Origin of the sequence: Marinobacter lipolyticus, from assembly GCF_018424605.1 — a bacterium.
Classification (GTDB): Bacteria; Pseudomonadota; Gammaproteobacteria; order Pseudomonadales; family Oleiphilaceae; genus Marinobacter; species Marinobacter lipolyticus_B.
In genome coordinates this window covers 115,344-173,014 of the sequence record NZ_QTKT01000001.1, presented here as the reverse complement: position 1 = coordinate 173,014, position 57,671 = coordinate 115,344, and the positions used below count along the sequence as shown (strand labels likewise).

The 57,671-nt window shown below is 59.1% G+C and carries 48 protein-coding genes and 1 other RNA gene (2 of these 49 cut by a window edge); 13 read left to right on the top strand and 36 right to left on the bottom strand.

Annotated elements, in window-relative coordinates; translation table 11 throughout:
• Together DYI22_RS00745 and DYI22_RS00740 are read right to left on the bottom strand one after the other, a co-directional pair.
• Positions 1-1,234 carry the 5' portion of a transglutaminase TgpA family protein gene (locus tag DYI22_RS00745; RefSeq protein ID WP_228300753.1) on the bottom strand. Its footprint begins 872 nt before the window's first position, so 1,234 of the gene's 2,106 nt are visible here — the first part of the coding sequence; the start codon lies at positions 1,232-1,234; its stop codon lies beyond the left edge, outside the window.
• Positions 1,234-2,262 carry a DUF58 domain-containing protein gene (locus DYI22_RS00740; RefSeq protein ID WP_213476120.1) on the bottom strand — a complete coding sequence of 343 codons (1,029 nt, stop codon included), beginning with the start codon at positions 2,260-2,262 and terminating at the stop codon, positions 1,234-1,236. The genes DYI22_RS00745 and DYI22_RS00740 overlap by 1 nt, the downstream gene beginning before the upstream one ends.
• Positions 2,263-2,462: 200 nt before the next feature.
• On the opposite strand from DYI22_RS00740, the gene DYI22_RS00735 reads away from it, so the two are divergent.
• Positions 2,463-3,092: a hypothetical protein gene (locus DYI22_RS00735; protein WP_213476119.1), complete on the top strand. Its 630-nt coding sequence runs from the start codon at positions 2,463-2,465 to the stop codon at positions 3,090-3,092.
• Between the two features lie 136 nt (positions 3,093-3,228).
• On the opposite strand, the gene DYI22_RS00730 is transcribed toward DYI22_RS00735, so the two are convergent.
• Positions 3,229-4,173 (bottom strand): DUF6160 family protein, encoded by a 945-nt coding sequence (locus tag DYI22_RS00730; RefSeq protein WP_213476118.1) that lies wholly within the window; start codon positions 4,171-4,173, stop codon positions 3,229-3,231.
• Between the two features lie 190 nt (positions 4,174-4,363).
• Positions 4,364-4,957 (bottom strand): hypothetical protein, encoded by a 594-nt coding sequence (locus tag DYI22_RS00725; protein WP_213476117.1) that lies wholly within the window; start codon positions 4,955-4,957, stop codon positions 4,364-4,366.
• Between DYI22_RS00725 and pabB the strand changes: the two genes are divergently transcribed.
• Positions 4,956-6,452: an aminodeoxychorismate synthase component I gene (pabB, locus tag DYI22_RS00720; RefSeq protein ID WP_213476116.1), complete on the top strand. Its 1,497-nt coding sequence runs from the start codon at positions 4,956-4,958 to the stop codon at positions 6,450-6,452. The genes DYI22_RS00725 and pabB overlap by 2 nt on opposite strands.
• Here the strand turns inward: pabB and thrH are convergent.
• Positions 6,440-7,054: a bifunctional phosphoserine phosphatase/homoserine phosphotransferase ThrH gene (thrH, locus tag DYI22_RS00715; protein ID WP_213476115.1), complete on the bottom strand. Its 615-nt coding sequence runs from the start codon at positions 7,052-7,054 to the stop codon at positions 6,440-6,442. The two genes, pabB and thrH, sit on opposite strands and share 13 nt — an antisense overlap.
• Positions 7,055-7,252: 198 nt before the next feature.
• Here thrH and DYI22_RS00710 point away from each other — a divergent pair, with 198 nt between their 5' ends.
• Positions 7,253-7,981, top strand: a complete 729-nt coding sequence (locus tag DYI22_RS00710; RefSeq protein WP_213476114.1) for a phosphoadenylyl-sulfate reductase — start codon at positions 7,253-7,255, stop codon at positions 7,979-7,981.
• Here DYI22_RS00710 and cysB read toward each other — a convergent pair.
• A complete protein-coding gene (gene cysB, locus DYI22_RS00705) occupies positions 7,975-8,952 on the bottom strand; it encodes an HTH-type transcriptional regulator CysB (protein WP_213476113.1) in 978 nt (325 codons plus the stop codon). The genes DYI22_RS00710 and cysB overlap by 7 nt on opposite strands.
• Before the next feature lie 261 nt (positions 8,953-9,213).
• Between cysB and DYI22_RS00700 the strand changes: the two genes are divergently transcribed.
• Positions 9,214-11,946, top strand: coding sequence for a LuxR C-terminal-related transcriptional regulator (locus DYI22_RS00700; RefSeq protein ID WP_213476112.1), 2,733 nt, complete (start codon positions 9,214-9,216; stop codon positions 11,944-11,946).
• A 267-nt stretch (positions 11,947-12,213) separates the two neighbouring features.
• Here the strand turns inward: DYI22_RS00700 and dinG are convergent, their stop codons facing one another.
• From dinG to DYI22_RS00675, 5 genes are all read right to left on the bottom strand, one after another.
• Positions 12,214-14,406 carry an ATP-dependent DNA helicase DinG gene (gene dinG / locus DYI22_RS00695; RefSeq protein ID WP_213476111.1) on the bottom strand — a complete coding sequence of 731 codons (2,193 nt, stop codon included), beginning with the start codon at positions 14,404-14,406 and terminating at the stop codon, positions 12,214-12,216.
• Positions 14,406-15,140 (bottom strand): general secretion pathway protein GspB, encoded by a 735-nt coding sequence (locus tag DYI22_RS00690; protein WP_213476110.1) that lies wholly within the window; start codon positions 15,138-15,140, stop codon positions 14,406-14,408. Before DYI22_RS00690 ends, dinG begins: the two co-directional genes overlap by 1 nt.
• Positions 15,140-16,864, bottom strand: a complete 1,725-nt coding sequence (locus tag DYI22_RS00685; RefSeq protein WP_213476109.1) for an ExeA family protein — start codon at positions 16,862-16,864, stop codon at positions 15,140-15,142. Before DYI22_RS00685 ends, DYI22_RS00690 begins: the two co-directional genes overlap by 1 nt.
• Before the next feature lie 115 nt (positions 16,865-16,979).
• A complete protein-coding gene (locus tag DYI22_RS00680; protein ID WP_213476108.1) occupies positions 16,980-18,464 on the bottom strand; it encodes a DUF3336 domain-containing protein in 1,485 nt (494 codons plus the stop codon).
• A 5-nt stretch (positions 18,465-18,469) separates the two neighbouring features.
• The gene (locus DYI22_RS00675; RefSeq protein ID WP_213476107.1) at positions 18,470-19,255 is read right to left on the bottom strand and encodes a VacJ family lipoprotein; all 786 of its coding nucleotides are present in this window, start codon (positions 19,253-19,255) and stop codon (positions 18,470-18,472) included.
• A 92-nt stretch (positions 19,256-19,347) separates the two neighbouring features.
• Between DYI22_RS00675 and DYI22_RS00670 the strand changes: the two genes are divergently transcribed.
• Positions 19,348-19,755, top strand: a complete 408-nt coding sequence (locus tag DYI22_RS00670) for an acyl-CoA thioesterase (protein WP_213476106.1) — start codon at positions 19,348-19,350, stop codon at positions 19,753-19,755.
• Between the two features lie 9 nt (positions 19,756-19,764).
• Here the strand turns inward: DYI22_RS00670 and DYI22_RS00665 are convergent, their stop codons facing one another.
• From DYI22_RS00665 to DYI22_RS00655, 3 genes are all read right to left on the bottom strand, one after another.
• The gene (locus DYI22_RS00665) at positions 19,765-20,886 is read right to left on the bottom strand and encodes a beta-ketoacyl-ACP synthase III (RefSeq protein ID WP_213476105.1); all 1,122 of its coding nucleotides are present in this window, start codon (positions 20,884-20,886) and stop codon (positions 19,765-19,767) included.
• Positions 20,887-20,987: 101 nt separating this feature from the next.
• Positions 20,988-24,914, bottom strand: a complete 3,927-nt coding sequence (gene hrpA / locus DYI22_RS00660; protein WP_213476104.1) for an ATP-dependent RNA helicase HrpA — start codon at positions 24,912-24,914, stop codon at positions 20,988-20,990.
• Positions 24,915-25,057: 143 nt separating this feature from the next.
• Entirely contained in the window at positions 25,058-26,734 is a 1,677-nt protein-coding gene (locus DYI22_RS00655) for a long-chain fatty acid--CoA ligase (protein ID WP_213476103.1), read from the bottom strand.
• A gap of 189 nt (positions 26,735-26,923) precedes the next feature.
• On the opposite strand from DYI22_RS00655, the gene DYI22_RS00650 reads away from it, so the two are divergent.
• Positions 26,924-27,409, top strand: a complete 486-nt coding sequence (locus tag DYI22_RS00650) for a MaoC/PaaZ C-terminal domain-containing protein (protein ID WP_213476102.1) — start codon at positions 26,924-26,926, stop codon at positions 27,407-27,409.
• Here DYI22_RS00650 and DYI22_RS00645 read toward each other — a convergent pair whose 3' ends face one another.
• The 21 genes from DYI22_RS00645 to DYI22_RS00545 form a co-directional block, all read right to left on the bottom strand.
• Positions 27,410-28,369: an AgmX/PglI C-terminal domain-containing protein gene (locus DYI22_RS00645; RefSeq protein ID WP_213476101.1), complete on the bottom strand. Its 960-nt coding sequence runs from the start codon at positions 28,367-28,369 to the stop codon at positions 27,410-27,412.
• Positions 28,362-28,856, bottom strand: coding sequence for an ExbD/TolR family protein (locus tag DYI22_RS00640; RefSeq protein ID WP_213476100.1), 495 nt, complete (start codon positions 28,854-28,856; stop codon positions 28,362-28,364). Before DYI22_RS00640 ends, DYI22_RS00645 begins: the two co-directional genes overlap by 8 nt.
• Entirely contained in the window at positions 28,853-29,392 is a 540-nt protein-coding gene (locus DYI22_RS00635) for an ExbD/TolR family protein (protein ID WP_213476099.1), read from the bottom strand. Before DYI22_RS00635 ends, DYI22_RS00640 begins: the two co-directional genes overlap by 4 nt.
• 14 nt (positions 29,393-29,406) lie before the next feature.
• Positions 29,407-30,054, bottom strand: coding sequence for a MotA/TolQ/ExbB proton channel family protein (locus DYI22_RS00630; RefSeq protein ID WP_213476098.1), 648 nt, complete (start codon positions 30,052-30,054; stop codon positions 29,407-29,409).
• Positions 30,055-30,070: 16 nt separating this feature from the next.
• A complete protein-coding gene (locus tag DYI22_RS00625; protein WP_213476097.1) occupies positions 30,071-30,394 on the bottom strand; it encodes a hypothetical protein in 324 nt (107 codons plus the stop codon).
• Positions 30,395-30,432: 38 nt separating this feature from the next.
• Positions 30,433-30,813, bottom strand: a complete 381-nt coding sequence (locus DYI22_RS00620) for a hypothetical protein (RefSeq protein ID WP_213476096.1) — start codon at positions 30,811-30,813, stop codon at positions 30,433-30,435.
• Complete coding sequence (locus DYI22_RS00615) at positions 30,800-33,595, bottom strand: tetratricopeptide repeat protein (RefSeq protein ID WP_228300719.1); 2,796 nt, start codon at positions 33,593-33,595, stop codon at positions 30,800-30,802. The genes DYI22_RS00620 and DYI22_RS00615 overlap by 14 nt, the downstream gene beginning before the upstream one ends.
• Entirely contained in the window at positions 33,592-35,256 is a 1,665-nt protein-coding gene (locus tag DYI22_RS00610; protein ID WP_213476095.1) for a hypothetical protein, read from the bottom strand. Before DYI22_RS00610 ends, DYI22_RS00615 begins: the two co-directional genes overlap by 4 nt.
• Positions 35,257-35,262: 6 nt before the next feature.
• A complete protein-coding gene (locus tag DYI22_RS00605; protein WP_323132841.1) occupies positions 35,263-35,760 on the bottom strand; it encodes an AraC family transcriptional regulator in 498 nt (165 codons plus the stop codon).
• Between the two features lie 370 nt (positions 35,761-36,130).
• Positions 36,131-37,309: a vWA domain-containing protein gene (locus DYI22_RS00600; protein WP_213476093.1), complete on the bottom strand. Its 1,179-nt coding sequence runs from the start codon at positions 37,307-37,309 to the stop codon at positions 36,131-36,133.
• Positions 37,310-37,331: 22 nt separating this feature from the next.
• Positions 37,332-38,174 (bottom strand): AAA family ATPase, encoded by an 843-nt coding sequence (locus DYI22_RS00595; RefSeq protein WP_213476092.1) that lies wholly within the window; start codon positions 38,172-38,174, stop codon positions 37,332-37,334.
• Positions 38,175-38,252: 78 nt separating this feature from the next.
• Positions 38,253-40,190, bottom strand: a complete 1,938-nt coding sequence (locus tag DYI22_RS00590; protein ID WP_213476091.1) for a VWA domain-containing protein — start codon at positions 40,188-40,190, stop codon at positions 38,253-38,255.
• A gap of 32 nt (positions 40,191-40,222) precedes the next feature.
• Positions 40,223-40,567: a hypothetical protein gene (locus tag DYI22_RS00585; RefSeq protein ID WP_213476090.1), complete on the bottom strand. Its 345-nt coding sequence runs from the start codon at positions 40,565-40,567 to the stop codon at positions 40,223-40,225.
• Positions 40,567-41,013, bottom strand: a complete 447-nt coding sequence (locus DYI22_RS00580; protein ID WP_213476089.1) for a YcgN family cysteine cluster protein — start codon at positions 41,011-41,013, stop codon at positions 40,567-40,569. The genes DYI22_RS00585 and DYI22_RS00580 overlap by 1 nt, the downstream gene beginning before the upstream one ends.
• Positions 41,010-41,303 carry a YcgL domain-containing protein gene (locus tag DYI22_RS00575; RefSeq protein ID WP_213476088.1) on the bottom strand — a complete coding sequence of 98 codons (294 nt, stop codon included), beginning with the start codon at positions 41,301-41,303 and terminating at the stop codon, positions 41,010-41,012. Before DYI22_RS00575 ends, DYI22_RS00580 begins: the two co-directional genes overlap by 4 nt.
• Positions 41,300-42,448, bottom strand: coding sequence for a ribonuclease D (locus DYI22_RS00570; protein WP_213476087.1), 1,149 nt, complete (start codon positions 42,446-42,448; stop codon positions 41,300-41,302). Before DYI22_RS00570 ends, DYI22_RS00575 begins: the two co-directional genes overlap by 4 nt.
• A gap of 20 nt (positions 42,449-42,468) precedes the next feature.
• Complete coding sequence (gene recR, locus DYI22_RS00565) at positions 42,469-43,071, bottom strand: recombination mediator RecR (RefSeq protein WP_213476086.1); 603 nt, start codon at positions 43,069-43,071, stop codon at positions 42,469-42,471.
• A 47-nt stretch (positions 43,072-43,118) separates the two neighbouring features.
• Positions 43,119-43,442 carry a YbaB/EbfC family nucleoid-associated protein gene (locus DYI22_RS00560; RefSeq protein WP_213476085.1) on the bottom strand — a complete coding sequence of 108 codons (324 nt, stop codon included), beginning with the start codon at positions 43,440-43,442 and terminating at the stop codon, positions 43,119-43,121.
• 13 nt (positions 43,443-43,455) lie between these two features.
• The gene (dnaX, locus tag DYI22_RS00555) at positions 43,456-45,312 is read right to left on the bottom strand and encodes a DNA polymerase III subunit gamma/tau (RefSeq protein WP_213476084.1); all 1,857 of its coding nucleotides are present in this window, start codon (positions 45,310-45,312) and stop codon (positions 43,456-43,458) included.
• Positions 45,313-45,453: 141 nt separating this feature from the next.
• Positions 45,454-45,550, bottom strand: an RNA gene (gene ffs, locus DYI22_RS00550) — signal recognition particle sRNA small type.
• Positions 45,551-45,630: 80 nt separating this feature from the next.
• Complete coding sequence (locus DYI22_RS00545; RefSeq protein WP_213476083.1) at positions 45,631-46,386, bottom strand: 2OG-Fe(II) oxygenase; 756 nt, start codon at positions 46,384-46,386, stop codon at positions 45,631-45,633.
• 143 nt (positions 46,387-46,529) lie between these two features.
• On the opposite strand from DYI22_RS00545, the gene DYI22_RS00540 reads away from it, so the two are divergent.
• From DYI22_RS00540 to xrtA, 7 genes are all read left to right on the top strand, one after another.
• Positions 46,530-47,423 carry a D-hexose-6-phosphate mutarotase gene (locus DYI22_RS00540; RefSeq protein ID WP_323132840.1) on the top strand — a complete coding sequence of 298 codons (894 nt, stop codon included), beginning with the start codon at positions 46,530-46,532 and terminating at the stop codon, positions 47,421-47,423.
• A 17-nt stretch (positions 47,424-47,440) separates the two neighbouring features.
• A complete protein-coding gene (locus DYI22_RS00535) occupies positions 47,441-48,256 on the top strand; it encodes a lysophospholipid acyltransferase family protein (protein ID WP_213476081.1) in 816 nt (271 codons plus the stop codon).
• Positions 48,256-49,203 carry an SDR family oxidoreductase gene (locus tag DYI22_RS00530; protein WP_213476080.1) on the top strand — a complete coding sequence of 316 codons (948 nt, stop codon included), beginning with the start codon at positions 48,256-48,258 and terminating at the stop codon, positions 49,201-49,203. The genes DYI22_RS00535 and DYI22_RS00530 overlap by 1 nt, the downstream gene beginning before the upstream one ends.
• Before the next feature lie 65 nt (positions 49,204-49,268).
• Positions 49,269-51,404: an XrtA/PEP-CTERM system histidine kinase PrsK gene (gene prsK / locus DYI22_RS00525; protein ID WP_213476079.1), complete on the top strand. Its 2,136-nt coding sequence runs from the start codon at positions 49,269-49,271 to the stop codon at positions 51,402-51,404.
• A gap of 128 nt (positions 51,405-51,532) precedes the next feature.
• Positions 51,533-52,906 (top strand): PEP-CTERM-box response regulator transcription factor, encoded by a 1,374-nt coding sequence (gene prsR / locus DYI22_RS00520; protein ID WP_213476078.1) that lies wholly within the window; start codon positions 51,533-51,535, stop codon positions 52,904-52,906.
• A gap of 55 nt (positions 52,907-52,961) precedes the next feature.
• Complete coding sequence (locus tag DYI22_RS00515) at positions 52,962-55,661, top strand: tetratricopeptide repeat protein (protein ID WP_213476077.1); 2,700 nt, start codon at positions 52,962-52,964, stop codon at positions 55,659-55,661.
• Positions 55,662-55,671: 10 nt separating this feature from the next.
• Entirely contained in the window at positions 55,672-57,183 is a 1,512-nt protein-coding gene (xrtA, locus tag DYI22_RS00510; RefSeq protein ID WP_213476076.1) for an exosortase A, read from the top strand.
• Here the strand turns inward: xrtA and DYI22_RS00505 are convergent.
• On the bottom strand, positions 57,180-57,671 hold the 3' portion of the coding sequence (locus DYI22_RS00505) for a formyl transferase (RefSeq protein WP_213476075.1). It continues 417 nt past the right edge of the window; the window shows 492 of its 909 coding nt (coding positions 418-909); the start codon falls outside the window, past its right edge — the gene reads right to left on this strand; the stop codon is at positions 57,180-57,182. The two genes, xrtA and DYI22_RS00505, sit on opposite strands and share 4 nt — an antisense overlap.

The following is a 57,671-nucleotide window of genomic DNA, read 5'->3' as shown; positions in this document are numbered from 1 at the left end:
CCGGCATCGCCGGTGGCCGCAACGTGTAAAAGTACGCCTGCTCACGGAAACGGCTCAGCAGCGCATCCACCACCGCGCCATCGCTTGTCGCCGTCTCGGCCAGACGTTTTGCCAGGGCGCGGGCCCGCGGATTGCCCTCTGCCGGTAACTGTAGATATCGCCTGACGTTGTCGGGAACCCGAGGGCTATCCGTTGCGGGCTCTTCCGGCGTCAGTGCCATCCGGTAACGCACACTCGTGTCCGCGGGTCGCCGGAAACGGAACAGCGAGTCCTCCGAGCGCAGAACGTTATCAGAAACCGCCCGGGACCCCTCCAGTGCGAAAGCCCAGATCTGATCCGTTGGTTCAAGCAGCACATCGTAATCACCGGGTTCCAGATTACCCGCACCTCCATCGACAGCCACCCGGCCCGGCCGGCCAAGGGGCTCTTTCTCGCCCTGCCGCCAGGTCTCGCCATCCAGGTAGTCGAGAATCAGGCCGCGCCAATAGCGATCCCGATAGGCAGGCAATTCGCCGCCAAAAGTGGCACGGAAGGCCCGCTCACTGCTCTGGGCCAGGTTGGAAATATCCCCCGGTCGCATGGTGTCGCTGATCCCGGTCCGGGCCTGGCCCGACACCATGGGCACACTCCACAGTGGCGCCATGCGTGGAAAGAATACGAACAACAGAATCACAATGGGCAAGGTTTTAAGCAGCATCTTCCCGAGCCTTCGCCAGCCCGAGGCCATAGTTCGCGGCAGTTCCGGCGCATTCAACGCCTGCAGCCCGACCAGCAGCAGACCAACCGCTACCAGATTAATCACCGCCCAGTAGATTTCCTGATGAAACAGAAAGTTGACGGTCGCCAGGTACACCAGAATGAAGAACAGGACATAAAAGTCCCGCTCCGTCCGGGTTTCCAGCCATTTCAACCCTACCGCCAGCACAAAAAACGAGGCGGCGGTATCGACGGTGAAGCGCCCCTGCACCGTTGCCACGTATATGGCAATCACCACCAGCATGATTCCGGTCTTCTGCCATTTTCCAGGCAAACGTACGCGGCCGTTCTGCGCCAGGTACCGCCATGCCGCCAGCACTATGCAGGCGGCAATCAACCAGAGGGGCAAGCGATCCCACTGGGGCGTCAGCAACAAGCCAAAACTGCCCACCAGCCACACCAGAGCCCGGGTGGGTAACGCGGTTACATCCGCCGGCGGCATGGCCACACTACGAGTGGCTATTGATTTCGAACGCATCATCCCTGCTCCCCGCTTGCCGTAGTGGTATCGCCGGCGCTGGCACGGGTTCCGAAGGGCACGCTGGCCTCTTCTCTGGGCTTTTCCTTGCCAAAGACCGCCAGACTTCTGAGGCAGCGGGTCAGATGCGCCGGGCCGCTGTCCGGTTCGATCACCTGGCCCGGCAGATTCAGGCCAAACGGTGTTCCGGAGCGGCCGCGCTCAAGCACCTGAGCGGTGAGGTAACTGATACGCAGTTCGGTATCCACGCCCGGAAACGCGTGATAGTCCAGCCACTGGGGACTGCCCTGCTCTCCCTCCCAGTCGGCGGTTACCATCTGCCCTGTGCGGGCATAGCGCTTCCACAGCACACGCTGGCTCAGATCTCCCTCGCGCCATGGCCTTATATCCGCGTGGTCGTTGCCATCCACCGAACGGGCGCTGGCCTGATCGTCGCCATCAGTGACCGTGCTCACAGCCTCCGGAGCCGCCACCGGGCGTGGGTAGACAATGCCACAGGATAACGGGCGCACCCAGGACCACGCCTTGAGCAAACCGAACGGGAAGCGGGTTTCAACGCGGATACGGTCGGGTCGGAAGTAACCCCGCTGGACACTTGTCAGGGCAATACTGAGATCCGCTGTCTGGCGAGCCGGAACATGCTGCTGCTCAAGGGTCTGGTCACCCGACCGAAGTGCAATGGCGACGGCATCGTATTTGCCGGACATTGCCCGAAAACGAAATGGGACCGGTTCCCCGGCAAACGCCTCACCAGTCTGGATCAGCGTCAGCTCCAACCCGGACAGGTTGCGATGGGTCTGGTGCATGGCCGCCACCATAATGGCGCCCAACAGGAAGGTCAGCAGGTAAATAAGGCTGTTCTGGTAATTGATGCCAGTGATCAGCATGACCAGCAACAACACCCCGAACACCACACCGGAGCCGGTCGGTAAGATGAAAATGTTGCGCTGGCTGAACACCTGCTTGTCGGTGCGTGGGAGCCGCCGGTTTACCCACCTGCGCCACCGCGCGCGAACTACCTGAAACATGCCGTTCCTTTATTCTGGGGAGCTGCTTTCTGATCGCTGTTATAACAATACTGACAATACACTGGAAATGATCACAATCCCGCCACAAAGGCCTTGAATTTGTGTCGGGCAATCCGAATACTGATTAATAGGGAGCATACTGACCGAAGTACCTTCAGAAGCGCCTCATTTTTGTGGATCCCAAGCCAAGAGGCTACACCATGACACGCCGAACGTCCCTCTCAATTGCCATTGCCACCGCAACAGGTGTCGCCTTGCTCAGCAGTTCAGCGCTTGCGGGTGTGGAGACCATGACCTCCGAGGAGATGGTCGATACCTACGTCCGGGATTCGGCCGTTATCGTAGTGCCGAAGGATCAGCAGAAAAGCGAAGCAGACCGCAAGCGTATCATCCGGTCACTGACTATCTCCCCCGGTGAGCCGGAGTTGAGCGAAGCCGAGGAAGAAGCCTACCGGGAGGCGCTCCAGCGCTATCAGGATGAAGGCAAAGTAGACGCGCTGGAAAGCGCTGAAGAGGAGTTCCTGCGGCGAGCGTTACTGCTGCCACAGGAGGAACTGGCAAGGGCTCAGCCCCCGGCGGATTTCACCCCGCAGATCCAGCCCATCATTTTTGGCCAGCAGGCTCAGATACCGGATCAGCCTTTCAACCAGACGTTCCTTAACGACCAGCTCGGTGTCGGGTTTGATGGACAGAACCTGAACTTTTCGATTGGCAACCCGCCCGGCATTGACCGGATTGAGGTTCCTTACGCCATTAACGAAGGGCCGATCAATTTGACCCCGCGCCCTGGTGGGGGGTTTGATCTTTCGATTAAGGTGCCGGATCAATAAGCGGCATCCGAACAAAGAAAAAACGGCGCTTTCAAAGCGCCGTTTTTTTATGCCCGGGTACAACATCCGGAAACAAAAACGCCCCGCCGAAGCGGGGCGCACTGATTTGACCATCGTTCGCTAGGAACGTCAGTTATCAGTCTGCCTTGCCGTAAACAGCCAGGCGGGTGTTGCTTACGTGCAGATTGTCGATACCGATAGTACCGATGCTTTCGCCACCGATGATGGTCTGAGCAACGTTGATATCCATCAGCACGTCGTCAACGTCGATGCGCAGAACGCCGGTGGCTGTAGAGTTGGAGCCGAAGCCGTCACCCTTGTATACGTCCATACCGATAATGGCAAAGCCTGCCTGTGCCAACCCAACTTTACGCTGCTCTTCAGCAGTCAGAGCCGTCGGATCTTCACCGAAGATGGCTGCCAGACCGGCCGCGCCTAGAGTTTCACCACCGTCTTCAGAGCCAGTGATGCTCATGCCACGGATACCGACACCGAGAAACTCAACATCAAAGTTCATTTCTTCAACAGTGAAGGCGGCGTCCAGGTTCAAAGTACCAGTACCAACCTGACCCTCTACATCGTCAGTGTCAACACGGATATCAAGGGCACCCAACAGACCCCAGGCGTCCATGTTAGAAACCAGGACGGTGTTCTGGTCAGCGTTGCCTTCGAGCTCCATGGAGTCAGCAGTGAAACCCCAATCGATTGGCAACGGGTTGCCGCTTCCGTCTTCCTGCATTGAGCCGACGTGAATAACCGCATCACCATCGTCAGCAATATCAATATCGATCTTCAGCTCATCCAGCAGACTGCCAGCGCCGGTTGCAGCTGCGTAGTCAGCCGCTGATTGGGAGCTGCTCACGCCCGCACCACCGAGTTCGATCCCCTTAACGGCGAAGGTACCTTGGTCGGTGTAGGTGAACTGACCAATAGAAACCTGAGTTTCCAGTTCGATGGTCACACCAGCCTGGCCGGTGACGTTACCCATGGCGCTTTCGTCCATAGCCTGCAGCTCGGCGTGAGCGGCAAACGGAGCAGCAGCAACTGCTGTGACAAGAGCAAGTTTCTTCAGGCCTTTCATATTGTTCTCCTTGATTTAACTTATTGTTGTATCCAATGGAACAGTTTCTATTCCTTGTGAGCGTCTACCCACAATTCCATTTAAGATTGTTTTACAGTCCGGTTCCGTGAAGACCCTCACAAATAATAACAAAACGTATCACTTCGTTAATTAAAAAATTATTTTCTTTAATATTCAGTTATTTACGCAATCAGGAATGACCCTTTTTTTCGTCGTAAAAAATCTGGAACGGTTTCTCCTGAGACATTGCGTCACCGAACTCCGGCTCACCGGCGGACAGAGTAACGGGAATAAGCTTTAACCCTGATACACCCAGCCTGTGCTCATGCTCAATTGCCATGATGCGGATCTGCTCACCGTCTTTTTCAATTTGACCAGGATACGCTATCAACGCAGCATGAATTTCGTTCCGACGCGCGATGGATTTCAACCCAGCGCGGTACATGATGACTTTTATGTTACCGGGCGCTTCTTCACCAGACTCACCCAGTTTCATTGCCTTGATTTCGCCGTTGCGCATCATCATCCACGCCATCGGCGGGAAAACTCCAGATGCTGCCATTTCATCGCCGACTGCCTCGACCGATCTCTCCGTCATTTTTTTTAGATCTTTTTGAGCAACTGCAACCACTGCTGCCAACTCCTGCTCCGAAAGCTTCCCGTCGGAAAGCACATGATCTTGGTAATCCCCGGCGTCCTGGGCATAAACGGTAAAAGAAAAAACCATCGCTGACGACAGAATCATTGTTCGCGTGGCATATCGAATTCGGGATCTTAATTTCATGGGGTTACTACCTCAGGAACTATTGCTAGTATGGTTCCGCCCTGAACTGGCGGTCCTGGTGGAAGGCTACCGCGAACCTGCACTTTATTTTGTTAAGTGTGTAACATCGTGCAAAGATTGCTGCACACTTCCGCTACCGGTAAATCAATTCGTGTCAAAAGCATTCATTAGTCAACACTATCTAACTCCCGAACAAGTGAATTCCCTGCTTACCAATATCAGTTCACTGGAGGGTTTTGTGGAATGCCGAGATTCGGTAAATGCCCGGAGGATAATTTCTGCACTCCCTGCCTACACTTGGCGCCTGCCTCCTGAACGGGAAAGCTTCGACCAGACCATCGCCGAGATCGAGCGCCAATGGAAACGATTCACCGGCACTCACGGGTCGAAAGCGGGTGGCATTTTCGGCTCAATTTTCTATGAGGCCGGCGATCATACGGTCGCCGGCTTGTCGGATTTCCACACTCACACAGGACCTGCTACCCCGTCCTTTGTTGGATACGCTGGCCTCTATCTATGGCAGTTAACGATTCCTGACGCACCGTCAACCGACCTTTGTGGTGACGCTTCACTGGATTTTCATCCGAACTTTGATTACTCGCTCTACGAACAGATACTCGCCCTGACGGAAAGTCCATCTACTGAGCTTGCGCCTTTCGCCATAGCCAACACCTTTTGCCTCGAAACCCCAGAAGATCACTACCTTGCAGGGGTTCGGAGGGTGCTGGATTACATCCACGCCGGGGATTGCTATCAGGTCAATCTCTCCAACAAATACTCTGGCAGATTCCGGGGCGAGCCCTATCTCGCGTTCCGTGAGCTGGTTTCGGCAGTACCGGTTCCCTATGCGGCTTACTTGAATATCGGTGATGCGCAGGTTCTAAGTATTTCACCAGAACTGTTCCTGAGCATTCAGGATCGAAAGGTGATGACCAAGCCGATTAAGGGTACACGCCCCAGAGACCATACCGGCCAAGAAGCAGACCATCATCTCGCCAAAGAGCTAGCGTCAGCCTCCAAAGATCGGGCAGAAAATCTCATGATTGTGGATTTGCTTCGAAATGATCTTTCCCGTTTTTGCGAGCCTTTTTCGGTAAAAGTCACCCGTTTGTTTAACGTTGAAAGCTATCAGAATGTGCATCAATTGGTGAGTACGGTAGAGGGGATTCTGAAGAAAGAACTTTCGCCTCTTCGCGCCATGTTGGCAGCCTTCCCCGGTGGCTCCATCACCGGTGCACCCAAGCGGAGGGCAATGGAAATTATCCGGGAATTGGAGCCCCATAGCCGAGGGCCTTACTGTGGAACCATTTTCCGCTGGAATTTCCAGAACAATCTTGAAAGCAACATCGCTATCAGAACATTGATGACCCGGTCAGACGGTTCCATCCATTGCTGGGCAGGTTGCGGCATCGTGGCGGACTCCGACCCCCAAGAAGAATACCAGGAGTCGGTCACCAAAGTTCGTAAATTGATGGACGTTCTTCAGGCTATGTGAACCGCGCTCGCCTTCAAAAACTCCTGCTTGAGCTCCTCGAAGGTATGAACCGCCGGAAACTGCGGGAACTCGTCAATCACGTTTTGCGGCGCGTGGAACAGGATGCCCGCCTCGGCCTGGCCCAGCATGGTGGTGTCGTTGTAGGAATCACCCGCCGCAATCACCCGGTAGTTGAGTAGCTGGAACGCTCGGACGGACTGGCGCTTGGGGTCTCGCTGACGCAACAGGTAATTGGTGATCTGCCCGTTGTCAGCCACTTCCAGCTTATGGCAAAGCAGCGCCGGATAGCCCAGCTTTTTCATCAGCGGCATGGCGAACTCGTAGAAAGTGTCCGACAGGATCACCACCTGGAAGCGCTCCCGCAGCCAGTTCAGAAACTCCGCGGCCCCGGGCAGCGGGTCCAGCTCGCCGATCACTTCCTGGATCTGTGGCAGACCGTAACCATGTTCGTCCAGCAGACGCAGACGCTGTTTCATCAGTACGTCGTAGTCGGGAATGTCGCGGGTGGTTGCCCTCAGCTCTTCAATACCGGTTTTTTCCGCAAATGCGATCCAGATTTCCGGGATCAGTACTCCTTCGAGGTCAAGGCACGCGAGTTCCACAGTGTTCTCCTGATAAAAACGTCAGTATTTCCGGCGCCCAATGAGCGGCGCGGCTGGTAATGGGCCCGTATGATAAGAAAATCCGCCGCCGAATGCATCGTGCATCTTGCCCGCTATAAGGTTATACAACCAGATTCCTTCAGGCCGGGCGATGTTAATGGTAGATTTATCACACATTTATGACGGACACCCCTTTTCATGACTGACATTGCTTCGTTACAGCAGGAACTGGACGGCCAGAGCCCGCGGGCCATCCTGAAAGCGGCCCTGGCGAAATTCGATAACATTGCGATCTCGTTCAGTGGCGCCGAGGATGTCGCGCTGATCGAAATGGCCCACAAACTCACGGACAACCTGCAGGTATTCACGCTGGATACCGGTCGCCTGCATCCGGAAACCTATGAGTTTGTAGAGAAGGTCCGCCAGCATTACGGCATCCACATTGAGGTGCTGTTTCCTGACGCTGACGAAGTGCAGGACATGGTCAACCGCAAGGGGTTGTTCAGTTTCTATCAGGACGGGCACGGCGAGTGCTGCGGCATTCGCAAGGTCAACCCGTTGCGCCGTAAGCTGGCGACCGTGGATGCGTGGATCACCGGGCAGCGCAAGGATCAGAGCCCCGGCACCCGCAATGACGTACCGGTGGTCCAGGTTGACACCGCCTTTTCTACCGAAGGGAAGGAATTGATTAAATTCAATCCGCTGGCGAACTGGACCTCGAAGGAAGTGTGGGACTACATCCGCATGACCGAAGCGCCTTACAACAAGCTTCACGAAAAAGGCTTTGTCAGTATTGGCTGCCAGCCCTGCACGCGCCCGATCCTGCCGGGGCAGCATGAGCGGGAAGGTCGCTGGTGGTGGGAAGAGGCCACACAGAAAGAGTGCGGCCTGCACGCCGGCAATCTGATTGCCAGCGACGATCAGTAGGTCGGCAGCTCGACGTTCTTGAACAACGCCTCGATTTCCGAACGGCTGCCCTGATGAGCGACGGCCTCGTCCACATTTTCCCGGGTGAGATGAGGCGCGAAGCGCTGGATGAAGTCGTACATGTAGCCCCGCAGGAAGGTGCCTTTGCGGAACCCGATGCGGGTGACACTGGGCCGGAACAGTTTGCGGGCATCCAGCGCCACCAGATCGGTATCCACCTTTTCGTCAAACGCCATGCTTGCGATGATGCCGACACCCAGCCCGAGCCGCACGTAGGTCTTGATGACATCCGCATCGGCCGCGGTAAACACCACTTTCGGGGTCAGCCCCTGTGACTGGAATGCCTCATCGAGCTTCGAGCGGCCAGTGAAGCCGAACACGTAAGTGACCAGTGGGTATTTCGCCAACTCCGGCAGCGTCAGCTCTGACAGCGCCGCAAGCGGGTGATTTTTCGGAACAATCACACTGCGGTTCCAGCGGTAACACGGCATCATGATCAGGTCGTTGAACAGCTCCATGGCTTCGGTGGCAATCGCGAAATCCACGGCGCCGTTGGCGGCCATTTCCGAGATCTGCATGGGGGTGCCCTGGTGCATGTGCAGGGACACATCGGGGTAGGCCTCAATGAAACCGCTGATCACCGGCGGCAAGGCGTACCGCGCCTGGGTGTGCGTGGTGGCGATAGACAGGTCGCCTTTGCGCTGATTGCTGAACTCCTGGGCGATTTTCTTGATGCCTTCCACACGGCGAAGAATCTCTCCCGCCTCGCGGATAATGATCTCACCGCCCGGCGTGATGCGGGTCAGGTGTTTGCCGCTGCGGGCGAACACCTCAAGACCCAACTCGTCCTCCAGCAAGCGAATCTGCTTGGATATGCCCGGCTGTGAAGTGAAAAGGCTTTGTGCGGTTGCCGATACGTTGAGATCGTGGTGCGCCACTTCCCAGATATAGCGCAACTGTTGTAATTTCATCGACCCTGTCGCTCCCCTGGACTCCCGGAAAATTCGGGCTGCGTCCTGTTCCTGCGTTCAGCCCCGCTGTAGAGAAACAGAATACGCATAACATTTTTGTTTTTCATTCTTTTTGAGTATACAAAACCCGTCCCAGTCAGTTTAGACCAAAAATCGAATAACACCGCATCGCTAATGACGTTTTTGCAGCCCTCGCCCTTGACTTCAGTGTGACAAAGCACACAATCCGGTATCGATACCTTTCACGCATTCAGGGACACGATGCTGCTGACGACCAAATTCCTCAGACCCACCTCCGATCCCCGCACTGTGCGGCGGGAACGGCTGTATCGTCTGTTGCAGCCGGGCGCTCCCAAACGCCTGAATCTGGTGGTCGCGCCTGCAGGTTTCGGGAAAACCACGCTGGTCAGTCAGTGGTGTGCACAACTCGGCTCGTCCTCCGCCTGGCTATCCCTCGATGAGCACGATAACGAACCCAGGCGTTTTTGGCAGTACGTCGCGGGCGCTCTGGAACACAGTGGGCTGGCCGGGATGGACCTGTGCCGCCAGCAGCTCAGCCACTGCTCGCTGCAGGAGCTTGAGGGCCCGATCACCGGGGTGATCAATGCGCTGGCTGCGGACGGCGCCAACTGGGCGCTGGTGCTGGATGATTTCCATTTTATTCAGAGTGCCGACATCCAGCGCCAACTGGCGTACTTTGTGGATTATCTGCCGCCGGGTGTCACGCTCACCGTCGCCTCCCGGACGGAGCCACCGTTACCGCTGGCCCGCTGGCGCGTCCGCCGCTGGGTTGAAGACATCCACCCCACCCTGCTGGCGTTCACCGAAGACGAATGCCGCCGCTTTTTCCGGGAAACCATGACCCTCGAGGTCTCCGAGCACGATATCCGTCGTATTCTGCAAAAAACCGAGGGCTGGGTTGCCGCTATGCAGTTATCGGCGCTGGCCGGTGCAAAAAGCGAAGATCAGCAGGCTACAGCGCCGACCATTACGATTGACGTGGATGAACGGCGGATCAATGAATACGTGCTCACTGAGGTGCTTGAGCAGCAGCCGGAAGCAACCCGCGATTTCCTGCTCGCCACCGCCTGCTGCCCTCGGCTGTGCGCCTCCCTTTGCGACAGCGTACGGGGTGCCTCGGACAGCCAGAGCATGCTGGAGCAACTGCTCCGGCAAAACCTGTTCTTGATTCCCCTGGACACCAGAAACCACTGGTTTCGCTACCATGACCTGTTTCGCGATGCCCTGTTGCAGCGCGCCTGGTCGCGGAACCCGGAAGCGGCCAGGGTGCATTGGCAGCGAACCGTTGAATGGCTTCTGACCCACGACCACGTGCAGGAAGGCATCGCCCAGATCGTTCGCCAACAGGATTGGGGGTGGCTGGCACGGGTACTGGCCGAACACGGTAACAACCTGATCCACGGCGGCTACCATCTACCGGTACTGCAATGGCTGGATGCCCTCCCGGCAGCAACCGTGGAGGACAGCCCGCAACTGCAGATGCTGCGAATCTGGTCACTGTTCTTCGCCAACCGGGTGGATGTGCTGGAGCCCCTGTTAACGGATCTGGAAGATATACTCGACCGCCGCGTGGCGGACTCCCATCCGGACGCCGAGGGGGCACTGGGCCTGCAGAGCGAGATTTCCCTGATCCGCTCCTATCTGGCGCGCACCAGAAGCGACGAGAAAAGCGCATCCGACCTGACCCGTCAGGTTCTGCGGGATATTGACCACACCCGTATTCCGCTAAAGTCAGTGACCTACTACGGCGTGGGCCTGGATTACTACGGCAAGGGTGACCTGCCTTCCGCCGAAGAAGCCCTACGCTCCGCCGTCCGTTACGGCGAACTGGAACGCAAACCCACCACGGTTCTGTCCAGTGGCGGGCTTCTGGCCTGGATTCAATACAATCGCGGCGACATCGACGAAGCCCTGGAAACCTGCACGTCGGTCCGTCACTGGGTGGATCAGCACTACGCCGATCCGTCACAGCCGCGGCTTATTTCCTGCTGGCAGAACAGCGCGTTGACCGAAATTTACCGGGAGCGCAACGAGCCGGAACTGGCGGCGTCCCATCTGGCTCCGTTGCTGGATCACGTCACCAAGGGCACAGAGCCGGGGCAGCACGTAATCATCCAGTATGTCAGAGGTCACCTGGCGTTTACCGAAGGTCGTTACCAGGAAGCCATCACGGCGCTGGAAGACGCCGTTTCTGTGGCTCGCCGCCGGCGCGAACACATTGTATTCGAACCACCGGCATGCTCGGCGCTGCTGGCACGGTGCTACCTTGCTTCCGGGCATCTGGAAGAAGCCGAGCGCTGGGTACAATCGGTCAGCGGGGAATCGTTCTCCAACCCCCTTAACCGCGAGCAGAATCAGATCAGTAAGGCACGTGTATTGGTGGCCTCACAGCGTCCCGCTGACGCCATTGCCCTGTTGGCCCCGATGCGCCTGAGCGCCGAGAAAGACCAGCATTTCCGCCATCTGGTGGAAATACTCACGGTGTATGCCGAAGCACTGTACGCCGAAAACAAGCCGGCTGACGCCGCCGTATTACTGGCTCAGGCCGTACAGAAAGGTGCAGAAGCCGGTTTCATGCGCCTGTTCGCCGAGGAAAGCATGACCATCCGGCAGCACCTGATGGCCTTGCCAGCCCTCCAGTCGCCGTCAAGCTGGAACAGCACCTTGCTGGCCATGCTGCGTAATGTGGAGGTGCAGCAAGCGCAGCCCGAAGTTGCAGCAGCGGAGGCGACGGAACAGCATGAATCCGCCGACGCCCAAGGCAATGACGCGCTGGCTGAACCTCTGAGCCAGCGCGAGCAGGAAGTCCTTGCGTTGATTAATGAGGGCCTGGCCAACAAGGAGATTGCCAGCCAGATGGCGGTGGCGCCGGCCACAGTAAAGGCTCATATTCGCAACCTTTATGGCAAGCTGGGTGCGAGTCGGCGTACCGAAGCACTCGCACGGGCGCGGGAGCTGGGACTACTGCATTAGCAGGCATTCCGGGCACCCCTGTTTGTGACGCAGATCACGTTTCTGGCGAACTAATACGCCCCACTACGCCCTTTGGACGATCCGGATAAGCCCCCGCCTCTTCTATGATGGTTTCCAAGGTGAGGCGAGCCCTCACCAGGAATTCTGAAACTTCAGGCCTTCAGACTTCTTGTTCCGCGTTGTTTCGACGCCCGGGTTCGAACAGAACCCCTTTGACAAGAGCCATTCTTCACCGGATGGCTCTTTTTTTATGGGCGCCTGCCGGCGTCAGTGCTCGATGATCCGACGGAACGGTGGCAACGCGTCAAGCAGAAGCTGCCCGTAGCGGCGCGCAACGATTCTGCGGTCGAGGATGGTCACCCTCCCGGTGTCCTGCTCAGTGCGCAACAGCCGGCCGACCGCCTGCACCAGTTTGATGGATGCATCCGGCACTGTGATTTCCATGAACGGATTCCCCCCGCGCTGGGTCACCCACTCCGCCAGGCTGGCCTCGATGGGATCGTCCGGCACTGAAAACGGCAGGCGGGTAATCACCACATGGCCAAGATATTTGCCCGGAAGATCAATGCCCTCGGCAAAGCTGGCCACCCCGAACAGAACGCTGGGCCGGCCTTCATCGACTCGCGCGCAATGCTGGCGCAGCACCTCGCCCTTGGCCATATCGTCCTGGGTGATGATCAGGTCAGGGTATTCCGGCGCCAGCGCGTCGCGCACAAGTTGCATCTGCCGACGCGCCGTGAACAAGACCAAGGTGGCCTTCTCGCCCGCCCACAGATCCGGCAACCGTGACACCAACGCATCGGTGAAGGCATCGTCGGTGGGCATCGCAGACATGGCGGGCACTTCCACCGTCGCCATCTCGGCGTAGCGGAAAGAACTGGGCACAACCAGAAACCGGCTGGCGTCAGGCAAGCCGGCTCGCGCCTGCAGGCGGTCGAACCGCCCCAGAGCCGTCAGCGTAGCGCTGGTCAGCACGGCGCCGTAGGCCCGGGACCACAGGCGGGAATACAGCAGGTTATCCGCCAGCACGGGGCTGCTGTACAGGGTAATATCCTCGGCATGGTCGTATCGCTGGCGAATGGCCCAACGTGCCGGCGGCGGGCTTTTCAGCTTGCCGCGGGGTTTCGGATCGCTTTCTTCGCCGGCGTCGCCAGGATCCAGTTGCGCGCCGGTAGCCTCACACCAGGCCGCCCACAGCCGCAACTGGTCCTCGGAGCGGGCGTGAAATGAGCCGATCACCGGATACCAGGACTCGGCAGTATCCCGGTCCACCTCGTGTTCCTTGCGCTCATCAAACGCTTTTTGCAACTCGTCGGCCAGTACACCCAGCTGGCGCACCAGATTGGCGGTCGCAAGCCGTGCGTTGGCGGCCAACTCCGCCAGCGCCTCCGGCAACTCGCCTTCCGGGTACCGCCATTGCGCTGAACGCCGTTCCTCGGAAAACTCCCAGCCGGTATTCTGCTCCGCCTCGTCATACACCTCCGTGAGCGCCACGTCGACTTCCCGCGAGGCATGACTGACCCGGTCAATGGTCTTGGCCGCGACGGTGGCGGGCCCGAGGAAGGGCTGCATCTTGCCCAGCGCCTGGGAAAGTTGCTTCAGCCATTGTCGCGTGGCATTCAGGGGTACCGACGCGGCAAAATGGTTCAACGCCTTGTCCGGCAGATGATGGGCCTCATCGAAAATAAACAGGGCATTCTCAGGCTCCGGCAGGATCGCCCCACCGCCCAGGGCCAGATCAGCCAGCACCAGATCATGGTTGGCAACCACAATGTCGGCATCGTCCAGATCTTTGCGGGCGTCAAAAAACGCACAACTGTCAAAGTAACTGCAGTGCCGATTGGTGCACTGGCGATGATCCGTGGTGACCTGGCGCCAGACGTCGTCCGGTATCTGATCAGGCCAGTGGTCACGGTCACCGTCCCAGGTACGGGAACCGTAACTGGCCAGCATTTCCTCGAAGAACGCCCGCGTGCCCGGTTCTTCCTGGCCGGGACTGTCGAGCAGGAAAAGCGGCATGGTGTCGCTGTCGCCGTTGCCCTCATCGTGAAGGCGGGCCTCCAGCCGCGACATGCACAGATAGCGGCCCCGCCCCTTGGCCAACGTCCAGGAGAAATCCATCTTGCTGTGTTTGCGCAGATCCGGCAGATCCTTGTGAACTATCTGGTCTTGCAGCGCCACCGTGGCGGTGGAGATCACCAGGGTTTTCCCCAACGCTTTGGCGACCGGAATGGCGGCAATCAGATACGCCAGGGTTTTCCCGGTACCGGTACCGGCCTCAACCACACAGGCGGCGGGAGGAGACGTTCGCTGGCCGTCGTTTTCGGTAATATCGCCCATATAACGGGCGATTTCGGCAATCATCAACCGCTGGCCGTAACGGGCACGAATGTCCTTACCGGCCAGAACGTCCCGATAGCTTTGCTGAATCTGTTGCTTGGTGTCGTCTGCCAGAGCCATCAGCGGGGGCTCATCCAGTCTCGAACCACGCCCACGCGAAAGTGCCGGCCATTCTTCGACAGCTCGACGCCATCTTCGGTGATCCTTTCCACGCGAATACCGGAAAAGCTGTCGCCCACTCTCATGTACTGGTTATTGATCATCACCCGCCGGGACGCCGGTTCGGATGCGTATATATGGCTGTTAAAAATCAAATCAGGAATACTCTTCTGAAAAGGAACGGGCAGCTCGACCAGATGCGGTACGCGCTGCTCGGGGAACGCCTCGGGTTCGCTTGGACCGGGCGCGGCCATAGGCCGGTTCGGTACGATGATGGTCGGCCGCAGGCGTGGTTCCGGATCGCCCGACTCAACGATGGCCGGCTCATTCTCCCGGGGCATCGGGTCGGGCACGGCAACTGGCTTTGGCTCAACGGACGGCATTACGTCCGCCGTGCTCCCCGCTTTCTCTGCCGGTGAAGACTGAACAGGAGGAGGCGCGGGTGCCTCCGCCGGCGGGTTCGCGGTTGGCTCGGCGGCGTCTGGGCCCGAAGCCGCCTGCCCCGCCAACGAGGGCCAGAATACCACCAGCAATACCGCCGCGTTCAGCAGCAGCGCGCCTGCAATCCAGACCGCCGGAGGTAGAGTTTTCTTGCGGGGTTTGTGAATCAGCTGTACCTGCTGGCCCAGATCAGGAATCTTGCCCTGCCGGCGTTCGGTTTCTGACTTGCGAAGCGCATCCAGAATGTACGACATCAGTTCACCCCACCCGACACGCCGTCACTGAGCCGAGGCACCTCGGCTCCGAGATCGTTATTGATCTGGATTATGGTCATGGCACCGGCGATGCCATCCACCGTCAGCCCTTTCTGACCCTGGTACCAGCGAACCTGTTCCTCGCCATTCATGCGTTTGACCCGGTCACTTTCGGCGCGGCTGCCCGCGTGCAGGTCCGCCAGTTCCATCATTCGCGCCCCCATCCACAACTGTTCGCGGGCGGTGCCGGCTTCGCCTGCCGCGGTCGTCATATATGAGGGAAGCTCCCAAAGCACGATAAAGTCGCCGAACCAGTATGGCTCCAAACTGCTGAACGCAACCGTCGCCGGCCCGGAGGGCGTCAGGAGCACCGCCTGATCGCCCTCTACACTGCGCAGGGTGGCATAATGCCAGCGGCCGTCGTCGTCCCGGAGCTGGAGTATGGCCGGCCGATCCAGAAATTCCAGGCTGCGACGGGTGCCCTGCCGTTCCAGACACCTCAGCCCGTTTGCCAACGCATAGCCGCATTCAGAACCGCTCTCCGGCCCGGTATCACCGATCGTAGACTCCGACCTCCAGGCCGATAAGAGTGCCCGATAGGCCTCATTGAGCGAACGGGAATGTTGCGTGAACTCGAAGCTTGCGAGCGGCTCAACGCCCCCCTCGGAAGGCGTCGCTTCCTCAGCAACTTCAAGGCGCTCGATGGTGCCTGCACGCTCGTCGGTTTCCGTTTCACTGCTGCCGTTGTTGGGCGCAGGTACTTCGCTTTCGCCGGCCATGGGCACCACAGACGCCGGGCGCATACTCCAGCGATCGTCCAGTAGCCACAGCGTTGCTATGACCGCCAGCAGCAGGGATGCCACCACCACCATCCACGGGTGCCTGTCGCCCCCTTTTACCGGTGCACCGCTGGACCGCAAGCCACCATTCACTTCCTGCGCGGCCTTGCGGATGTGCCCGGCGGTGATCACGTGTTCGCCTTCTGCGTAAGCACCGAGCAGGGCCCGATCACTGATCAGGTTAATCAGCCTGGGAATACCGTCGCTGGCGCTGAACAGCTTCTTGATGGCACCGGCGGTAAAAATCTCCGCCCGCAATCCGGCCACCCCCAGGCGATAACGCAGGTATCCAGGCAGTTCATCGCGATTGAGTGCGTCGAGGTGGTAGCGTGCGGTCACCCGCTGGTTGAGCTGCCGAAGCTCTGGTCGCGCCAGCAGGTCCTGCAACTCCGGCTGGCCCAGCAGCACGATCTGCAGCAGCTTTTTCTCGGCGGTCTCCAGATTGGTCAACAGGCGCAGCTGTTCCAGAACATCCGCCGACAAGTTCTGCGCCTCGTCAATCATCAGAACCTTATGGCGACCGGCCGCGTGCGCCTTGAGCAGGTCCGCGTTGATCAGATCCACCAGGTGCTTGATGCTTGCCCCGGCCGGGTGGGGAATCTCCAGCTCATCGCAAATGGAAGAAAGCAGTTCCCGCGCCGACAGCCTTGGGTTCAGGATCAGGGCAATGTCGACGTTGTCCGGCACGTTCTCGATGAAACAACGACTAACGGTGGTTTTCCCGGTGCCCACTTCACCAGTGATGATGATGAAGCCGCCCTGCCCCTGAACGCCATACATGAGGTGAGCCAGCGCCTCTTTATGGCGCTCGCTCAGATACAGGTAGCGGGGGTCCGGAGCAATCGAAAACGGGGGTTCCCGAAAACCGAAGAAATCGTAGTACATGAGTGTCCAGTCTGGTGCTCAGGCGGAGCGTGCGGAAGACGTTGGCGCGGATGCGCCGACCGTCTTCCCGGCCATCGCCGTATCATACCGCCCGTCTCCCGGGCATGTCATCTCATCAACTTCCGGAATCGCCGCTGCTCACCAGTCTGAGTTCGCTGATTGCACGCCGTTGCTGGTTCTTCAGACGCCGCACGCACCGTTCCAGAGTTTTGGATATGCGGGCATGGGAGCGAATCATGGAGATCTTCGGCCAGGTCGCACGCTCTCCGGCAAGGATCAATTCCCGCACATACTCGGGCTCCGGATTGCTCAGCATGCGACTGAAATCCCGTAGACTGTAGTCAGGCGCAATGTTCACATCCCCTGAATAGCGCTGAGCCATAATGGTATACATCTGACCGGAGAGCTGCCTGAACAATTCCGGCCTTACCCGTTTGCGCAAGTAGTCAAACAGGCCCTGACCATGAAACTGGATTTCCGATTTCAGCAAATGCAGTGGCAGCCTGGCGAGGCTGAGCTTCTCGTCGCGACCACCACCGGAAAGAAAGGGCACCACATGGGGATTGGTCTGGCTGACGATGGTGTAATTCACATCGTACAGGTGCATCAGGCGGTCAATGGGCAGATCACTGACCACGGAACCATCGACGAATTTGAGTCGCGGCATATAGGGCAGCGAATGCCCATGTATATCTTTTTTCATCAGCGTGACCGGCGGGAAGATGCCCGGTACGGCGGCACTGGCCAGCGCCGCACTCCAGACCAGTAAATAAGGCGAGGTATAGCCACACAGCAATCGGGCTTTCTGGTGCGCCTGAACCGGGGAAACACTGATGTTGATGGACCGGCCGGTGCGCTGGTAGGCCTCTTCAAAGGTCAGCTCGCCAATATTGGCACGCAGGCAGGACTTGAGCTGATCCTGATCCATCAGGCCTTCGCCGCGCATGGCACTGAGCAGCCCGCGCCACTTCCAGGCCTTGAGGTGATGGTTTTCGGGCACCAGCATCTCGGGGATCTCCGCGTCCGTATGGACGCCCAGAATGCCGGCAATGATGGCGCCGATACTGGAGCCGGCGATAACCTGGGGCAGCAATCCTTTTTCCCAGAGCGCCTTGATTACCCCAAAATGGAACATCCCGAGGGTTGCGCCGCCACTGAGCAACAGCGTTGGGCGCCCGAAGCTGTTGAGGGTGTCACGGAAAAACTGGAGCTTGTCGGCGACCGGAAAACCCGGCACCGGGTGGTCACAGAGGAAATCCAGGCCCTCGCACACCTGCAGGATATATTCCTCGATCAGGTGCTTGGTGCCGACCCGGGAACGGGTGTACAGGACGGGATTACCCATGTTGCCCAGATCGTGGTGCAGCCCTTCCCTCAGCGCCCGTTTAAGGCGCTCGAAATCGTTCTGCTGGCGATACTGCCGGAGATTACTGAGCCGGTCGTAAATCAGTTCGTAGTGGTAAAGGTCAGAAACAAACTCCTCTTTCCACTCGGCATTGCCCTCCAGGAAATCGAGTTCCAGGGCAGCGGCTTTCCATACTTCGTAATTGGGGGCCTCCGCCAGCATTTTGCGAAATTTGCGAATGCGGTCGTCGGTCATTGGCGTCAGAAATCTTCCAGCATCAGGTCGTCGTCTTCTTCAGCGAACGGATCGGAGACGGTTTTACCGTCATTGATCAGAAACTCCCGCCGTTGCAGGTACGCGTTTCTTACGAAAGTATAGCCGTCACCCGACATAAAGCTCTCGGCCGGGATCAGGTCTGCCCGCCGGTCCACGATCTGCAGGGCCCGCGCGAAGTAGACTTCCGGTTCGTCGGCGTAGTCCCAGGCCGATGGCAGCAGAAACAGCTCGGCACTGAAGCCGGTCAGATCCCGGGGGTTGGAAGGCCCAAGCAGCGGCAGCATCAGGTAGGGGCCCGGCCCCACACCCCAGTAGCCCAGCGTCTGGCCGAAATCTTCCGGCTGCTCGGGCAGGTCGAACGCGGTGGCAACATCGATCAGACCACCGAGGCCGAATACCGTGTTGTAGGTGAAGCGACCCGCAGCCACCACGGCAGACTCACCCTTGAGCTGAAACACGCTGTTTACGAAGTTACGGACTTCCGTCAGGTTATTGAAAAAATTGGTGACCGCCCGGTCGGCGAAATCGGGCATAACGGCGCGATAGCCACTGGCAACCGGCCTGAGGAACCAGTCGTCAATGGTTTCGTTGAACCCGTACACCTTACGGTTCCAGTTTTCGTAAGGGTCCGTTTCATTGACCTGAATGGAAGAATCCGGGGCGGGTTCCTGGACGTTCTGGGCGATTACTCCGGACGGGGCGGCCATGAGAGCCAGCCAGGCTGTAAGTGCAAGCCACGAGCCCGGTCTCCGTGCAAAAATATCTGTCATCTAAGAGCCTGAGGTTGTTAATTCCGTTTCAATTCGTCGAAAATGCCGGCTCTGTTATTATTTTTATTCACGTTCAGGTTCGGAGGAACCCAATGTCAGTACCGGGAAATCTAGTCAACACCCTGTCCACGCCCCTCCGCTGGGGAGACATGGATGCATACGGTCACGCCAACAATACGGTGTATTTCCGATTCTTCGAGGAAGCCCGAATCGTATGGCTGGCCTCCATGAACCTCGGTGGCCCCGAAGCCCCAGACGGCCCGATCATTATAAAGACCAGCGCCACGTTTCTGAAGGAACTAAATCATCCAGCGACAGTGGTGGTCAAAACATACGCCGACAAGGCCGGCAATACCAGCCTCGACACTTACCATACCCTCACCGACGCTGACACCGGCGAGCTATACGCCGAGGGTTACGCGAAAATTGTCTGGTTCGACCGGATCAAGCGGTCTTCAACCCGGCTGCCCGACGCCCTGAGGGCCCTGGCAACCGGTTGACCAGGCTCGTTATCGGCGGCGCACCACCACGCTGCCGATGGAATAACCCGCGCCGAAGGAGCAAATGACGCCAAGGTCACCGGACTGCAGGTCATCCTTGTATTTGTGGAAGGCGATAATCGACCCGGCGGAACTGGTGTTGGCGTACTCGTCGAGAATAACCGGTGCTTCCTCGGTGGTCGCGTCACGACCCAGGACCTTGCGGGCAATCAACTGGTTCATGTTGAGGTTGGCCTGATGCAGCCACATCCGCCGCAGGTCATCGGGCGCCAGCGTCAACCGTTGAAGCTGAGCCAGGATGGTCTCTGCCACCAGCGGTGACACTTCCTTGAACACCTTGCGGCCCTGTTGCACAAACAGCTTGTCGGGCTTGCCAATCCCGGACTCGTCCGCGCGGTTCAGGAACCCGAAGTTGTTGCGAATGTTGTTCGAGAACTTCGTTTTGAGGCTGGTGCCCAGAATCTCATACCCGTGGCCGGCGGCAACATTTTCTTCACGCTCCACCAGAATCGCCGTGCAGGCATCGCCGAAGATGAAATGACTGTCGCGGTCGCGGAAATTGAGGTGGCCGGAACAGATTTCCGGGCTAACCACCAGCACCGCCCGCGCGCTGCCGTTTTCAACCGAGTTGACTGCCGCCTGCAAGCCGAAAGTTGCGGAGCTACAGGCCACGTTCATGTCGTAGGCAAAGCCGTCAATGCCCAGCGCTTCCTGCACCTCGATGGAGATGGCCGGGTACGGCCGCTGCATATTGGAGCAGGCAACAATCACGGCGTCCACGTCCGCTGGGCTTTTACCGGCCTGGCTCAGCGCGTCACGACAGGCCGCGACCGACATGTCGCACTGCACCGAGGGCTCATCGTTGCCGCGCTCAGGGATATGGGGCGTCATCCGATGCGGGTCCAGCGTGCCCTGCTTATCGATCACATGGCGGCGCTTGATCCCCGACGCTTTCTCAATGAACGCCGATGACGACGGTTGCAGCGGCTCCCGGTCACCCCGGGCGATTTCATCGGCGTTGCGGGCATTCTCGAGCTCGACGAAGGCATTGAACGCCTCCACCAACTCATCGTTATCAATGGTTGCAGGCGGTGTGTACAGACCGGTTCCGCTAATGACGGCTTTAATCACGCTAACCCCACGTCAACTGTCTATAAAAGAGTGAAGGAGAATTCCGATAATGCACCAAATGGTAACACAGTCGCCGGGTTTTGCCCGCGCCGACGAAAGTCTCACACGCGGGTCTTTTCCCACTGCCGGTCCAGTCGTTTGACGGATACTGGCATAAGGGTGCCCAATTGTTGGGCAAAGAACGACACCCGGTACTCTTCCAGCATCCACCGGTACCGGCTCAATTCCGGGTCGCGAACCCCTTGTCGCAGCTGTTCAGCGCACTTGCTCGCGTAACGCGACCAAAGCGGCTCGATGGTGTGGAGAAATTCCCGTTCGCGGCCAAGTTCCCGCGGCATCTTTTCAAACCGCAGGGCCGCGGCCTCAAAATAGCGGCCAAACTGCTCCAGCCAGGTAATCGGCGTGGCCACCAGAAACCCCGGGTACACCAGGTTCTGCAGCTGGAATTTCAGATCCGCCATGCTGTTGGCCAACGGCAGGCTGATCTTGCCTTTCAGTTTTTTCGCGATCTGGTGATAGCCCTTCATGGCGGTGTGGAGTCGTTCATCCGCCTGCTCCAGAGCCGGAATGAAATCGCCGCGCCCCCGCTCAAGGCATTGTTCGAACCGCTGGCGGTTCCGAGGCAACTCGCCTGCCAGGAAATGCGCCATCGCGGTGGACAACAACAGATCGTCCAGTAACACCCTGGCTTGTCCCACCGGTGCGAACATCAGCGCCGATGATTTGAAATGTGGCAGCTTGCGCTCGAGGTCATCGAGGGTGTTGCCGAAGCGGTTGATGATCAGCCGAGCCACCGCTTTGCGGCTTTCGTCTTCCGCCGTCAGGGGATCGAGGTATCGTGCCACCCTGACCGCCCTGCCCTGGTCCTCCAGAGCCGGATAAACAGTCACCTGCATCCCGCCTCTTTCAGTCTGAACCGATTCCGGAAGCGTGCCGAAATCCCAGTCTTCATACACCTGTTCTGACCCAGAGTCCTCGCTGGGCCGCGCCGCTGAAGCCAGTGCCTCCTCAGCCTGACTTTCAAGCCGGCTCTGCAGTTCCACCGTTTCCCGACCTTCGGCCATGACCTTACCGCCGTCGCCCAGAACCCGCACATTCATCCGCAGATGGCGCGGCAACTCCTGTTCCGGCCAGGCCTGTGGATCAATACAAACACCGGTCATCCGCCGTAACTGTTCGCCCAGCTGGAGGGCCAGCGGCTCATTGCTCGGCTGCATACTTTCCAGCGCTGCATCGACAAAATCCGGCACCGGCACGAAATTCCGGCGCAGGGCCTTGGGCAGCCCTTTGACCAGCGCGATGCATTTCTCCCTCAGCAGGCCAGGCACCAGCCATTCAAGGCGCCGGGCCGGAATCTGTTTCAGGGCCATCAGCGGCACCTGCAAGGTAACCCCGTCGCGCTCGCTGGTCGGCTCGAATTCGTAGCTTAGCGGGTATTGCACACCTTCCCAGGTCAGATAATCCGGGTACAGGTTCTCCGCCTGTTCGTCCATGGGCCGCTGAAGAATGTCCTGCTCGGTCAGCTCCATGTTTTTCAGTTCTTCAGCCGTGAGCCCTTTCCACCAGGATTCAAAATGCCGACCGCTTACGATGTCCTGCGGCAGCCGCTGATCGTAGAACGCAACCAGTGCTTCGTCGTCCACCAGCAAATCCCGCCGGCGGGTCTTTTTCTCGAGATCCTCGACGGAATCCAGCAGCGCCCGGTTCCGTTCAATGAACGGCGCCCGTGAACGGTAGTCACCTTCCACCAGGGCCCGGCGGATGAACAGGTCGCGGCATTCCTTCGGATCAACCTTGCTATACGGAATGCGACGGCGCGGGACGACATCCAGCCCGTAGAGCGTTACCTTCTCGTACCCCATGACCTGGGCGCGCTTCTGCTCCCAGTGAGGTTCAAAATAGTGATGCTTCACCACATGCCCGGCCAGCGGCTCAATCCATTCGGGCTGAATCGCCGCCACCGTGCGGGCAAACACACGACTGGTTTCCACAATTTCCGCGGCGACAATCCACTTCGGCGCGCTTTTGGACACCTTCGAACCGGGGAACAGGGTCACCTTGCGGTTTCGGGTTGCCAGGTATTCCCGTTTTTCCACCTTAATCGCCACCTGGCCCAGCAACCCCGCCAGAATGGCTTTGTGCAATGAATCGTAATTGGCCGGCTCGGTGTTGATGGCCAGCTTCTGCTCGCGACAGATCAACGTCAGCTGACGATGAATGTCACGCCACTCCCGCATGCGCATCCACGACAGGAAGGTTTTCTGACACACCTTCTTGAGCTGATTCTGTGACAATTCCTGGCGCTGCTCCTCGTAAAACCGCCAGAGATTCAGCAGGCTGGCAAAGTCCGACTCCTTGTCGTTGAACGGTGCGTGGGCCTGGTCGGCCGCCTGCTGCTTGTCCTGAGGCCGCTCGCGGGGATCCTGAATACTCAGCCCTGCAATGATCACCAGGGTTTCGGACAGGCTGCCAAGCTCTGCCGCAGTCACCAGCATGCGAGCCAGCCGCGGGTCCAGCGGCAAACGGGACATGGTCTGACCGAGCCGGGTTACCCGGCGTCTGTCATCAACCGCGCCCAGTTCCTCGAGCAGCTTGTAGCCATCGTTGATGAGACGGTTGTCCGGCGCCTCCAGAAACGGGAAGTGGCGGATGTCACCCAGACCGGTGGTGGCCATCTGCAGAATCACCGACGCCAGGTTGGTACGCAGGATTTCCGGGTCCGTGTACTCCGGCCGATTGATGAAATCGGTTTCGTCGAACAGGCGGAAGCAGATACCCGGCGCTACCCGCCCGCAGCGGCCAGCACGCTGGTTGGCACTGGCCTGGGAAATCGCCTCGATGGGTAGCCGCTGTATTTTCGAACGCACGCTGTAACGGCTGATACGGGCGACCCCGGTGTCGATCACGTATCGAATTCCCGGAACCGTCAACGAGGTCTCCGCCACGTTGGTGGATAGCACGATTCGCCGACCGCGATGCCCCTGAAAGACGCGGTTCTGTTCCTGATTGCTGAGTCGTGAATACAGCGGCAGCACTTCGGTATGCTTCAGATCGACATGTCGCAACACCTTGCTGAGGTTGCGGATCTCCCGTTCACCCGGGAGGAACACCAGCACATCACCGGGCGGCTTCTTTTCCTGCCGCTCGTGTTGCTCGATTTCCTCAAGTGCCTGCAGAACACCATCGGTCCAGCCCTGGTCGCGGTCGTCCTCGTCGCCGGTCAGGGGACGATAGCGAATATCTACCGGATACGTGCGGCCGCTGACTTCAATCACCGGTGCATCGTTGAAGAAGTTGCTGAAACGTTCCACCTCGATGGTGGCGGAGGTGATAATCACCTTCAGGTCCGGGCGTTTCGGCAGCAATTGGCGCAGATAACCCAGCAGAAAATCGATGTTGAGGCTGCGCTCGTGGGCTTCGTCAATGATCAGGGTGTCGTAACGGTCGAGGAAACGGTCGTGCTGGATTTCCGCCAGCAGTATGCCGTCCGTCATCACCTTGACCCGTGACTGCTCCGACGTGGTGTCCGTAAAGCGTACCTGGTAACCCACCTGCTGCCCGGTTTGCTCGCCCAGTTCCTCGGCGATACGCCCGGCAACACTGCGGGCGGCGATGCGTCGTGGCTGGGTGTGGCCAATCAGGCCGCGAATACCACGACCGCTGTTGAGGCAGATTTTCGGAATCTGGGTTGTCTTACCGGAGCCCGTCTCCCCCGCAATGATCACCACCTGGTGATCGGCAATGGCGTCACGAATATCATCAACCCGCTCGGACACCGGGAGATCGGGCGGAAACGTAGCCGACTTATGCAGTGCCTGACGCTGCTGGACCCGCGCCAGGCCACGATCCAGCCAACCGGCCATCTTTTCCAGATCCTTCTGACCCGGTTTGCCCTTTTTGCGCGCCAGCAACTTGTGAATACGGGCTGCCTCCTGCTGGTTGCAGGCATCCAGCTGTTCCATAACCGCCTTGACGGCGGCACTGTTGTCCGACAACGAGGGGGATGATTGCGCGGGTGTGCGGGTCATGAGCAGAAGCTACCACGGTGCGATGGGGTCAGGTGAATGGCGTTAGTCTAACGGGATCAGCCGGCTGGATAAACGGAAAAACCCCGCCGGTGCGGGGTCTTTCCTGCCGCTGAAGCCTGCCGGAGCAGGCTTTGCGCGGGGTCTTACTTCGCGTTTGCTTCGTCGCGCAGTTCGCGACGCAGGATCTTGCCCACATTGGTCTTGGGCAGCTCCTCGCGGAACTCAAAGTTCTTCGGCACTTTGTACGCGGTCAGGCGTTCGCGACAGAACTCTTTCAACTCGTTCTCGGACACGCCTTCCGCCGTTGCGACCAGATAAACCTTTACGGCTTCGCCGCTCTTGGCATCAGGGATACCCACAGCCGCACACTCAACCACCTTGGGATGGCTGCTCACCACATCCTCGATCTCGTTCGGGAAGACGTTGAAACCGGACACAATGATCATGTCTTTCTTGCGGTCAACAATGCGGATGTAGCCATCTTCCTGGATCAGGGCAATATCCCCGGTCTGCAGGAATCCGTCCTCCGTGAAGGACTTCTGGGTGTCCTCAGGGCGCTGCCAATAGCCGCGCATCACCTGCGGGCCTTTTACGCAAAGCTCGCCTGGCTCGCCCAGCGGGGTTTCGTTGCCTTCGTCATCAATGGTTTTTACCACAGTGGAAGGAATCGGCAGCCCGATAGTGCCCAGTTGAATCGCACTGTGCGGGTTGAAGGTGACAACCGGAGACGTCTCGGTCATGCCGTAGCCTTCACTGATTTCACAGCCGGTTACCCGCTGCCACATCTTGGCAGTATCGCTGGTCAGGGCCATACCACCGGAAGAGGTCAGCTTCAGGGCGCTGAAATCCAGGGCCTGGAAATCTTCGTTATTGCACAGGGCCACGAACAGGGTGTTCAGACCGAGGAAGGCAGTGAATTTGTGGTTCTTCAGCTCTTTCACAAAGCCCGGGATATCCCGCGGATTCGGAATCAGCACGTTGTGTGCCCCGGCTTCCAGCATGATGCCGCAGTTCAGGGTAAAGGAATAAATGTGGTAAAGCGGGAGCGGCGCGATGACCACTTCCTGGCCCTCGACCACCATATCTTCCATCATCGGCCGGGTCTGCAGCAGGTTGGCCACCAGGTTGCCATGGGTCAGCATCGCACCTTTGGCGACACCCGTGGTGCCACCGGTGTACTGAAGTACGGCAATGTCGTCCTGCTTGCTTTCAACCGGAGTGAACTTTTCCCGCGCGCCGGCGCTGAGCACCGCTGGCAACTTGTGTGCCTGAGGCAGGTTGAACGGCGGTACCATCTTTTTGACGTGCTTGATCACCGCGTTCATCAGCGTGCGCTTGATCGGTGAATGCATGTCGGCAATCTCGGTAACGATGACATGCTCGATGCCCGTGTGCGGCAGCACTTTCTCGGCATTTTCGGCCATGTTGGCCAGCACCACCAGCGCCTTGGCGCCAGAATCATTGAACTGGTGTTCCATTTCCCGCGTGGTGTAAAGCGGGTTGGTGTTCACCACGATGAGACCGGCGCGCATGGCGCCAAACACAACAACAGGATACTGGCTGACGTTCGGCATCTGAACCGCAATACGGTCACCGGGTTTCAGGTCGGTTTTGTTCTGGAGCCAAGCGGCGAAATTGCGGCTCTGGGTATCAAGATCACGATAGGTCAGGGTTGCGCCGACAGCACTGAAAGCCGGCCGGTCCGCGTACGTCTTGACGGCCTGTTCAAATACATCGACCATGCTTTTGTATTTGTTCAGGTCGACCTCGCGGGGGACACCAGCGGGGTATTTGTCCTGATAGAACTGCTCGAAATCCATCACCATCTCCTGTCGGGCGCTTGTGTTTATAATGATTTACCCCTGCCGACCTGATCAAAAAATCAACTCGACAAAAGTATCAGCCTAAAAATGAGGGGGAGAGAATAGCAGTTTTGTGATCGATGAGGTAGTTTTCACAGCACACCTGTTCACCACCCTTTTCAACCTGCAAATCGCCGGAGAATAACCATGAGCCACACCCCCGACACGCTCGAAAACATCACCTACGGTGAGCTGAATGAGGGCGATACAGCCACATTTACCCGCACGCTGACGGAAGATGAACTGGTGTTGTTTGCGGCGGTATCCGGCGATGTTAACCCGGTCCATCTGGACCCGGATTTTGCGGCCGACTCCATGTTCAAGGAGCGAATCGCCCATGGCATGTGGAGCGGCTCTCTGATTTCAGCCGCGCTGGCTACGGTGATGCCGGGCCCCGGAACGATCTACCTGGAACAGAGCCTGTCATTCAAGCGACCGGTCAAGCTGGATGATACTCTGACCGTTCAACTGAGCGTGCTTAAGAAAGAGCCCAAAAATCGGGTGGTCTTCGGGTGCGTTGTGCTCAACCAGAATGACGAGACCGTGGTCAGCGGCGAGGCGAAGGTGATCGCCCCCACCCAGAAGATGGCTCTGAACAAGCCCCGCCTGCCGAAAATCACCATCGAGAACTGATCACCCCGGCAGGAAATCGATCGGGAATTTCACCTTGCGGGCGGCCACATCTGCCGCCCCGAAATTGAACAACCGGACCCGCGTGGCGATCCGGCTCTCCAATTCCGGATTATCCAGCTCGGAATTGACCACTTCGCAACTGGAGACGGATCCGTCGGGCTCGATCACCAGCTCCAGAAGCACCTTTCCTTCCAGGGTTGGATCCTGCCTCAGTTCCCGACGGTAAATCGAGTAAAGCGCGGTCTTCTGCGCGTCAAACACTTTGCGGATGTTGGTCATGCCACGCTCTGGCGGGCCCGATTTTTCGGGCTCTGCCGCGCGCACAGGGTCCGCGGCCACGGCGACTTCACGAACCTGATGAGCCTGCACATCCACGTCTTTGGTCGGCCCCTTGGCGGTCGACACACCACCGCTGCCCTGCAGTGAATCGGTAGCATGGGCCTCACCCGTTGCGGCCGGGCGCTCTGATGAAACGTTGGCGGTCAGTGTTGGTCGGGATTCGGACTCCGGGGACCGCATTGTCGCCAGGCGATCCTTCATTGCCAGCAATCCCGTGCGAGACGCCTTTTCCCGCGCCCGCTCAACAGCCTGTCGGGAGACCTCCGCTGGCGGCTCTACCACAGGTTCCTTTTCCGCCACAGCGGTCGCTGGTTGTGGCGATGGGGGCTGGTCTTCCACCTGGGCCGGCTCCGGTTCTTTTTCCGGTTCCGGTTCCGGGACTGGCTCGGGCACCGCCTCGGGCTGGGGTTCCGGCGGCTGGCGCTGCTCAATCAGCCGCGCCAGCCGCGGTGGTACCTCTTCCCTTTCGCTGCGCTCGGGTTCTGCAACCTCGGTCAAAGGAATCAGGATGGCAGGCGGCAGGAACAGAATAAATGCCGCCAGCAGGATCAGGGCAAAGCGGCCGTTCTCGCCTTTCTCCGGGGTCCACGGCAGACCCCCACGGTATCCGGGATCAACCATTGCGGGCCTCCCCTGCAGATTCCACCGCCAGTTTTACCTGCCGGTACTGCTGATCAACGCAGGTCTGCATGATTTTTCTCAACAACCGGTAGTCGGTGTCACGGCTGGCCATGATGGTGACTTCAAACCCGTTCGCGGGAACCTCACCACGACGCTCGCGACGCCAGTCAAGCTCCTCCGCCAGCCCGGCAACCGTGACGTCATTGGCTCCAATGCTGTCGAGCCGGGCAACTTCACGCCCCTGCACCAGAATCGACTGCCCACTGACCTGAACCGTGAGGGTTTCCTCGGCAACCTGCTTCGCAGTGGACTGCGGAAGCGCCACGTCCGAAGAGTTCTGCATCACTTTCACATCGGAAGAATTCACCATCAGGAAGAACACCAGGATGGTAAAGATGTCCATCAAAGACACCAGATTCAGCCCACCGGCGCGATGCATACGACCATAATGGCGCTGCATCCGCCGGGCTCGACGGGATGTTTTCATACCCCCTCCCCCGAGTTACTGCGGTCCGCTCCGGCCACTTCGGCCAGCTCGCGGTCGTCGGGCGCATCCGCCAGTGAAACATCCGGAAACAGTTCCGCCTCCACCTGACTGGCTGCCACCACGGTCGGATAGGAGCGCACGGTATCCATTGCGGTTACCAGCGTCTGGTAGTCAATGTCCCCGCCAACTTCCAGCACCACGTCCGTTTTCTCCGGCACACGGGCCTTGATCTGCCTGAGTACGTCCCTCAGGGCGGTAAAATCCTGTTCGCCCTCTCGCAGTGGCAGCGTGCGGATAGCGCCCCGGTCACTGTCCGACACTTCCAGACCAGCCGGGATCAGGGTCACCACCAGCCGCAACTGATCCGCTGCCGGGGCCTCGCCCGGTGGCTTGCCGGGAAAATTGAGGTCAATGGTACGAATCTGGCTGAACACCATGCCCAGAAGCAAAACCGGAACCAGCACAATCATCAGATTCAGAAAAGCGGTGATGTCCAGTTCCGGACTGCTTACCGCTCTGCGATGCCTGCGTCTCATGTTTCGCCCCCGGCTCAAGCGGCGGATTGACTGACGTTCTGGTCCGAGATGATGTTGAGCAACTTGACCCCCGCCATCTCGAAACTGTCCACGATTTCATTGGTTCGGGTCTGCAACAGGGCATGGAACATCAGTAGCGGAATCGCCGACATCAGCCCGAACGCAGTGGTGTTCATCGCCACCGAGATACTTTCAGAAAGCAGCGTGGCTTTCTGGGCTGGGTCGGCGGCCGCCACCGCGGTAAACGCGGCAATAAGACCAATAATCGTGCCGAGCAACCCCATTAGGGTGGCGATGTTGGCGAGGGTCGCCAGATACTGAGTGCGCTTCTCAAGACGCGGCAGCACCTCCATCAACCCCTCCTCCATGGCGTACTCAACGTCCTCGCGCCGGTGATTGTTGAGCAGGCGGCCAATGCCCGCCCCCATGATGGACGCGATAGCACTGTCGGAACTGTTTGCCGCCTTCATCGCGCGCTGGTAATCCCGCTTCTGCAGCAATGGCAGAATGCCTTTCTCAAAGGCCAGACGGTTTCTGCGCCGAACCGACCCGAGGTAAACAAACCGCTCCAGGGTGATCGCCAGGCCGATAACCAGAACGACCGCAATGGGATACATGAAGGGGCCACCTTCCTGAAAAAAACGAACGACAGTTTCCAGCATCTTCAGACTCCTGCAGTTACTGCACAGACAGGGAAGAATCCAGTGACGGATTCAGGGTTTGACGAAACACCCGATGACGCTCAAGCGCCACCGGGTCCAGAGGTTCCAGTAATTCAGGGGCGCGGTCTTCCAGCCGCGCCCGGGGCCGCTTGGGCAGTGTTGGCGGTTGCCAGGGCAGAATGTAGAGCACGCCGGGATCATCATCCGCGGAATCCTGCGCAATGCCCTCAACCCCAAGCGGCGATTCGGATGGCTCCTGGTTGGTCGCTGCACTCACTTCGGCACTGGTCACTGCAAGCAGCATCACGCCGATCAGGAGTATGCGATGCACCCAGGGCATTGTTTCCCCGGCGGCTAAATGCAACATTCTGGTGCCCGTCATTGCAGCCTCCGCTCCAGATCCGCAATCCACCCGGCCACCAGCTTGTCATCCTGTTCGGTCAAAGACCGGTAGCGCCGGTAATGGGTCAGCGCATTGTCCAGATCCAACAGATAGAGTTCGGAAATCACTGCCAGGTTGTAATGCAACTCGGGTGTCTCCGGCGCCCCACGAATCCCCGTCCGGAGCAACTCGGCGGCCTCCCGGAAACGACCTTCCTCCTTCAGCGATAAGGCCCGGTTGTTGAGCGTCACGACCGCCTGCCCATCAAGCGCGACGACTGCTTCTTTTGGCGGTTCCGGCTCCGGTCGTGAAGCGCAACCGGCAAGCGTGACGATCATCAAGAGTAACGCGCATAGCCGGACATCAGGCGTCATCATTTGGCTCTCCTTTCCAGCTCATCCATTGAACCTCCCGGTCATACCGGCCCGGAAACAGCTCCGCCAGTGCCTGCAGACTTTTTTCCACCCATTCACTGTATTCACCGTTGGCCAGCAGTTCGTGGTTCTGCGCGTGAAGCTCGATGGCTTTTTCTTCAAACGGGTAGGCTTCCTCTTCAAGCAGCATCTGGTATTGCATGCGCTCGAGATCGTTCAGTTCCTTCGGTACCGCTGAGCTCATCAGATCCCGGGCCAGAACCCGGTACAGTTCGGCGCGTCGGTACAGGGTTTCGGAGCGAACCGCCTGCTGGTCGAACTGCTCCGCTTGCGCAAACCTTTCCTGCGCACGCTGCAGGGCCGCCTGCTTGCGGGCCAGGGATTGTTCCAGCGGATGGCCCAGTTCAATCCCGGTGAACTCCTCGGCGGCCTCCCGCCCTAATTCCATTGCGGCGACGGCAGCCCAACCCAGCGTCTGCTCAGAATGCCAGTCACTGTTCAGCTCTGCGCGCACCATCTGCTGGCGGTAATCCGACGTGGCACCGGAATCCATCAGACGTGAGCGCATGGTTTGCAGGCGGATATGTTCCTCGGCCGAGGCCGGCTCAGGTCCGGTCGCCAGGTATTCACGGTATAGGGTGTCACGGCGCTCAGCAGCCTGCCCCTGGTGGAACAACTCGGCCGCCCGAAGCTTGCGGGGCCAGGGATCCGCCTCTTTCCCTGCGGTTTCCATCAGCTCGGACGCTGCCCGTACCGGCTGACCTGAGGAGGTATAGGCCAAGACCAGCTTGTCACTGATTGAACCGGTAAGCGGGTGGGCCGGGAAGTCTGAGCGAAAACGGACAAGTTCATTAACAGCGGCTTGCCAGCGGTTTGCCAGCAGCAGGCTGTTGGCCGCGTCGTACCGCCCCTTGATAGCAATGTCCGAGCCCGGAAGTACCGAGTCCACGCGCTGGAAATGGGCAACTGCGTTGTCCGTTTCACCGGCAGTCTGGGCGACCTCACCCTGGCGATACACAGCAGTGGCCAACTGTCTTCGGACGGATTCCGCGTCGGCCCTGGTGACATCGGTGAGGCTTCCGCTGCCAATCAGCCGGTCCGCCTCCCTCCACGCGTGCTCGGCGAGCCGGTAATCCGCGGCGGTATAATGCACCTCACCCAATACCAGCCAGGCACTGTAACGTTCTTCGGGCGTGGACGCCTCAAGCCTGTGTACGTACTCTGCAAATTCCTGCGCGTACACAGGCTCCCCCCTCTCCAGCCAACGGTTGGCAATATCCGCATACAATGCCGGCAACCGGAGGTCAGCCGGGTACGAAGTGCCGAATTTCTCGGCTTCGGCGGACAGTTCGGGCAAGGTTGCGGCATGGTCAATGCGATTGGCGAGGCCGTCGCGCAGTATGGTCATTGCCGCCCAGGCTGCATCAGCCCCACCCTCGTAACCTGAGGTGTGATAGGCAGCGTGCCGGTAGTTGTCGAGCGCCTGGTCGTATTGTGCAGCCTGTAGTCGAGCATCGCCCGCCAGCCGGAGGGTTTCGCCCGGAGCCTCGGCGCGGTTACTCAGCGCTTCGTAAAATTTGGCGGCATTGGCAAAGTGACGGGGCTGTGACGTGCGCTCGCCCAGATCGTAGTAAAAGTCCCCCAGTCGATGGGCGAAGGTCTGCCACAGCTGTTGATAATTCGGCGTCAGCCGACGGTAATCGGCGTCGTCGCTGAATGCCACAACGTATTCCTTGCGGGCCTCTCTGGCGCGGTCCGCCTCGCCGGCAAGCTTCCAGACGTCCACCGCCTGGGCCAGGAAAGCTGGCGCCGCGGAATGATCGGGATGATCATTCACGTAGCGCCGGCTGACTGCAACGCTGTCGCCGTAGCGCCTCTGGTTGGCATAATGATCCGCCAGCCGGTCAAACAGCAGATAATCGTAGGGCTTATCGCCCGCCTGCGCTAACCAGGCTTCAAGGGTCGGCGCGCCGTCGCGATCAGCGGCCATCAACGCCATCACGCGGAGGGTGTCATCGATCACTTCCCGCTCACTGCCCTGTACCTGGCCGATGTGTGAGAGCGTCGGCATACTCTGGTCCAGTACGGCCAGAAACGATGCCGCTGCCCGCGGCCATGCTCCGCTCCCCTGCTTGTACTGACTCCACCCCTGCATGTAGCGCGCCTTGGTTTTCAGGCTGTCGCCGCCCTCGCCGGCGATCAATTGGCCGTAAGCGGCCTCCGCCTCAGCATAACGACCAGCGGCGAAAGCCGACTCGGCGATCCGAAATCTTGCTTCAGGTACCAGTGGCGAGCGGGGGTACAATCCAGCCAGCTGTTTCAGACGCTGGATAGACTCCTCGCCATGGCCTACGAACGCATGAGCTTTCGCCATCTGGTAGAGCAGTTCGTCCAGCTTGCCGTGGAATGAGCCCCGCTCGATGACCGATTCGTAGCTGCCGAGTGCTTCGCGGTAGAGTCGCTGCTCTTCGGCGTCGTCCGGCTGAACTACCTGACCGGATGCCTGCTGAATGTTCGCCAGCCGATTCAGGGCGTCTATCCGGACTTCCGGCTCATCCGTGGAATCGAACAGGCGCTGGTAGCGACGGGCAACTTCAGCGGGCGAAATCGCCGGCATCGGACGCGATTCATAGGTCAGGAATACCGGGCGCATATCAGCAATGGTTTCACCGTCGCTGCCGAGCTCTACGCGGAACGATTCCTGAGCCGATACCAGGGTCGTCATCGCCGTCAGCACCGCGCCTGCCGCAAGCAGGCTATAACGCCTGTAGTAACCGGGCATCATTGGCTACCCCGCTGCAGGGATTCAAGCGCCAGATATTCGTACAGATGGGCAATCTGCTGTTCGCTCTTATCCAGCGCATAAACCATTCGCTTGTCCTGAGCCTCCACATAGGCGAGGACACGTTCATCAAGGGCTGCTTCCGCCTGCTGCCGCAGCTCGCCGGCACGACGTCGCAGGCTTTCCATGCCGCCGAGCATGCCGTCCAGCCTGCTCTTGAGTTGCCGAAGACGGGCATTTCTCTGTCCGACGCGCGACTCCAACGTGGCGAGGGCGTCTTCAATATCACCGAGAGTTCGGGCGGTTAGCGCCAGTTGCGCTGGATCAGCCCCCTGGTTTTCCAACGCTTCGAGACGGGCGCGCAATTGCGCGGATTTCTCACCCAACTCTTTGCCAGACGCCATGGCCGGCCCTACTGGCGTCGATAGCCGGTCTGCCAGCGAGCCCCGAAACACCCGCAGGTTACGCTCCCGCTCTGCCAGCCCGGTTTCGAGCGCCACCAGATCAGCAACCTGCGCGACGGCCTGCTGGGCCTCGGCGCTCTCCATGAAACGCAGCAGATAGGCCATGCGCGGTTGCGTCAGCGTCCGGTTGTCCGCCAGAAACCACTGGGTGTCTGCCTCGCGGGCGTCGACGATGAGGGCTTTCCATGCGCCCTCCTCGCGGATGCGCGCCGCCAGCTTGCGCAGGGTGACCCGTTCGCTTTCATAGGAGGCGTTGGCTGCCAGATAGGCTTCCCCGGCCTGACCGAGGTATCCCGCCAGGTCATACCCCCGGCCCATGCCGAGCCAGGCATCCTCCACCCCGGGGTGGGCAAGCGGGAATTTTTTCGCCCGGTGCCAGGACTGCATCGCCGCCCGGTGGTTATCACGAGCCGCCAGGGCAAGGCCATGCAGGTAGAGCGCTCGGGGGGTGTGGTAACTGTCGAGTGGAACCTTTTCCAGAAACCCGATGGCTTTCTCGTACTCCTCCTGTTGATAGGACAGAAAGCCAGCCCTGACCAGGAGCCTGTTTCGTAACGCCACACTGCGGTCGCCCTTGGCGTCCTTTTCCGCCATCGCCAGTGCTACACGCAGGGCAACCAGCGGTCGCGCTGCATTGCGATCGATCTCGCTGTAGCTGGCCGCCAGGTTCATGTAACCAAGCGCTGCCCAGTAACCCGAATCCATCTCCGCCAGGCGCTGTCCGGCCCGGTCGGGCTTGCCAGCGGCCAGTTCCATCGCAGCCAGTTGGTATAGCGCGCGCTGTCGGGTTTCACCAAAACCCAGACGAGCCGCCGCCTCAAAGTGCTCCCGGGCGCGCAGTGAATCTCCCTCGCGCTGGGCAATCCGGGCCAACAGCAAGGCCGCGTCGCCCCGGTGATTTCGCCCGTTAAGCTGACGTTTCAGCAGCTCATGGGCCGCTGCAGTCTGACCCGTTGCCACCAGGGCCTGAGCCTTGACCCAGGATGAGGTTTCACTCTCTACACGGCCGATCCGTGCAAGGGCTTTCTCCGGCTGGCCCGATGCGAGCGCAAACTGGGCCAGCCGGGTCGCCAGATCCGCCTCGGAGCGGGGGGTTGCATGCAGCTGCCCGATGCTGCCCAGGAGCAAGAACACAGAAGCCCCCAGGCAGAGCATCCCCCTGCCACCACTGCGAAACCGGTGCTGGTATTCAGTTGCCATGATCCGTCACTTCCATTCCCTGAAGGCCACCCGGGGTTCAAAATCCGGCGCCCGGGCATCGAGGGTCATCTGGATTCGGGACTCGCCCGGTTCTTTGCGGAACCGGTGAGAGGCTTCGCGGCGAACATAACGGTCGTTGTCCGTGCGGGCCGTGAGTACCGCTTTGAGGTGATGGTCCCCCAAGGGCAGGTTGCCAAGAAATATCTGCTGTACCCCGCCCTGCTGCAAGGACTGCCGCTCTAGGTCGGTATACAGGTGCGAGGAAACGGGTGTCTCATCGATGAAGAGCTCCACCGAGTCGAGTTGCAGCGCATCTTTCGTGGCCAGTGTCAGAAATACTGCCACTTGCGTATCGGCGGGGTGCAGGATGGCTTCTTCAAGAGCGTAGAGTTCGCTGGCCAGGTCTGCCACGTCCGCCTTCAGGCGGTTGATTTCGGATTCCAGATCGTTCGCGGAGGCCAGTGCGGGCACCCACATCATCAGGGCGACGAGCAAGAGGGCCACGCCTTTCCATGCGGGCGAACAAGCCCGGCGACCTGAGTCAGTTACCTGCTGTGGGGCGAACATACGCTTCCTGCCTTCTGTAATCTTCCGTTACAAACTGACAGGAAGGGTAACACCTGGTTACCAGCAAGAACGGTATCCAGATCACCAATTGGAAAACGCGGAGCGTCGGTTTTTTTTACAGGTGTTAACGGGGTGAAACAGGTACGGTAGCGATGCCCTGAAGAGGTACCAGGCTATTGCATTGTTTTTGGGTGAAAAGTTTCGGGTGGCCCCGTTATTGCTGAGGGACAAAGCACGGGGAAGCTACGACCGCTGCCCCGTTTGATATGCCGAGCTTTGCCGATGCGCTCAACCCGCATCGGCTTTTTTATTTGCTCAACTGCTTCATCGCCGATTCGAGACCGTCGATGGTCAGCGGGTACATATGATCGTTCACCAGTTGACGGGTCATGCCGAGGGAGCCGCCACTGCCCCAGTAACTCTCGGGCAGCGGGTTCAGCCAGACCACCTTGCGGAAATGGTCGGTGATGCGCTGAAACCAGGTTGCCCCCGCCTCTTCGTTCCAATGCTCGATGGAACCGCCGGGATGAGAAATCTCGTAAGGCGCCATGGTGGCGTCGCCAACAAAAATCACTTTGTAATCCGGCGTGTACTTATTGAGGATGTCCCAGGTGCTGGTGGTCTCATTCATCCGGCGGATATTGTTCTTCCAGACACTCTCATACACGAAGTTGTGGAAGTAGAAATACTCCATGTGCTTGAACTCCATCCGCGCCGCGGAAAAGAGCTCTTCACACACTCGCACATGCGGGTCCATGGAGCCGCCCACGTCAAAGAAGATCAGCACCTTGACCGCATTATGGCGCTCCGGAACCATCTTCAGGTCCAGATAACCCGCGTTGCGGGCGGTCGACCGGATGGTGTCGTCCATATCGAGCTGGTCTGCAGCGCCCTGGCGGGCGAACTTGCGGAGCCGGCGCATCGCCACCTTGATGTTGCGGATGCCAAGGGTAATGCTGTCGTCCAGGTCCTTGTACTCACGCTTTTCCCAGACCTTCACGGCACGGCCATGACGACCACCCTTCTGGCCGATGCGGAACCCCTCCGGGTTGTAGCCGTCGGCGCCGAATGGCGACGTGCCGCCGGTTCCAATCCACTTGTTACCACCGGCGTGGCGCTCCTGCTGTTCCTCCATGCGTTTCTTGAAGGTTTCAATCAGCTCCTCGAGGCCACCCAGGGAATCAATTTTGGCTTTGTCTTCTTCGCTGAGGTGCTTCTCGAACTCCGCCCGAAGCCAGTCATCCGGAATCAGCATCTCCATCAGATCGTCAAGATTTTCGATGCCTTCGAAATAGGCCTTGAAGGCGCGGTCAAACTTGTCGAAGTGGCGCTCATCTTTCACCAGGCACAAACGTGACAGGTAGTAGAATTCTTCCATATCCGCGAAAGCCAGCCGGTTCTGCAAGGCCTCCAGCAGGTCAAGAAATTCGCGCAGACTGGCGGGCACTTTTGCCCGCCGAACTTCGAGAAAAAAATCAATCAACATAAGGTGTAGCTCTTGCTGAATGTCAGCTGCGACGACGCGCCATGAACGCCAGCTTCTGCAACAGATGCACGTCCTGCTCGTTCTTGACCAGGGCGCCATACAGCGGTGGCAGAGCCGAGCTGGTGTCCTTCTCCTGAAGCATTTTGGCAGACAGTTCATCGGCCATCAGCAGCTTGAGCCAGTCAATCAGCTCCGATGTCGACGGCTTCTTCTTGAGCCCGGGCACCTTGCGCACATCGAAGAACACTTCCAGTGCATCCCTCACAATCGCCTGCTGCAGACCCGGGAAGTGCACGTCCACGATGTCCTTCATGGTGTCATGATCCGGGAAGCTGATGTAGTGGAAGAAACAGCGACGCAGAAAAGCATCCGGCAGCTCTTTTTCGTTGTTGCTGGTGATGACCACGATGGGGCGCTTCCTCGCCTTTACGAACTGCTGGGTCTCGTAGACAAAGAACTCCATACGATCGAGTTCCAGCAGCAAATCGTTTGGAAACTCAATGTCGGCCTTGTCGATCTCATCGATCAGCAACACCACCTGCTCGTCCGCCTCGAAGGCTTCCCACAGCTTGCCTTTGACGATGTAATTGCTGATGTCCTTCACTTTCTCATCGCCGAGCTGGGAATCCCGTAACCGTGACACCGCATCGTACTCGTAAAGCCCCTGCTGGGCCTTGGTGGTAGACTTGATGTGCCATGGAACCAGTCGCATCCCGAGCGCCGCCGCCATCTCTTCCGCCAACAGGGTTTTGCCGGTGCCGGGTTCGCCTTTAATCAGCAGTGGTCGTTGCAGCGAGATGGCTGCGTTAACCGCCATTTGCAGATCATCAGTGGCTACGTATTTTTCGGTACCGGTAAACTTCATGTGATTGGTTCCTGTTCGGTTATCAGATCATCAGGATGGGGAGTATAAAGGGCCGGAGGGGGGCCTAACCACCCCGGCCTAGTTTTTCGGTTTCGCCTGATCGGCGCCGTCCTCGGGCCCGGCTTTCTCTTCGTCTCCGGACTCTGGCAAATCGTCAAATTCGGAAAGGTCGAAGTCCTCAAGGCCGAAATCCTCCAGCTCCTCATCCACCTTGGTGTCGGCAACCGGTATCTCGTCGTCACCAACTTCCTCGAGTGGTTCCGCCGCAGGAACGGGATCTTCGCTATCGGCCACGGGGATCGGTTCGTCCGGCGACTCAGCATCGGCCGCGGGCTCCGGCTCCGGTTCTGGCTCGGGCTCAACCACCGGCGCGTTATCCACCTCAGGCGCTGCGGTATTCTGCTTACGCTTGTACATTGCAAACAGACCGCCACCTATCAACAGAATCATCAGTGCCCCAGAGCCAATCCACACCCAGAGCGACATACCGGCGCTGTCCTTTTCGTTAGTTGCAGAAGCCGAAGACGAATCGGCAACTTCTGCTGGGCGCTCTACGGCAGCAATATCGATTGGCCCGCCCACCGGCGCCTCATCCTCAGCGGCAGGTGCATCCGCCGGCTCGGCAGGATCTTCGGGTTCGGGTGCCGGTACTGCCGGCGCTTCCTGACCGGTATCGCCCTCTTCTGCCGCGGGCCCGGCACTAGTTGCCTCGTCACCCGAACCCGCTGCACCGGTGCCCTGCGGGCGTTCAAAACGGCTGAAACCGCTGAACTTTCGTGAAAAGGTCTGGCCGTCGGCAATCACCTCAATGGCGTACCGGCCGGCCGCTGGCAGCCCCCCGATCGAGTCGCTGTAGATACCGTCCTCAGGGGGCTCCTCGTCTGACAGGACCTTTCGACCACTACGATTGTCTTCGGAGGTGACAGTTACCCCAACCTCCAACACCCTGAGAAAATCAGGATTGGTCAGTTTCTCCTCACCTTCGAAGAAGGCGATCTGCAGATCAAGAGGCTGATTGTCCGAGAAAACCGGCGGGAGCGGCGAAACCACCATTCGCAGGTCACTGACAACCGTCACCCGACTGCCTTCCCCCAGCTCGCCGGCGATCCGCCACTGTCCGGGAAGCGGCTCGCTGACCGTAATCAGATCGTACCCGGATTCGCGCGCCCAACGCATGCTGGTGCCGCGGTTACCAATCACCGCCGTGTTGCCTTCCGGGTCTGTCAGTTCCAGCTTACGGGTTTCCCGGGTTTCGCCACTGCCCCAGAATATCAGCGCGGTAAATTCCCGCACGCCACTGTCAACGGTAAAACCGTTGCCTTCAATGGGAAGCTGCTGCTGCGGAGCCGCTGCATTAAGCGCGTTCAGAAATGCCAGACTCAGGGCATCGGCAGAGGGTGCGACAAAGTGGCTGCCACCCGTCCGATCTGCGAGGGTGGTCAGAAACTTGCTGTCGGCCGCGTCTGATAACGCGACGGTATGGATGGTGGCATTTTTACTGACCAGTCGGTCAAGAACCGGGCCCAGAATACGCGCCCGCTCCTGTTGATTAGCAACGGCTTGATCCGATATATCAACCTTGCCGTCAGTGAGCAGGATGAAATCAGTGTTGCCCAGGTCGCCATCGGTGAAATAGTCATCGCTGGCCACTTCGATGGCCTCCCCCAGGTTCGTGCGCAAGGCCACAGAGTTGATGTCTGCGGAGCGCCCGATGGCACGGGCGCGCCAGTCCTCGTTCACGGCGCCATGGGGAACCAGCATGTTGACGTACTGGCCAAAGGTCCACACTCCCGCTTCAGCCCCGTCAGGCAGCATTCTTGCCAGCAGGCGGACGGCCGGTTGCCGCAGGTTTTCGGGGTCGGTGTCCTTCATGGATCCGGAAATATCGACGATGATTCGCACGTCGGCGGCATCACGGGGTTCCGGGGCGGGCGCTTCCTGCGCGGTTGCCCCCGACGACAGGGCGGCACCGAGCAAAAAGCTGGCAAAAAGCGTGACGTAAAGGTTCCGTCGCATCTGTGCTCCGTTTTTGTTGTTGTTATCTCAGATCAGCGTTCTACCAGTCGATAACGGACCAGATCCAACACCCAAACCAGCGTCATGGCCAGTGCGGCAATGCCCAGATTGAGAATCGCCTTGCCAGCGGTGTCGACATCGCCCAGGATCAACTCGTACCCTCCGTACAGCCATGCAGGCACCCACCATCCGCTCACCTCCGCTGACTCCACAGGGGTCAGAAGAAGCACGATGAGTGCGGATTGCAATAACGTCCGCACACCATACAGCGGCACGATACGAAACAGCCGCGACATCATGTAAAAGAAAACCACGAACGCCACGGCATAGACTACCCAGAAAATGCCGTAGGCCAGTTGAGCTTCAGAATCAATCATTACAGGATCCAGTGAATTATGTGTTCTTCCCAGTCTTCTTCCGGCACCCCGGCCTCTGATACCACCCGATGCTGAACCGACACGCCAGCCTGATGGACGGAGTCGGGGTCGCCGGACCGCAGCGGGTGCCAGTCGGCCAGCGGGCGGCCTTCCGCCAACGTCCGATAGGCGCAGGTAAACGGTAGCCAGTGATAGTCCGCAAGGGTGTCAGGTGTCAATACGGTGCACGCCGGCACTTTCTCCAGCCGTTCAGGATAAACGGTACAACGACAGCTGTCCGTATCCATGTAGCGGCACACCAGATCGGTGTAATACACCTCGCCGGTGTCTTCATCCTCCAGCTTGGCCAGGCAACATTTGCCGCAGCCATCGCACAGCGATTCCCACTCCGCCGGCGTCATCTCATCGAGACGCTTACGCTGCCAGAACGGGATCTCTGCAATCATGGCTGGTGCTGTTCCGGTTTTTTGCGAAAGTCGACCACATAGGCGTCCCGCTCTTCCGGCATCTGCAGAAAGAAGTCCTTGTCAGCAATGGCATCCAGTACCTGCTTGCCGGACGTGCGAGCCAGTTTCCGTTCTGCAGTGAGCACCAGATCCATGGCGTGGACGGGAGCGCCGAAAATCCCCCGCAGGCTCTCCGGCAGCTCTTCCCAAACCTGTCCGCGGCGAACGTAAAGGTAGGTGTCCGCCTTCTTGCTGCTGCGAAAGACCGATACAAACTGTTTGTCTGTCATGACCGAAGTAGTTCCTCTAGCTGCTCCCGGACCGGGGCCAGGATCTGACGGCGCCAGCCCGAATTGAATAGACCGGCTGCCAGGTCACGCTGGTGAACCACCGCTTCAAGACGTTTGCGGGGGGCCAGCAGTTCCACCGGCACATCCGCCGCCTCTGCGGCCGAGGCGATCAGCCGTTTCACCTGTTTATAGAAACTCTGCTCCTGACGGCTCAGTGGTGCGGGAATCAGTGTCATGGCATCGGTTGATGCTGCCCGCCCCTGGCTCACCAGCTCCAGTATTTTATCACCATATCGCCGGATGACTGGCTGAGGCAGCCCCTGAATGTCGGCAAGGCGGCGTACCGACTCGGGCAGACGCTCGGCAATGGCGATCAGCAAGGGATCTCCCACCACGCGATTGCGGGGCCGGTCGCGGCGGCGGGATTCTTCCTCCCGCCAGGCCGTCAACGCTCTTAAAACGGCTTGCTGCCGCGGGCTTAGCGTCCATCCGCCACGGAGCTTGAGGTAGTGGTTCGCGTAATCGTCCTGGGTTGCGAGTTCAGAGGCAAAGCGATCGGATTCTTCCGCCAACGCCGACTCCAGGTTCCGCACGGCAAGGTTGGTCATGACCCAATCGGCCATGGGCGCAAGAAAGCGGATGTCGTCCAGTGCGTACCGTTGCTGTGCCTCGCTCAGGGGGCGCGAGATCCAGTCTGAGCGTGTCGCCGATTTATCCAGGGTTTCGCCGAACAGCGTTTCAACCAGCCGCGCATAACCGACGGAAAACCCGGCGCCAGCCAGGGCAGCGCCAATCTGCAGATCAATAACGCCGGCCGGCTCCAGATCAAGCCAGTGACGAAACAGCTCCAGGTCTTCACTCATGGCGTACAGCAGTTTCGGGCTGTTACTGTCTGCCAGGATCCGGCGAAATTCCATGGACTGCTCTGCAATACCAGGATCTACCAGACGGTACTCAGTACCCAGACCCAGTTGCACGAGCCCGGGAATCGGGAAGAACGTGCTGACCCGCTCAAACTCGGTGTCCAGCGCAAGAGGCTCGCCGCGAATCCCTGTCAGCCACTGGTCGAGAGCGTCGGGTTCGGTGATCCATTCGATGGCGGCGGGAGCCGGCGGCGCTTCCGCCACCGGGTTACTTGAAGCCATAAAAAGTGCTCTGTCGGTTTTTATTCAGAAAGGGGCTTTCGGCCCCGAAATGCATGGGTGAGCGTGAAGCCGTCGACGTAACCGAGCTCGCCTCCCACCGGAATGCCGTGGGCCAGGCGTGTAATCAGCACCCCTTTCTGGTCAAGACGGTCGGCGATGTAGTGCGCCGTTGCCTCGCCTTCCACGGTCGGATTGGTCGCCAGAATCAATTCTGTGACGCCTTCATCCCCGATTCGTTTCAGCAGGCGCTCGATACCGATTTCCTCCGGCCCGACCCCATCAATCGGCGACAGATGCCCCATCAACACGAAGTAGCTGCCGCGATAGTCGCCGGCCTGCTCGATGGCGAGCAGATCGGACGGGCTCTCGACAACGCACAGGGTTCCGGTCTGTCGCTCGGGATTCTCGCAAATACGACACCGGGGGGTGTCGGCGAAATTCTGGCAGCTGTCGCAGCGCCGTACACCGGTCATCGCGTGACTCAGCGCCTCTGAGAGACGGACGCCGCCGGAGCGACCCCGCTCCAGTAGGTGAAACGCCATCCGCTGCGCGGTTTTCTGGCCTACCCCGGGTAGACACCGAAGGGACTCTACCAGCTCATCGACCAGCGGGCTGAACGCCATGAAAATTCCTTATACTTCAGATGAAAAAACACCGGTAATGAATTGATTCAGAATGGCATCTTGAATCCGGGCGGCATACCCATGCCGGACATCATGCCGGACATCTTCTCTTTCTGGTTGGCCTCCACGCGACGAACCGCGTCGTTCACAGCCGCCGCCAGGAGATCTTCAAGAATGTCTTTCTCTTCGCCCATCAGCGACGGGTCAATCTCGACCTTGCGTACGTCGTGGCGACCGTTCATGGTCACTTTGACCAGACCTGCGCCAGATTCACCGGTTACCTCAGCCTTGGCGATTTCTTCCTGGGCCTTCTGCATGTCTTCCTGCATTTTCTGGGCTTTTTTCATCAAGTCGCCCATGCCGTTCATCATAACCTGCTCTCCTTCAACCTGAATGCTCTGCCGGCCGGATACTGTCTTCGACTACCCGTGCCTCGAAACGTTCAACGATGGACTTTACCAGCGGATCGTTCTGAATGGACGACTCCGCCGCTTTCTGCCTCGCCACACGCTGTCGCTCTTCCCAGACCGCAGGGGTTCTGCCGCCGGTGTCGCCCTGCTCAATACGCAGAGTAATGGTGTCGCCGAAGCGGTTTCTCAAGGCAGCAAGAATCTTTTCTTCGTGGCGGGGGTTGAGAAGTCGTGCATGCCCCTCCTCCATGGTGAGCAGGATGGCATCATCTTCCCGCGCCATGGCGGTGTGGCTCGCGAGGTTGCCGGGCATACCAACAATGCCAAGGCTGCGGAAGTCTCGCTGCCAGTCGAATTCCCCGCCCGACTCGTCTTCGGCCGCCGACTCAGTCGGTTGCACCTCCTCCGCCGGGGGCGCGGGGATCCCAGGCTCTTCCGAAGGCTGAGGGATTGCCGATTCGGGAGCCGCCTCAGTCAGGTACTCGGGCACCGGACCGGGATCGAACTCCGCGTCTGGCTCGGCGGGCTCTGGCTCTTCCGCAGCGACAGGCTCTGCACTCACCTGTGGCGCGGGTTCGGCCGGCTCCGGGGCAGGCATATCGGCCGGCGGCGTAACGTTTTCCGGTTCCGTCGCAACCTGTTGTTGGCGCGGCGCTGCGGCAGGCGCAGGGTCCGGGTCCTCCCGGGATTCAGCGTTGCCAGCCTGACCGGGGGCGGAACGCCTGGCCGGTGGCTCCCGGCGATCATTTCCCGGCCGGAAGGCAAGCATGCGCAACAGCGTCATTTCAAACCCCATGCGAGCATCGGGCGTTACCGCCAGATCCTTGCGCCCCATCAACGCCGCCTGATAAAACAGCTGGGCATCCTCGGCGCTCAGCTGGCGTGCCAGCGCCTGAACCTGTGCCGCATCACCCAGCGCGTTGTCTGCACTGCCTGGTACCACCTGCTCCATGGTAACCCGGTGAAACAGTGACAACAGATCGGCCAGAATAACGCCGTAGTCGGGCGCAAAATCGGATACCCGCTGAATCTCCGCCAACAGCGATGGCCCGTCGCTCTCAACCAGGGCCTTGACCAGGCGCTCGATATCGCGCTGATCGATGGTGCCGAGCATGTTACTGACATCACTGGCCGCGAGCTTCTGGTTGCCAAAGGCAATAGCCTGATCGGTCAGGCTCAGCGCGTCACGCATACTGCCGTCGGCGGCTCGCGCCAGCAGCCAGAGTGCCGGCTCTTCAAAGGGAATCTGCTCTTCACCCAGCACGTGTTTCAGGTGGCCGGCGATGTGCTCCGGCGTCATCCGCTTGAGGTTGAACTGCAGGCAACGGGACAGCACCGTCACGGGCAGTTTCTGGGGGTCGGTTGTCGCCAGCAGGAATTTCACGTGCTCCGGCGGTTCTTCCAGGGTTTTCAGGAACGCATTGAACGACTGGTTCGTCAGCATGTGCACCTCGTCAATCAGGTACACCTTGAACCGCCCCCGGGTGGGCGCGTATTGCACGTTATCCGTGAGTTCGCGCATGTCATCGACGCCCGTGCGGGAAGCGGCATCAATCTCGATCAGGTCGACGAAGCGCCCGTCCTGTATTTCCCGGCAACTGCTGCATTCGCCACAGGGTCTGGGGGTAACCCCGGTTTCGCAGTTCAGGCACCGCGCCAGCAGACGCCCGATGGTGGTCTTGCCTACACCGCGGGTTCCGGTGAACAGATAGGCATGGTGGAGACGCTGGTTTTCCAGGGCGTGAATGAGTGCCTGCAGCACATGCTCCTGGCCAACCATGTCTTCAAATGTGCGGGGGCGCCATTTACGCGCAAGTACCTGGTAGCTCATGTTTAGCCAACTGCTGTGAAAATGGCTTTAACCTTAGCATGGACTTGCCCGGAGAAGAAGCCGGGGAATCGACCGTTCTGGCAGGAAAAAGCGACGATTTCAGAGGGATAGAACGAACGGGAAAAGAAAGTCTGGGGGTGACTCCATCAGCGACACTCCGGCACACAATTCCACCGCTGCGGCTGCTCCCTTCCGGGCCTGACCGGGTTCACGGTTTCATGTTGCGGAGGCACCAATGGAGCCACCATAACGGCGTTCCGGGACAATTGCCCGAAAGCGGCGCGCATAGTAGCAAAAGGGTTGGCGGACTACAACGACTTATAGCGGAAGCGGCACTTCATCCTGACGAAACCAGCAGGCCAGGCTGTAGCGGGTCCGGTTGGCGGGCAACACTTCGTGGGGGACATCCTCACTCATGAACAGAGCCATGCGCCCCATCTCCGGCAGGACGGCCCCGCAGATTTCATGCTGGCTGTCCCGATTGAAGACCTGCAGCGCGCCCCCGTCCTCACTGCTCCAGCCTTCATTGAGGTACAGCACCAGGCTGACAACCCGTGAGGCACGGCCTGCGAAACTGTCCAGATGCCTGCGGTAAAAATCACCGCGATGGTAGGTGGCGTAGTGTGCCTCAAACCGCCGGAGACCCAGAAAAAGCCGCCGATTCAGGCCAAGGCGTACCTGATCCAGAATGGCGAACAGAGCCTGCTGGGGCGCTGTCATCCCCTGCAGCCAGGCAATGCGGTCACGCCGCACCGAACGGTCACGCATCAGGTCGGTCCCGCGGCCAATTCCCGCCGCCTTCATGGTCTCAGTGCGATCCAGAATCCGGACCTCTTCCCTCAGCGCCAGGAGCAACGGGTCTTCAAGCTGCCCGCGAACGTCCACGCTCAGCCAGCCGTGTTCAGTCAGACCGCTCGCCAGGCTGTCCAGCCATGTATCGGAGACACCCTCAAGCGGATGCGATGGCGCGATCGCCGGGCCGGCCGCACCGGCCTCTGCCGACACGGCTCCGACTGAGGCCTGGCCCTCAGCCGGCAGCGACCCCCTGATCGGGACAACGACGGTGTGTTCCATGACTTGCTCCTTTGATGGCCCGGTATTTTATTCCGGAATCTCGCGGCAGCGTCAGTTTTAATTTACTCTGAGGATACGAAAATACACCTAAGCCCCGAGAGCGGGCAGGCCATTCGTTCATCCACGGCAGTATGAGGCATCGCGTGACGACAAGACCCGGGCACTGGTCTTTCACCCGCTGGACAACCCAGGGGGAACTGGAAGCCATTGAGGTACACCACCCGCTGTTTCGCGCCCGGCTGTTTCTCCAGGGAGCACATCTCACCCACTTTGCCACTCACGACAAACCGGACTGGCTCTGGCTGAGCGACACCGCCCGCTTTGAAACGGGACGGGCGATTCGCGGAGGCATTCCATTGTGCTGGCCCTGGTTCGGGGTACCGGAAAAAAATCCCCCGGAAGTACGTAAGCGGATTCGTACCAAAGCAGCCCACGGGTTTGCCCGCACCGCTCTCTGGAAGCTGGAAGACGTACGGGAATCCGCCCATGAGGTGGAAATCTGCCTTTCTCTGCGAGCAGACGATGACTTTGCCGACGTATGGGAAGGGCACGCGCTGTTGCTTGCCACCTTCAGCTTTTCGGTCGGGGGCTGCCAGATTGCGCTGACGACCACCAACCTTGGAGCGGATCCGCTGGCGTATACCCAGGCGCTGCATACCTATCTGCCAACGTCCGATATTGAGCGTACCCATATTTCAGGGCTCGACGGCAGCGACTTTGTGGATACACTCAGGGACTGGCGTTACTGCCAGCAGAAAGGAGACGTGGTCTTTGACGGTGAGACAGACCGCATATACGAATCCGCCGCGCCCCTGGTGGTCTCCACACCCGGCTCACGCCGAACCCTTAATGCGATCGGCAGTGATTCCACCGTGGTCTGGAACCCCGGGCCGCAGAAGGCGCAGGCTCTGAACGATTTTCCGGACAGTGGCTGGAAATCGATGCTTTGTGTCGAAACTGCCAATGCCTTAAGCGATTACCGGGTTTTGAATAAGGGGCAAAGCCATACCCTTGGCGTGTTGATCGGGCGAATTTAAACCATCAGGGAGTAGCCATGAGTCTGGCATCCATTCTCAAATCGAAACTGGTTCCGACGGAACTGAGTGAACAAATCAACCGGATCCGCAAGCCCATTGGCAGCCTCGGCTACGATCCGTGGGGTTACAACAACGAAGCAATCAAATATGGCTTCTCACTGACCCGCCACATTTACGAGAAGTATTTCCGGGTGGAAGCCAGTGGCGTTGATAGCGTGCCGGCCGAAGGGCCGGTGCTGATCATCGCCAATCACAGCGGGCAGCTACCCATCGACGGCCTGCTGATCGGGTATGCGCTGGCTTCGCGCAAGGACAAGCCGCGTATGCCCCGCGCCATGATCGAGCGCTTCTTCCCCACAGTGCCCTACCTCGGAAACCTGTTGAACGAAGTCGGCGCGGTACTGGGGGACCCCATCAACTGCGCCAAGATGCTCGCCAACAACGAGGCCGTGATCGTGTTTCCCGAAGGCGTTCGCGGCTCGGGCAAGCTTTATCAGGATCGCTACCAGCTTAAACGGTTCGGTAATGGCTTCATGCATCTGGCGATGAAATACAAGGCCACCATCGTGCCCGTGGGCGTAGTCGGGTGCGAAGAGACCATCCCCGCCATTGCCAACATAAAGCCACTGGCGAAAGCGCTCGGCATTCCTTACGCCCCGCTCGCCCTGCCGGTTGTCCTGCCTGCGAAAGTGCACCTCAACTTTGGCCCGCCGATGTTCTTTGATGATCGAGAAATCCCCGAAGAACAAGTCACCGACCGGGTTGAACAGGTCAAAGGCGAAATCAGCAAGCTGATCGACAAGGGACTCAGCGAAAGGAAAAGGCTGTTCTGATGAGTAAGCAACACCGACCTCGCATTCTGGTCACCGGCGTGGCCGGTGCCCTCGCACAACAGGTAATCGATCGACTACGGGATCACTGTGATCTGGTGGCGGTGGATTTCCGGGAGCAGGTCTACCTGGGCGATGATATTCCCAGCTACTGCATAGATTTCAATAAGCGCGTGTTTGAGGACCTTTTCCGCCGCTACAAATTTGATGGCGTCATACACCTGGGTCGCATCATGTCGAGCCAGCTAACCCGCATGCGCCGCTACAACGCCAACGTGCTCGGCACCCAGAAACTGCTCGATCTCAGCCACAAATACGGTATCCGCCGGGTGGTGGTGTTATCCACGTTTCACGTCTACGGCGCCGTGGCTTACAACCCGGCCCTGATTGATGAAGAAGCCCCGCTCAAGGGGGTGGGGCTGAGTGCGGATCTGGTGGATTCGGTCGAACTTGAAAACCTGGCGAACATATACCTCTGGCGCTACCCGGAACTGAACATCACCATACTCCGGCCCTGTAACATTGTTGGCCCCGGGGTCAGAAATTCGATAAGCACCCTGCTGGCCAGCGAGCGTGCGCCGGTGTTGGCGGGTTTCTCGCCAATGATGCAGTTCATTCATATCGACGACATGGCGGACGCCATCGTTCTGGCCTATAACAAGCCCAGACGTGGTGTATTCAACGTCGCACCGGACGACTGGGTGGCCTACCAGCACGCGCTCAAGCTCTGCGGCTGTCAGCGGCTTCCGATTCCATCGGTACCGCCGTTGTTGCCGAAACTGATACTTCGAACGCTCAATCTGAGAAGTTTTCCGTCGTATCTGATGCACTTTTTCAAGTATCCTGTCGTCATTGACGGCAGAGCCTTTGCCAGGGAATTCGCGTTTACCCCGCAACGCCCCCTGAAGGAAATCTTCCGTTTCTATCGGGAGAACAAGAAACCCGTGTGATAGCCCACGCCTGAAGGACGGCAAGGGCGTCAGGGACTGAATAAAGACTACGCAGGACGCGCGGCATGTTGAACGGTTTCAGCTTTATCAGCCACTCCGCGGCAGCCATTTCCTTTGCGCTGCTCGGTTTGCTGGTGGCCACGCGCTACCTGCGGCGGGATGTAGACCGTGTGCTGCTGCTCGCCTGCGTGGTATCCGTTATCTGGGCCGTTGCACTGGCATCCCAGACGGTCTGGGGCCACCCCTCTTTCTTTATCCGCTACCTGCTTGAACTGCTCAGGGACGCCGCCTGGATCACCCTGCTTTTCGCCCTGCTGCGGGATTCCTTCCGCTCCACTGCCATTGTCGGGCGCCTGCGGCGAATGCTTGCTGTTGCCACCGTAACCCTGCTCGTCTTCCTGTTGGGCTTCGGCATTCTTGAGTACGCCTTCGGCCTCGACCTGATGAACGGCAAAACCAAAGTGGTTGGCCAGATGGCGCTGTCGCTGATGGGGTTGTCGCTGGTGGAACAGATCTGGCGCAACTCCGTGTCGTTCGGGCGCTCCAGTATGAAATATATCTGCATTGGCATTGCGGCGATGTTCGTGTTCGATTTCTTCATGTACGCCGACGCCCTGCTTTTCGGCCAGGTATCCGAGTCCTTCTGGAACGCTCGCGGCCTGGTCAACGCGGCCCTGGTGCCCTTGTTCGCCATCAATACCATCAACACCCGGAAACAGCCGGTGGACTTCCAGCTGTCCCGGTCGGCGGTTTTCCACGCCGGCACCTTCCTGTTCGCTGGCGCCTACCTGCTGTTCCTGGCGGTCGGCGGCTATTATGTCCGCGCACTCGGGGGCGCCTGGGGCGAGGCGCTGCAGGTACTTTTCCTGACCGTTGCCCTCACCTTCCTCGTCACCCTGCTGACCTCACGGCGGGTTCGTTCCCGGCTCATGGTGTTCATCAGCCAGAACTTCTTCGATTACAAATACGATTACCGGGAAGAGTGGCTGAAAATGACCCGGGAGCTGGCCAACCTCGGCGACGCGCCGCCGGTGCCCGAACGGGTGGTGCGCATGCTTTCCGGTTTGGTGGAAAGCAACGCCGGCGCGCTCTGGATTCGCGATGAACAAGGCTCATACGTGCTTAAAACGTCCATCAACATCAGCACCCCACGGTTCACCAGTATTGATGGCGACAGCGAATTAAGCCGGTTCTTCCGAGACCGGGAATGGATTATCGATCTTCACGAGTACCGCACCGACCCCGTTCACTACAACCTGCTGGAGATTCCGGATGCCATCAGCCGGATTCCTGACGGCTGGCTCATCATCCCACTATATTTGGGCAACGATCTTTACGGCATAGCCCTGATCGGCAACCCCTACGCACCGGTGGAACTGAACTGGGAAAACTTCGACCTGATCAAAGTGGTCGCCCGCCAGACCTGCAACCTCCTTGCTCAGGCCGATGCCCAGAACCGGCTGTCCCGCGCGATGCAGTTCGAGGCGGTCAGCAAGGCATCGGCGTTCATGGTCCACGATCTGAAAACGCTGATCGCGCAATTGTCGCTGCTGGTCAAGAACGCCCCGAGGCACCGCGATAATCCCGCGTTCATCGACGACATGATCCACACCACGGATCACGCGGTTCGCAAAATGGCAAACCTGGTTGACCACATCCGCAAACCAGCGGAGGACAACGACACCGTGGAAGTCCTCGATCTGCTCGCGGTGGTAACCGAACTTGTGGAGCATTACGGCCGCCGCCAGCCCGCACCACGCCTTCTGGGCACACCCGAACCGGCGAACATTGAGGCCGATCCGGAACAGCTGCGGAGCGTACTCGGCCACCTGATCCAGAACGCCCAGGACGCAACACCGCGCTCGGGGGAAATCACACTGACACTGAAAAACGCTCGGGATCACGTCGTGCTGTTCATTCACGACACCGGGGCCGGCATGACGGAGGACTACATCAGCACTCAGTTGTTCAAACCCTTTGAAAGCACCAAGGGGTTAACCGGCATGGGGATCGGCGCTTATCAGGCGCGGGAATACGTGCGTAAGGTCGGCGGTAATATCGACGTGACCAGCGAGCCCGGGGTTGGCTCCTGTTTCTCGATACGCTTTCCACTGACGTCGACCGAAGATCAGCAAGACGCACCGGAAAGCGCAGATAAACCCTCAATTGAGGTGGTGGCGCCCAGGCAATCCGCCAAATAATTGTCATTTTGTAAATTCAAAGCAACGAAGCATTGCAAAGCGTCAATCTTCGGTTAAGAATCAGTAGTGAAAGGGATTGAGCAAGAACGCGTCAACACAGTCATAGACAGAAAGGGACTTGAACTGTTGTGAGTAGACGACTGTTAATTGTAGAGGATGACCCCGGCCTGCAAAGCCAGATGCGCTGGTGTTTCAGCGAAGATCTGGAGGTGACGGTTGCGGCAGACCGCGAAACGGCCCTGACCAGCCTGCGCCGCACCGAACCTGATGTTATTACGCTGGATCTCGGCCTGCCGCCAGATCCGGGCGGTGCCTCGGAAGGCTTTCATCTGCTTGAGGAAATTCTGCGTCTGTCGCCCCAGACCAAAGTGATTGTGGTTACCGGCCGGGAAGACAAGGACAACGCGGTCAAAGCCATAGGCATGGGGGCCTGCGATTTCTACCAGAAACCACTGGATGCTGAAATCCTCACCTTCGTGGTCAATCGGGCATTCCGGCTGGCGGAACTGGAAAAAGAGAACCGTGAGCTGGCCCAGCATCGCAACGGCACCAGCATCAAGGGCATTGTTGCAGCCAGCCCGCAGATGCTCTCTATCTGCCGCACTCTTGAAAAGGTTGCCCCCACCGACGTGACCACTCTGATCACCGGGGAGACCGGGACGGGCAAGGAGCTGCTCGCCCGCGCCCTCCACGACATGAGCCATCGCGCTGCCAAACCCTTCGCTGCCATCAACTGCGCTGCCATTCCGGAAAACCTGCTTGAAAGCGAACTGTTCGGTTTCGAGAAGGGGTCCTTTACCGGAGCCACCCAGAGTAAGAAAGGAAAAATCGAACACGCCAACGGTGGCACGCTTTTTCTGGACGAGATCGGCGACATGCCCATGCCCCTCCAGGCCAAGCTCCTTCGCTTTCTGCAGGAGCGGGTGATCGATCGGGTCGGCTCGGTGAGCCCGATCCCGGTGGACGTGCGTGTGGTGTGCGCCACCCATCGTGACGTGCGGCAACTGATTGATAACGGGGAATTCCGCGAAGATTTGTACTACCGGATCAGTGAGATCACGCTCGATGTGCCGCCGTTGCGGGATCGCGACGGTGACGCCCTGGTGATCGCGCAATCGCTGTTGAAATCCCTCGGCAAGCAGATGGACCGTGCTGGACTGTCTTTCACCGAAGACGCCATCTGCGCCATCAGCCAGTACAACTGGCCGGGCAACGTCCGCGAGATGATCAACAAGGTTAAGCGCGCCACCATCATGGCTGATGGCAAACGGGTGACCGCTTCTGACCTTGAACTGCAACAGGGGGCCGAGCTGCACGAAAGTCAGCTCAATCTTCGCCAGGTTCGGGAGGCAGCTGAACGCCAGGCCATCATGCAGGCGCTGCAAAGCTGTAATTTCAATATGGCGCAGGCGTCGCGATTACTGGGTGTAACCCGCCCTACGCTCTACAACCTGACAGACAAGTACCGGATCGAAACGTCGCACACTACGTCAAGCGTGTGACGTATCACCAGGATGTCCATTAGAAGCCTGAAGGATAAGGAATAGGAACAGGGCCATGACAGCAGTTTCAGTAGTACGTGCAACCCTTCTCTCCATTGCGATTGGCATGGCCGTCACCGGCTGCGGCAACAGCGACAATGACCTGAGCGAGCAAGAGATCAAATACCTCAGTCATCTTGATCAGTCACGGTTCTTACAGCGACAGGGAGAACTGAAGGCCAGCACCATAGAGGCACGCAGCGCCATCGAGTTGCAACCGCAAAGCCCTGAAGCCTACTTCGTGATCATCAATAACCTGCTGAAAGCCGGCGATGCACGGAATGCCGAACGGCAGCTGGACTGGCTGGAAGAGTCGATTCCCGAAGGCAGCATGGATATTGAGTCCCAAAGCCGGGCTTCCATTATTCGCGCCGAGGCCAGCCTGCTGCAGGGGCGCACCGCGGATGCGCTTGCCGCTCTTGAGTCCATGCAGACAGACGACCCGGCAATGTTGGCAGAGCGCAGCCTCCTGAAGGGGCGAATTCTGCTGGTCGCCGATCGCCTCGACGACGCCCAAAAGGCGTATTCGGAAGCCCGCTCGCAGTTGGGCGATTCCGCCCTACCCCTGGTCGGGCTTTCGCGCGTCGCCCATGCCTCCGGCGATTCCGAACAGGTCAAGGAATACCTGGCCGAGGCGGAGCAGATCGATCCGCAGAACGCCGAACTCTGGCTCTGGAAAGCGCAACTGGCCCATAACGCGGAGAACTGGCCCGTCGCCGAGGAAGCCTATGTTCGTGCGCTGGAAGACATCGGCCAGTACGACATCATGACCTACCGGAAGTACGAAACCATTTCGGCCCTGATCCGGGTGTTGCGGGCGCAGGGTAAATCCGCGGAAGCCTTCGTTTATGAGGAAATACTGGCAAAATCCGCGCCTGGCACCATCAAAAGCAATCTCACTGCGGCACGGGAAGCCTACGACGCAGGAAACCTGGAGGAGGCCGCCAATTACCTCGAGGAGGTATTGGCCCAGGTGCCGAATCATGAGCAAAGCTCACTGATGCTTGGAATGATCCGCTTCCGCCAGGGTCGTATCGGCGAAGCCGAGCGTCTGCTTCGCCCGATTGCCGAACTGGGTGACTCGGAAGCCGCCAGCAAGTTGCTGGCCGCCGCGCGCATTCAAATGAAGGATCCGCAGGAAGCCCGAAATATCTTGTCCAACCTGTCTGACAAAGACACTGATCCGGAAATTCTGGCGCTGGTGGGCATCGCTTCGCTGAGTGCCGGTGATCTGGCCACGGGTGAGCCGCTCATTGAAAAAGCGCTGGCCCTTGCTCCCGACAATCATGCCCTGAGACTGCGATACGCCGGTTACCTGATGCAGCGGGGTGAATACAGCAAGGCGATCGACCAGGCGCGGCAGGTACCACAGGACAGCAATCTGGGCGATCAGGCCCGAATCGTCACCATTGAGGCGCAGATGTCGGCCGGCAGCACCCAGCAGGCCATCGTGACGGCAGAGGCCTGGATCAAGGCGCAACCCGACAGTGCCACTCCGCTGATTGCGCGCGGAAATATTGCCGCCAGAACCGGCAATCCCGAACGTGCACGGAGCTATTTTGAAAAGGCACGGGATCGGGCGCCGGAACAGGCTTCCCCGGAAATCGCCCTGGGCAATCTGGCACGGACCCGTCAGAACGCCGACGAAGCCCGTAGCCACTTTCGCAAAGCGGTAGAATTGGCACCGGACAACCGGCAGGCACTTCAAGGTCTGGCGGAGGTCACGGACGAGCCCACGTTACGCAGCATCATGCGGGACATACTCGATGCCCAACCCGATGCCACCGGCCCGAAACTGGTGCTGCTGGAGGGTGCTCTGGTTGAGGGCGACAGTCAGCAGGCTGATGAACTGACCGCTGCATTACTTGAACGCGAAGACGAGGCGACACCGGCAAGGGCCGAACCACTGGTGGCCGTACTCTACAATTCGGTAGCGGCTCGCCTGCGACAGAACGGCGATCAAGAGCGGGCGGCTGAGGTACTGGAGCGCGCCAGAGCCCTGTTTGCTGAGAACGAGGACATCACCCTGCAGGCCGCGGCGGTTGCCTTCGCCGATAACAACCCCAACGCCGCTCGCCGACTGCTTCAGGAGGCCAAGAAGCTACACCCGGATTCACCGACGCCGTATATTGTTGAAGCGCGGTACTTTGAGAAGCGGGAAGATTTCAATCAGGCCGCAGAGCTGTACCAGCTCGCTTACGAGAAGGAAGCGAACGCCGAGATCGCCAATGGCTACGCCGGGAATCTCCAGCGCGCCGGTCGCGACGGTGACGCCCTCGCCTTTCTGGAAGCCGTCATCGAACGCCATCCCGACCATGTTCCGCTTCGGCTCGCGCTGGCAGTGCTGCAGCAGTCTCATGGCAAGCAGGACCGTGCCAAGGCCAGCTACGAACAGCTGCTTGTGGCAATGCCTGACAACGTCGTAGTGCTGAACAACCTGGCTTGGCTCTACCATCAGGAAGGCGACGATCGCGCCATTGCTCTGGCTCAGAAAGCCTATCAGCTCAGTCCGGATAACGCCGCCGTGGCAGACACTTATGGCTGGATCATGCTGAAGTCCGGTAAACATCAGGAGAGCGTTCCGATTCTCGAAAAAGCCCACCAGCTTCAGCCGGAATCGGAAGAAATAGCACTCCACCTGGCGGAGGCGTATCGCAGTGTCGGCAAGAGCACGGAGGCAAAACGCCTGCTGGAACAGTTCGCTAACCAGGGTTGAGTGAAACGGTATGAGCGTGGCCTCCCGATCATCGCACCAATACCTGTGGCTACTGGCCATCCCGGTTCTTGTTCTGGCGCTGTGGGCGGAGTGGCGGGACTTTTTCCAGCTATGGTACGACTCCATCATTTACACCCACGGTTATCTGGTGCTGGCCGGCGTCCTCTATCTGCTCTATCTCAGGCGGGATGCCCTGGCCGGGCTGACCATAACCGGCTCGGGCATAGCCCTGTTTCTGCTGACCGGGGCCAGCGCATTACTGCTGTTTGCCCAGGCCGCAGACATTCGCTTTATCAGGCTGATTCTGGTGCCGTTTCTCATTCTGTTCTGGGGATGGTCTATCTGGGGGAAAGGCTTTGTAACCACCGCCGGCGGCCCAATCCTGCTTCTGCTTTTCGCGGCCCCCTTCTGGGACGATTTCTCGCCCCTGCTGCAACACATTACCGTCTTCTTTAACACTTTTTTTCTGAACCTCGCCGATATCGAAGCCACCATCAGAGAGTTCTACATTGAGCTTGAGGTGGGCACCTTTCTGGTGGAGAACGGCTGCAGCGGTGTCCGCTATCTGATGGTGGCCCTGTTTCTGGGCAGCTTTTACGGTCAGCTTTATTACCGCTCGTTCCCTCGAACGGCGCTGTTGGTGGTCATTGCCGGATTGCTGTCGATGGTTGCGAACTGGCTGCGGGTGTTCGGCATTATCGCGGCCGGTCACTACACCAATATGGAAACGTCTCTGGTCGAGGACCACGAACTGTTTGGCTGGATCGTTTTCCTGCTGGTGACACTTATTCCCCTGTTTTTTATCGCCGGAAAACTGGAGGTGGGCTCGGCGATCGGAACTTCTCAACCGTCTTCCGAGACCAGCCCTCGCGCTGACGACCATGGCAAAGGGGCCTCATGGATCTGGCCGATTGCCGCCTCTGTACTGATCCTGTGGCCAGCGCTGATCCCCTTAGCCGTCGAAGCGCGAACCGATCGCCTGGCGCATGCCTGGAATCCCATCCTCCCCTCCCCGGCGCCGGACTGGCGGGGTCCACTCCCGCACGCCAACATCTGGCGACCGGACTATCAGAAACCAGACATCGATCTCAGCGGAGTCTACGTGTCTGGGGATCTCCAGCAGCTCCAACTGCAAATTACCGGGTACCGTCGGCAGACCCAGAACAAGGAGCTGATCTTCTATGGCAATGAGCTCTTCGACCGTTCCGACTGGCGCCTCATCTCAACACGTAAACGGGAGCTACCGGCGTCTTTTGACATCAGCCCCCCGCGGGTCAACGAGACCATCATTGAACGACGCGCCGACGGCGTCTCGGTTATTCTCTGGTCCTGGTATGACATCGGTTCGTCTTTGACCGACTCCCGACTCGAAGCAAAAATTACCGGGGCGTTGAAAAAAATCGGCGGTGACAATCGGGGCGCACTCTGGGCGCTGGCAAGCTATTGCAAGACGCCCGAAACCGACGGCTGTACGAAACAACGTGCAACATTTACCCGTTTCCTGGCGGGGGTGGAGCGCTAGTCAGCGGTGGCCAAATGTCCCCTTGGCTGGGCCACCGCATTGAAATCATTGATCAATGCCGCTTCTATTCGGGCGTCTCTTTCTGACCGGTTGTCCAGATAATCGGCAATCACGCCATTTCGGATCTGGCGCCAGGTGCGCCGTTTCGCGCCGGTATCAAACATACGGTTGAGATAAAGGCGCCCCTTGGTTTCGAGCTTCACGGGGCGGCTCATTGAACGTTCGAGATCGATGATCGCCCGGATCATCATCTGCACCCCCAGCCGCACGACTTTCTCGTAAAGGCTGTTGGGCTGATCACCAGGCTCAATGACCGGACGCCCCTGATAGACCACGTCGCCGTCATCAACCCCCTGCGACACAAAATGAACCGTTGCCCCGACGCACTCCGGTTCGGCGTTGTGGATGGCCCAATCGGTGGTAAACAGGCCACGATAGAACTGAGCGAGGCCTCCATGCAGGTTGAGCACCCCGTACGGCGGAATGCC

What these genes read in the sequence shown, in the direction of transcription:
- prsK (WP_213476079.1), top strand. Translation starts at nt 49,269, where the DNA reads ATGTTGAACGGTTTCAGCTTTATCAGCCACTCCGCGGCAGCCATTTCC.
- DYI22_RS00600 (WP_213476093.1), bottom strand. Translation starts at nt 37,309, where the DNA reads ATGTTGATTGATTTTTTTCTCGAAGTTCGGCGGGCAAAAGTGCCCGCC.
- DYI22_RS00560 (WP_213476085.1), bottom strand. Translation starts at nt 43,442, where the DNA reads ATGATGAACGGCATGGGCGACTTGATGAAAAAAGCCCAGAAAATGCAG.
- DYI22_RS00570 (WP_213476087.1), bottom strand. Translation starts at nt 42,448, where the DNA reads ATGGCTTCAAGTAACCCGGTGGCGGAAGCGCCGCCGGCTCCCGCCGCC.
- DYI22_RS00675 (WP_213476107.1), bottom strand. Translation starts at nt 19,255, where the DNA reads ATGACAGATATTTTTGCACGGAGACCGGGCTCGTGGCTTGCACTTACA.
- DYI22_RS00730 (WP_213476118.1), bottom strand. Translation starts at nt 4,173, where the DNA reads ATGAAAGGCCTGAAGAAACTTGCTCTTGTCACAGCAGTTGCTGCTGCT.
- DYI22_RS00710 (WP_213476114.1), top strand. Translation starts at nt 7,253, where the DNA reads ATGACTGACATTGCTTCGTTACAGCAGGAACTGGACGGCCAGAGCCCG.
- pabB (WP_213476116.1), top strand. Translation starts at nt 4,956, where the DNA reads ATGGGGTTACTACCTCAGGAACTATTGCTAGTATGGTTCCGCCCTGAA.
- DYI22_RS00700 (WP_213476112.1), top strand. Translation starts at nt 9,214, where the DNA reads ATGCTGCTGACGACCAAATTCCTCAGACCCACCTCCGATCCCCGCACT.
- DYI22_RS00650 (WP_213476102.1), top strand. Translation starts at nt 26,924, where the DNA reads ATGAGCCACACCCCCGACACGCTCGAAAACATCACCTACGGTGAGCTG.
- DYI22_RS00690 (WP_213476110.1), bottom strand. Translation starts at nt 15,140, where the DNA reads ATGTCGTACATTCTGGATGCGCTTCGCAAGTCAGAAACCGAACGCCGG.
- dinG (WP_213476111.1), bottom strand. Translation starts at nt 14,406, where the DNA reads ATGGCTCTGGCAGACGACACCAAGCAACAGATTCAGCAAAGCTATCGG.
- DYI22_RS00670 (WP_213476106.1), top strand. Translation starts at nt 19,348, where the DNA reads ATGTCAGTACCGGGAAATCTAGTCAACACCCTGTCCACGCCCCTCCGC.
- DYI22_RS00735 (WP_213476119.1), top strand. Translation starts at nt 2,463, where the DNA reads ATGACACGCCGAACGTCCCTCTCAATTGCCATTGCCACCGCAACAGGT.
- DYI22_RS00595 (WP_213476092.1), bottom strand. Translation starts at nt 38,174, where the DNA reads ATGAAGTTTACCGGTACCGAAAAATACGTAGCCACTGATGATCTGCAA.
- DYI22_RS00580 (WP_213476089.1), bottom strand. Translation starts at nt 41,013, where the DNA reads ATGATTGCAGAGATCCCGTTCTGGCAGCGTAAGCGTCTCGATGAGATG.
- DYI22_RS00640 (WP_213476100.1), bottom strand. Translation starts at nt 28,856, where the DNA reads ATGAAAACATCCCGTCGAGCCCGGCGGATGCAGCGCCATTATGGTCGT.
- DYI22_RS00545 (WP_213476083.1), bottom strand. Translation starts at nt 46,386, where the DNA reads ATGGAACACACCGTCGTTGTCCCGATCAGGGGGTCGCTGCCGGCTGAG.
- DYI22_RS00590 (WP_213476091.1), bottom strand. Translation starts at nt 40,190, where the DNA reads ATGCGACGGAACCTTTACGTCACGCTTTTTGCCAGCTTTTTGCTCGGT.
- DYI22_RS00585 (WP_213476090.1), bottom strand. Translation starts at nt 40,567, where the DNA reads ATGATTGATTCTGAAGCTCAACTGGCCTACGGCATTTTCTGGGTAGTC.
- DYI22_RS00725 (WP_213476117.1), bottom strand. Translation starts at nt 4,957, where the DNA reads ATGAAATTAAGATCCCGAATTCGATATGCCACGCGAACAATGATTCTG.
- DYI22_RS00685 (WP_213476109.1), bottom strand. Translation starts at nt 16,864, where the DNA reads ATGTACTACGATTTCTTCGGTTTTCGGGAACCCCCGTTTTCGATTGCT.
- recR (WP_213476086.1), bottom strand. Translation starts at nt 43,071, where the DNA reads ATGGCGTTCAGCCCGCTGGTCGATGAGCTGGTAGAGTCCCTTCGGTGT.
- DYI22_RS00635 (WP_213476099.1), bottom strand. Translation starts at nt 29,392, where the DNA reads ATGAGACGCAGGCATCGCAGAGCGGTAAGCAGTCCGGAACTGGACATC.
- DYI22_RS00630 (WP_213476098.1), bottom strand. Translation starts at nt 30,054, where the DNA reads ATGCTGGAAACTGTCGTTCGTTTTTTTCAGGAAGGTGGCCCCTTCATG.
- hrpA (WP_213476104.1), bottom strand. Translation starts at nt 24,914, where the DNA reads ATGACCCGCACACCCGCGCAATCATCCCCCTCGTTGTCGGACAACAGT.
- DYI22_RS00680 (WP_213476108.1), bottom strand. Translation starts at nt 18,464, where the DNA reads ATGACCGACGACCGCATTCGCAAATTTCGCAAAATGCTGGCGGAGGCC.
- xrtA (WP_213476076.1), top strand. Translation starts at nt 55,672, where the DNA reads ATGAGCGTGGCCTCCCGATCATCGCACCAATACCTGTGGCTACTGGCC.
- DYI22_RS00530 (WP_213476080.1), top strand. Translation starts at nt 48,256, where the DNA reads ATGAGTAAGCAACACCGACCTCGCATTCTGGTCACCGGCGTGGCCGGT.
- DYI22_RS00625 (WP_213476097.1), bottom strand. Translation starts at nt 30,394, where the DNA reads ATGCCCTGGGTGCATCGCATACTCCTGATCGGCGTGATGCTGCTTGCA.
- DYI22_RS00610 (WP_213476095.1), bottom strand. Translation starts at nt 35,256, where the DNA reads ATGGCAACTGAATACCAGCACCGGTTTCGCAGTGGTGGCAGGGGGATG.
- DYI22_RS00515 (WP_213476077.1), top strand. Translation starts at nt 52,962, where the DNA reads ATGACAGCAGTTTCAGTAGTACGTGCAACCCTTCTCTCCATTGCGATT.
- DYI22_RS00655 (WP_213476103.1), bottom strand. Translation starts at nt 26,734, where the DNA reads ATGGATTTCGAGCAGTTCTATCAGGACAAATACCCCGCTGGTGTCCCC.
- dnaX (WP_213476084.1), bottom strand. Translation starts at nt 45,312, where the DNA reads ATGAGCTACCAGGTACTTGCGCGTAAATGGCGCCCCCGCACATTTGAA.
- DYI22_RS00575 (WP_213476088.1), bottom strand. Translation starts at nt 41,303, where the DNA reads ATGACAGACAAACAGTTTGTATCGGTCTTTCGCAGCAGCAAGAAGGCG.
- cysB (WP_213476113.1), bottom strand. Translation starts at nt 8,952, where the DNA reads ATGAAATTACAACAGTTGCGCTATATCTGGGAAGTGGCGCACCACGAT.
- DYI22_RS00620 (WP_213476096.1), bottom strand. Translation starts at nt 30,813, where the DNA reads ATGATGACGCCTGATGTCCGGCTATGCGCGTTACTCTTGATGATCGTC.
- DYI22_RS00615 (WP_228300719.1), bottom strand. Translation starts at nt 33,595, where the DNA reads ATGATGCCCGGTTACTACAGGCGTTATAGCCTGCTTGCGGCAGGCGCG.
- DYI22_RS00645 (WP_213476101.1), bottom strand. Translation starts at nt 28,369, where the DNA reads ATGGTTGATCCCGGATACCGTGGGGGTCTGCCGTGGACCCCGGAGAAA.
- DYI22_RS00740 (WP_213476120.1), bottom strand. Translation starts at nt 2,262, where the DNA reads ATGTTTCAGGTAGTTCGCGCGCGGTGGCGCAGGTGGGTAAACCGGCGG.
- DYI22_RS00535 (WP_213476081.1), top strand. Translation starts at nt 47,441, where the DNA reads ATGAGTCTGGCATCCATTCTCAAATCGAAACTGGTTCCGACGGAACTG.